Below are 40,983 nucleotides of genomic sequence, written 5' to 3'. Positions count from 1 at the left end.
AGTCCAGGGCATAGCGAGTCTCCTCTTCTATGCCTGTTATAACTGTTACCCATGTATCCGGTCTAAAGTGTTACCTATGTTTCCGGTTTGTACCGTAGCGACGCCGGGTTTTTCTTGATTCAGAGACAGCCTAAATGACCACCGCTGAAACCATCACCGTCAATGACTCCGTCACCCTCCATGCCGTCAATGAAAGCCATGTCTCGGGGCTGTACCAGTTGGTGCAGCGCAACAAAGTGTGGCTTCAGCAGACGCTGAACTGGCCGCAGTACGTTAACAGTGAACAGGATTCTCGCCAGAACGTGCAGGGCAATATGATGCTGCATCAGCGCGGCATCGCCAAAATGTTCCTGATTTTTGTCGATAACCAGATGGCGGGCGTGCTGTCGTTCAACCAGATCGAGCCCTCGAACAAAACGGGCTATATCGGCTACTGGCTGGATGAAGGTGCACAGGGGAAAGGGACGCTGTCGGCGGCGCTACAGGCATTTATTCGCTACTACGCCGAGCGTGGGGAAATTCGCCGCTTTGTGATCAAGTGTCGGGTAGATAACCTGCGCAGCAATCAGGTGGCGCTGCGCAACGGTTTTCAACTGGAAGGGTGCTTACGCCAGGCGGAGTTCCTTAACGGCGTTTATCACGACCAGAATATCTACGCGCGGATTGTCGACGCCACCACGCTATAGCGCACCAAAGAGCGGGGTGCGGGTAATCCGCTGCGCCCCGGTTATCGCTTTACGCCCGCGGAGATGAATCGCGTCTCCCGGTAGCGCCTCCACCACCACGCTATCGGTGATATCAATGTGATACTCGATCAGCACATCGCCAATGACCCGTGCATCACCTTGAATAAGCACGTGATCGTCGAGCAAAATCGGCCCGCCCTGTAAGTGCGCGTTGCCGCCGACCAGCACGTGGTGCTTCAACACGCAGTTGCCTTCAACCACCGCGTTTTCCGCCACCTGCGAGCTGTAGCGCAAGGTGGGGATCTCATCCTCGCCGCGCCCGGCGATAATGCGTGCATGGCCATAGACTTTGGCGCAGTCGCACACCCAGATATTGTTCTCTTCGTTGCCGTCTAACCGGGCGTTGTCGAAAACCTCCGCCCGATGCTCAACAAAGGCATGCACCAGCAAGGCTTTGCCGTAGATTTGCGCCTGGTGTACAACCCGACAGTGCCGCAACTGGGCGGCATCGTAGATTTGTAGCACCTGTTCGCTATCGGCGGTTAAGCCTCGGGCACCCACGACCTGCGACTGCTCGGCGATATGGGCGTAGCCAAACAGGTGGCAGAAGCCGTGAACCTGCGAATCGTGCACGGTGGCATCGCCGCTCACTCGCGCATGGTGGCTGACCCGGCTGGCCTGAACCCACGCGTTGCCGCCGACCTCGGCCTGATGGCTGATTTCACAAGGCTGCGTCACCCTCGCGTTTTCGGTCACTCTGGCCCCGGCATAGACCAGGCTGTTCTCATCATAAATCCAGCATTCGCCATCGTGACTCAGCGACAGTTCGTTTTCGACCCAGCCACCGAGGCTACCGACGGTCACATCGGCAAAATCCTGCAAAGCAATAATCTGACGCACCACCACGCTCTCTCTGGCGCCGGGTTCGCCAATTTGCACGCTGCGCGTTTCATCGCTGAGACGATATTTTTTCATCATGGCCTCGATGGGTATGCGGATAAAGTAAATGTAGCAAATCATCGCAATACTGGAGGGAATCTGCCCGTGATGGCAACGGTCTGGCTTTATGCGCGACAGAAAAATGAAGTATAACGGGGTATCCGTTTTGACCTTCAATACCAACAGCCTCCAGGGGGAGCGATGCTTTTATCCAGTCTGATAGCGATTGCAGCCGTATTAGTGATGGGCGTCATGAGCCCCGGCCCGAGTTTTATCTACGTGGCGCGAACTGCCGTGGTGCATTCCCGCATGCACGGCCTGGTGACGGCGCTGGGCACCGGCGTTGGCGCGGCGACGTTTGCCATGATGGCGATGCTGGGGCTGCAAAAGGTGCTTAACGCGGTGCCGGAACTGTTTATCGGTCTTAAAATTGCCGGCGGCGCCTACCTTATCTGGGTGGGGATTAAAATTTTCCGCGGCGCGCGTCAGCCAATGGCGATCGCGGTAGGGGGCGAAAAACGGGAACTTTCCCTGTGGAAAGCATTTCGTGACGGCCTGCTCACCCAATTGAGCAACCCCAAAACGGCGATTGTCTTTGCCTCTATTTTCACCGCGCTGCTGCCAGCTAACATTCCGACCGCGTTTTACTACATCGTACCGGTAATGAGCTTCGTGATTGATGCGGGCTGGTATTCGCTGGTGGCGCTGGTACTGTCGGCGGAAAAACCACGTCGCGTTTATCTGCGTATTAAAGGCGCGGTAGACCGTACTTCTGCAACCGTTCTGGGCATCCTTGGCGTGAAGCTTATCTATACTTCCTTTTCGCGCTAGCGCACCAGTAAAGAATCATTTAAAATACAACTTAACAAAATTTGATTAATTAAACTAAATGCATAATAACGAGAATGAAGCTCGGGTACTTAATTTGCCCGTGGGCTACTTTGGGATGGTTCTGGGCACCATTGGAATGGGCTTTGCCTGGCGTTACGCCAGCACCATTCTGCCGGTAAGTCATCGCATTGGCGATGCGCTGGTGGTGCTTGCTATTGTGATGTGGGGGTTGTTAACCCTGGCTTTTCTGACGCGGGCGCTACGCTTTCCGTACAGCGTCTGGCAGGAGATGAATCATCCCATCGCCAGCAGTTTTGTCAGCCTGTTTCCAGCGACGACGATGCTGGTGGCCATTGGCGTGACGCCGTGGGCGAGGCCGTTGGCGCTGGCCCTGTTTTGCGTCGGCGTAGCGTTGCAACTGAGCTATGCCGCCTGGCAAACCGCCGGGCTATGGCGCGGGGAGCATCCGGCAGATGCCACCACGCCGGGGCTCTATTTGCCCACCGTGGCCAACAATTTCATCAGCGCGATGGCCTGCGGAGCGCTGGGCTTTAACGACGCCGGGCTGGTGTTTCTTGGCGCAGGGGTTATTTCATGGATTACGCTCGAGCCTGCCATCGTCCAGCGCTTACGCAGCGGCGGGGTGCTCTCCGTACCGCTACGTACTTCGCTCGGCATTCAACTGGCCCCAGCGTTGGTGGCCTGTAACGCCTGGCTGAGCATCAACGGCGGCCATGCGGATGTGTTTGCCAAAATGCTGTTTGGCTATGGCCTGCTGCAGCTGCTGTTTATGTTGCGCCTGATGCCCTGGTATCTGCGCCAGGCGTTTAACGCCTCGTTCTGGAGCTTCTCGTTCGGTATTTCCGCACTGGCTTCCACCGGACTACATCTTGGCCACGCCAGCGGTTCTGGTTTTTTCCATAACCTGGCGCTACCGCTGTTTATTTTCACCAATATCGTGATCGGCCTGCTGCTGATTAAAACGCTGCTGTTGCTGCTTCAGGGCAAACTTTTGACCCGTGTTGCTCCGTCGACACTGATGAAACCGAAGGATGAACAATGACTACTCGTGACGAAAACTACTTCACCGAAAAATATGGCCTGACCCGCACCCATTCTGACGTGCTGTATGCGGCCACGCAGGTTGCGCCAGGTAAAACGCTGGATCTTGGCTGTGGCAACGGGCGTAACAGCCTCTATCTGGCGGCAAACGGCTACGATGTGACGGCGTGGGATAAGAACCCAATGAGCATCCAGAACCTGCTGTCGATTCGCGAAGCGGAAGGGCTGGAAAACCTGCAAGCGTCGGTGAAAGATCTCAACACGCTGACCATTGACGGTGAATATGATTTTATTCTCTCCACCGTGGTGATGATGTTCCTTGAGTCGAGCACTATCCCACGCCTTATCCCCAACATGCAGCGCTGCACCAAACCGGGTGGCTACAACCTGATTGTCGCCGCGATGGACACCGAGGATTTCCCTTGCACCGTTGGTTTTCCGTTTGCTTTTAAAGCCGGTGAGCTGAAAAACTATTACGAAGGCTGGGATCTGCTGAAATATAACGAGGACGTAGGCGAACTTCACCGTACCGATGAAAACGGTAATCGCATTAAATTACGCTTTGCTACTCTGCTGGCACGCAAGAAATCATAATTGGTATTTATATAACGGGCGCAAGCCCGTTATGCCGTGAATCATTTTTGTGAATAATGAGAGCAGACTCCATTTTTGCCGCGACAAACTCCTGATTCATTTGCTATAACTTACTGGCATTTGTGCATTTATCAGGGATTATTCTCATGCGTACTCAAGCGTTTTTCAAAGCGGCGGCCCTTGTGGGCGTTCTGGCATTAGCGGGCTGTGCATCGAAGACCACCACCCCCGAGCAATATTCAGGATTTTTAAAAGATTATTCTGGCCTGAAGGAAGCCACCACGGCGTCAGGAAAAACGGAACTGCGTTGGATCTCTCCGGACTACAAACCGGCTAACTACGCTAACGTCGTCTACAACCCGGTAACCTACTACCCGGTACCGAAGCCGACGACGCAGGTTGGGCAGAAAGCGCTGACCGACATTCTGAACTACACCAACACCGAGCTGAAAAAAGCCATCAGCGAGCGTAAGCCGCTGGCGACGACGGCTGGCCCGCATAGCCTGATCTTCCGCGGTGCGATTACCGCCGTTGACTCCAGCAAAGAAGGCCTGCAGTTCTACGAAGTGATCCCAATCGCGATGGTGGTTGCGGGTACTGAAGCGGCGACCGGCCACCGTACCATGAATACCAACCTCTACTTTGAAGGCGAACTGATTGACGCGGCGACCAATAAACCGGTCATTAAAGTGGTGCGTAAAGGCGAGGGTAAAGACCTGTCTAACTCCAACTCCCAGCTGACGCTGGATACGTTGAAACAGGTTATCGATGATATGGCCATTGATGCCGTTAAATTCGATCCATCCCAGAAGTAATTTTACTTTAGCGTTCTCGTAAATAAAGGGCGACACGCAGGTGCCGCCCTTATTTTATTTATTCATGCTCTGGCTTCTTTTAATAGTTGCGCAATTGCAGACGCCTGCTCGGCATAATTCCCTTCGCCAAAAAAGATATACCCGAAGTTTCATATGGGTGATGGGGGTTTACATATACTGGGAGATACGGAAGAGGCTGAAGCGTTCATGAATTTCTCCTGGACAGAGGCTTGATATCATCAAATCAAAAACGATAGCGAACGAAGTATAGGCGGCTATCGCGACGAGGATGTGCGGGATTACGGGGATGTTGCCAGCCACGGTATCCAAAGAGAGGCCAGATACAGTGTGATACAGACAAACGCCCGGGCTACATGCGATATCGTAGCCCGGCCGAGCAAAGCGACGCCGGGATCACGCCCGACTTAAAAACGGCACTCGCCACATTTCCGGTTTGGCAAACATCACCAGGTTCCCCAGAAGAATCAGCACCAGCCCGACCACCGCGTTCGCATGCCACTGGTAGCCCTCGTACATTGTCGACAGCGTCAGCGCGACCAGCGGGAACAGCAGCGTACTGTAGGCGGCGTTGCTGGCACCAATACGCCCAACCAGGGTGAAATAGACGCCGAACGCAATCACCGAACCGAAGATCGCCAGATAGAACAGGGCGCCCATATAGCTCACCGTCCACTGTGGGGTGAAATCATCACCGCGCAGCAGGGCGATAACGCCGATGATAATGGTGCCGTAAAGCATCGCCCAGGTGTTGGTGGTCAGCGTCTCCAGGCCACGGCGCTGGTGGCGCATGCTGAGCATATTCCCCAGCGAAAAACCGTAGGTCCCGAGCGCGCTGAGTAAAATCCCGGCCAGCAGCGTGCTGCTCATGCCTACCGCCTGCAGGTCATCCCAGAAGAGGGTGACGATGCCGCATAACCCCAGCAGTGCAGCAAGATAGAAGCGCTTCGGTGGCGTCTGACGGAAAAAGATAAAGCTGTTGATGGCGTTAAACAGCACCGCCATGGAGAAAATCACTGACTCAAGGCCGGTGTTAATCCATTTTGCGGCGGTGTAAAAACAGAGGAAGTTAAAGCCGAACACGCAGCAGCCCTGCACGATGCAGAACAGGTGATCGCGCAGCGCCAACGGGCGTAGACGGCGCAGACTCAGTAAAATGGTCATCATGGTGAGGCTGGCAATGGCAAAACGCCAGAAAATGGAAACCGCCTCAGGAACCGGGCCCTGCTGTAAAAAGATAGCAATCCAGGTGGTTCCCCAGATAACAACGACCAGAGCATAGAGCAGTACGTTCATCATTCCTCGCCAAATCACAATGAAAAACACAGTGTGCGGGGATGTGATGCGCGGCGCTTGCAGAAGGCTGCGGGGGACTTGCATATTCTTGCGGTTTTTTTGCCTGCGACGCGCTGAGAACGCTAGATTCTGCGGGCGACAGTCCCTAGACTGAGACTATCGATAATCGTGATAGATATGTTAATGGCCTACGCAACGTTTGAAAGATTACAGAGTCAGAACGCCCAGCTGCGGGAAACCGTGGCGCTCAACTCTGGGATACAGCTGGCGGCCTGGTATAACAAATGCGACAACCTGACGGTTAAGAGCGATCATCACACCCTGAGCCTGTACGTCGCCGACGGCTACGAAAGCTATCAGAAAACCCCTCATGGCTGGAAAAATGGCGGTGGGCCGGACCGTTTTTGCCTGATGCCGAAGGACAGCGAATCGACGTGGGATATTCGCGGCGATCTGTCGTTCGTGCACCTGTACTGCACCGATGAACACCTGCGGAGGGTAGGTGAGCAGGTGTGGGATCGCAGCCCGGCGACGCTAACCCTCGACGAACAGATTTTTGGCGATGACCCGAAAATTACGCTGCTCTACCGTCAGTTTCTACTCGGCTATGACTGGCAGCAACCGGCAAACCAGTTGACCCTGAGTAGCGCCAGCACCATGCTGCTAACGCACCTGATCCAGCATCACGCCAACGTGCAGTGGCGACTGCCGACGGTGACCGGCGGCCTGGCCCCGGCGGTGTTGCGTAATACGCTCGACTATATCGATGCGAATCTCTCCGCGCCGCTGACGCTCGCCGACCTTGCCGCCCAGGCGGCCTTAAGCGAATACCATTTTGCGCGAATGTTCCGTCAGAGCGTGGGGTTGGCACCGCATCAGTACGTGATGCAGCGCCGGATGGACCGCGCGCAGCAGATGGTGCGCTACACCACGCAATCCCTGACCGACATTGCCCTGTGCTGCGGGTTTAGCTCCGCCAGCCACTTCAGCAACCGCTTTAAAGCAGCGAACGGCGTGACACCGTCACAACTACGTGCGAGCCTTGCGGGATAGCAGTGCAAAGCTGACGCCGCCAATCACTAATCCCCAGAATGCCGACCCTACGCCGGCCAGGCTTACCCCGCTGGCGGTAACCAGGAAGGTGACCATGGCCGCATCGCGTTCTCTATCGTTATTCAGCGCCTGGAACAGGCTTCCTCCCAGCGTACCGAGCAGCGCCAGTCCAGCCAGCATTTGAATCCATGCCGTCGGCAATGCTGACATCAGCGCGGTGATGGAACCACCAAAAATCCCGGCCATCAGATAAAAACCCCCCGCTGCCGCCGCAGCCTGCCAGCGCTTCAACGGGTCGGGATGCGCGTCTGGACTCTGGCAGATAGCGGCGGTAATGGCGGCGATACACACGGAGTAGACCCCGAACGGCGCCAGCACAAGGCCAAAGGCCCCGCTGACCACAATCAGCGGCGAAATTGGAACGCGATAGCCGGAGGCCTGAAGCGTGGCTAGCCCCGGTGCGTTTTGCGACGCCATCGTCACCAGAAAGAAGGGAATACCGATGCTCAACAGCTGGGTAAGGGAGAAATGCGGCGCGATATACTGCGGGGCCACCACTGCCAGGCTTAGCGAATCAGTGACAATGTCACCTTTTAACGCCGCCGCGACAATACCGACCGCCAGCGCCGCCACCACGGCGTAGCGCGGGGCGAGCGCCTTAAACAGCAGCCAGCCGACCAGCATACTGCCGCACAGCACCAGTTGCCCCTGTAGCGTGGCGAAAGCCTGCAGGCCGAAACGCAGCAGGATGCCCGCCAGCATCGCGGCGGCCAGCGAATGCGGAATTAGCTTCATCAGTCGGGCAAACCAGCCGGTGAGACCGCAAATCACAATCAGCGCATTAGCAAAGATAAAAATGCCCACCGCATCGTTCAGCGTCGCCCCCTGCAAGCTGCCAACCAGCAACGCCGCGCCGGGGGTAGACCAGGCGGTTAAGATAGGCACTTTGCGCCATAGCGTCAGCACCAGCGTACTGACGCCCATCGCCAGACCGAGCGCGGTCATCCAGCCGGAGATTTGTACCGCGGTTGCGCCCGCCGCCGCCGCGGCCTGCCAGATGATCGCCGCAGAGCTGGCGTAGCCGACCAGCACGGCAACAAAACCGGCCAGTACGGTAGGGAAAGGAACCAAAGGGGATCGCATAAAAGCCTCTTGTGCGTTATAACGTCCACTCAATGTAGCATTGTGCGCTATAACGTACAATGGAGCCGTCGGATTTGCTAAAACGGCACGGGCAGCGTGGGGTATACTTTGGCGATGGAAGAGAATGGAGGTGGAATGAATATTGCGCAACACCTGGCGGCAACGCTGAAATCCTTACGTCAGCAGCGCGGCTGGAGCCTGTCTAAGCTGGCGGAAGAGACCGCCGTGTCGAAGGCGATGCTAGGGCAAATCGAACGCAACGAGTCCAGCCCGACGGTGGCGACGCTGTGGAAAATAGCCACCGGTCTGAACGTGCCGTTTTCGGTCTTTATTACGCCTGAAATACCGGGCGCAGAGCAGTCGTTTGACCCGCAACAGCAGGCGATGGTGGTGACACCAGTATTCCCCTGGGACCCGGTACTGTGCTTTGATCATTTCTCTATCACCCTTGCGCCTGGCGCATTAAGCGAATCAACGCCGCATGAAAAAGGGGTGATTGAACACGTAGTGGTAATTAGTGGGCAGCTTGATATGTGCGTTGAGGGGGAGTGGCGGACGCTCTATCCCGGGCAGGGATTGCGCTTTGCGGGCGACCTGGCGCATGCCTATCGCAACAGCGGCGAGCAGGTAACCCATTTCCACTCTATCATTCATTATCCCAAAGAAAACGCCGCAGGCAGGCCTGCGGCAAATCATGACAATGAACCATAACGTGGCCGTTACGAGGAAAGTCCGGAATACGAAACCGACTCTAACGGACGGATGTCGAAAGCGGAAATGCCCATTTCGGTAATAGGTTACTGAAATTATGCTAATCGCGGCGCACAAGCGGTGGAAACTGTTTTCGTCCGTCGCGGCTTCTGGCTACAATAGCCGCCATTTTGTGACCCGACTGGATAACCCTGACTGTATGCGCCAGCAGAACACTCTCCTTGAACTCCTTAGCCCGGCTCGCGATACCGCTATTGCTCGCGAAGCGATTCTTCATGGTGCCGATGCGGTGTATATCGGCGGCCCTGGTTTTGGGGCGCGCCATAACGCCAGCAACAGCCTGCAGGACATCGCCGCGCTGGTGCCGTTTGCTCATCGTTACGGCGCGAAAATCTTTATTACCCTCAACACCATTCTGCATGATGACGAGCTGGAGCCAGCGCAGAAGCTGATTACCAGCCTGTACGACGCAGGTGTGGATGCGCTGATCGTGCAGGATATGGGCATTATGCAGCTCGACCTGCCGCCAATTGAGCTGCATGCCAGCACCCAGTGCGATATACGCACCGTTGAGAAAGCTAAGTTCCTGTCGGACGTCGGGTTCAGCCAGATCGTGCTGGCGCGCGAACTGAATCTGCAGCAGATTAAAGCCATTCATGACGTGACCGATGCGACCATCGAGTTCTTTATCCACGGTGCACTGTGCGTGGCCTACTCCGGGCAGTGCAATATTTCGCATGCCCAGACCGGACGTAGCGCCAACCGTGGCGACTGTTCGCAGGCCTGCCGTCTGCCGTACACCCTGAAAGATGATCAGGGTCGCGTGGTGGCGTTCGAAAAACACCTGCTGTCGATGAAAGATAACGATCAGACCGCCAACCTTGGCGCGCTGATTGACGCGGGCGTACGTTCCTTCAAGATTGAAGGGCGCTATAAAGATATGAGCTATGTGAAGAACATCACCGCGCACTATCGCCAGATGCTCGATACGCTGATTGAAGAACGCGGTGATTTAGGCCGTACCTCTGCCGGACGCACTGAACATTTCTTCGTGCCGTCAACGGACAAAACCTTCCATCGCGGCAGCACCGATTACTTTGTTAACCAGCGCCAGATGAACATCGGTGCGTTCGACTCGCCGAAATTTGTTGGCCTGCCGGTCGGTGAAGTGCTGAAGGTCAATAAAGATACCCTCGATGTGGAAGTCAGCGAGCCGCTGGCCAACGGCGATGGCCTGAACGTATTGATTAAACGTGAAGTGGTCGGTTTCCGCGCCAACACGGTAGAGAAAATCGGTGAAAACCGCTATCGCGTGTGGCCGAATGAGATGCCGGCTGACCTGCATAAAGCGCGTCCGCATCAGGTATTGAACCGCAATCTCGATCACAACTGGCAGCAGGCGCTGCTGAAAACCTCCAGCGAACGCCGCATTGAGGTGGATATCGAGCTGTCAGGCTGGCAGGAACAACTGGTGCTGACCATGACCAGCGAAGATGGCGTTAGCGTGACGCATACCCTGGACGGTGAGTTTGCGGCGGCGAACAATGCGGAGAAAGCGCTGAGCCAGCTGCAGGACGGGATCGCCAAGCTGGGCCAGACGATCTACTATCCGCGCGGGGTTGACGTCATGCTGCCGGAGGCACTTTTTGTGCCTAACAGTATGCTGAACCAGCTGCGCCGTGAAACCGTAGAAATGCTCGATGAAGCGCGTCTGGCGGCCTACGTGCGCGGAAGCCGTAAAGCGGTAACCACGCCGCCGCCGGTCTATCCGGAAAGCCATCTTAACTTCCTGGCCAACGTGTATAACCACAAGGCGCGTGAGTTTTATCATCGCTACGGCGTACAGCTGATTGATGCAGCCTATGAGGCGCATGAAGAGAAGGGCGACGTGCCGGTGATGATCACCAAACACTGCCTGCGCTTTGCCTTTAACCTGTGTCCAAAACAGGCGAAGGGGTCGATTAAAAGCTGGAAAGCCACGCCGATGCAGTTGATTAACGGTGACGAAGTGCTGACGCTGAAATTTGACTGCCGCCCGTGTGAAATGCATGTGATTGGCAAAATCAAAAACCACATCCTGAAGATGCCGCTGCCGGGCAGCGTGGTGGCATCGGTCAGCCCGGACGATTTGCTGAAAACCTTACCGCGCCGGAAATAGCGCCGCTTATGTAGCCCGGCCGAGCAACGCGACGCCGGGAAAGGCAACAATGCCAAACAAAAAGGCCGGAATCTCCGGCCTTTTTTACTTAGTTATGCTGCCCGTCTTTCGGTGGCAGCTTGTTGTCGCCGTCGTGTTTTGGCGGCTGGCCTTTGCCATCATGCTGCGGGCCTTTATTGTCGTGCGGCGGCAGGCCTTTGCCATCGTGCTGTGGACCTTTGTTGTCGCGTGGCGGCTGGCCTTTGCCATCGTGCTGTGGACCTTTGTTGTCGCGTGGCGGCTGGCCTTTGCCATCCTGCTGCGGGCCTTTGTTATCGTGCGGCGGCTGGCCATTATGCTGCTGTTCTACAGGCGGCTTTTTCGGCGGCTCCTGATGGTCGGCGGCGAAAGCGGTTGAACACAGACCCATTGCCAGGATTGCAGACAGTGCAATAATTTTCTTCATCATGTACTCCATACATTGCTTTTGTGTATGGGATGTAGTTGACCAATAAAACATGGAGGAAATGTGAAGGCCCGTCCAATTAAGAATAGTCCGGGCACGTAAAGCTTAAAACATTCATCCCGTTGTTATATCAGGATTTAAACCCAGCCGCGGTCATCAGTACACGAAATAGGCTCCCCACCACGGCCAGCGCCAATACGCTGCCGCCCCATAATGCGACCAGCCAGAAAAGGCGTGAAACCCAGCGATTTTTCATCAATGGTAGCCCTCATCCTGCGGCACTTTGCCGCGAAAAACGTAATAGCTCCAGAAGGTGTACACCAGAATAATCGGGATAATAAACAGCGCGCCAATCAGCATAAACTCCTGGCTTTGCACGGGCGCTGCGGCCTGCCAGAGCGTAATGGACGGCGGAATAATGGCGGGCCAGATGCTGATCCCCAGTCCGCTAAAGCCGAGGAACACCAGCACCAGCGTCAGAATAAACGGCTGCGCATGGCTGGTATCTCGTGCCAGGTGCCGCCACAGCAGGGCGCTGGCGGCGATAACCAGCAGCGGCACCGGTAGCAGATAATAGAGATTCGGCAGGCTAAACCAGCGTCGGGCAATGGCCTCATGCTGCATCGGCGTCCAGAGGCTGATAATAGCGATAACCGCCAGTAGCGCCAGCAGCAGCCCGCGCGCGCTGCGCTTCATCGTATGCTGGAGCGAGGCTTCGCTTTTCATCACAAGCCAGGTCGCACCCAGCAGCGCGTAGGCGATAGTCAGCCCCACGCCGCAGAACAGCGTAAACGGCGTGAACCAGTCGAAGGCACCGCCGCTGTAGGCCCGTCCCGTTACCTCAAAGCCGTTAATTACCGCGCCAACGACGATTCCCTGGCAAAAGGTCGCCAGAATCGAACCACCCATGAAGGCCTTGTCCCAGAATGGCCGGTGCGACGGCGTGGCATTGAAACGAAACTCGAAGGCCACGCCGCGAAAGATCAGGCCGACCAGCATCAGCGACAGCGGAATGGTCAAGGCGTCGATAATCACCGCGTAGGCCAGCGGGAACGCGCCAAATAGCCCCGCGCCGCCGAGCACCAGCCAGGTTTCATTGCCGTCCCAGACCGGCGCCACGCTGTTTACCATCACATCGCGCTCCTGCGCGCTGCGGGTGAAGGGGAAGAGAATGCCAATCCCCAAATCAAAACCATCCATGACGATATACATCAGGGTGGCAAACACAATAATCACAAACCAGATAATGGACAGATCGATGTTCATACTCGCTCCTCCTCGTGGGACATCGCCGCAGATAGTGGACGTGCTGGGGTTCCTTGCGGTTCAGGGCTAAACGGCTGCGGGCCTTTGCGGATCAGGCGCACCATATAGCTGTAGCCCACGCCGAAGACCGAGCTGTAGACAACGAAAAAGGTCAGCAGACTGACGCTCATATGCAGGTCACCGTGCGCTGAGACGGCGTCCGCCGTGCGCTGCAGCCCATAAACCACCCACGGCTGGCGGCCCACCTCCGTCGTCACCCATCCGGCAAGGATCGCCACCAGGCCAGAAGGGCCCATCAGCAGCGCGAACCACAGGAACGGGCGCGAGGTGTAAAGGGTTTGCCGCTTGCGCAGCCATAGCGCCATGACGCCCAGCAACAACATCAGCATGCCTAGCCCGGCCATGATGCGGAATGACCAGAAGACGATGGTGGAGTTGGGTCTGTCTTCTTTGGCGAACGCTTTTAGCGCCGGAACCTGTTTATCCAGGCTGTGGGTGAGGATCAGGCTGCCCAACGCCGGGATCTCCAGCCCGAAGCGAGTGCGCTCCTGCTCCATATCCGGCCAGCCAAACAGCAGCAGCGGCGTGGGTTCGCCCGGCGGGTTTTCCCAGTGGCCTTCAATGGCGGCAATTTTCGCTGGCTGATGCTTGAGCGTATTGAGACCGTGCATATCACCGACCATCGCCTGAATTGGGGCGACGATAAGCGTCATCCACAGCGCCATGGAAAACATGGTGCGAATAGCTGGCGTCTGGTTGCCGCGCAGCAGATGCCAGGCCGCCGACGCGCCGACGAACAGCGCACTGCTCAAGAACGCGGCAATGGACATATGCAGCAGTCGGTAAGGGAACGATGGGTTAAACACCACCGCAAACCAGTCGACCGGCACGACCTGCCCGTTGACGATTTCATATCCCTGTGGCGTCTGCATCCAGCTGTTGGAGGCGAGGATCCAGAAGGTGGAGATGATGGTGCCCAACGCGACCATGCAGGTGGCGAAGAAGTGCAGCCCTGGGCCGACGCGGTTCCAGCCGAACAGCATGACGCCGAGAAAACCGGCTTCGAGGAAGAAGGCGGTCAGCACTTCATAGGTTAACAGCGGGCCGGTAATGCTGCCCGCAAACTGCGAAAAACCGCTCCAGTTGGTACCAAACTGATAGGCCATCACCAGCCCGGACACGACGCCCATGCCGAAATTGACGGCGAAGATCTTTGACCAGAACTGATACAGCGAACGCCAGACCGGGTTACGGGTTTTCAACCACAGACCTTCGAGCACCGCCAGATAGCTGGCGAGGCCGATGGTGATGGCGGGAAAAATAATGTGGAACGAAACGGTAAAGGCAAATTGAATTCGCGCGAGGTGAAACGCATCAAGACCGAACATGCAAACTCCGTGGAGAAGAAGACTCGGCTTGATTTTAGAGGGGGGAACGGCATGGGGGCAGAGACAGTCGAGGGGTATTAAATGATAACAGTTTTAACATTCCGGTCATTTTTTGACGGCTGTTATCGCTGTCTCTATCGGTTGGTTACCCGCGGGTGAATCGTGAGGCGAACTTTTTGGTTCGTGGGTAAAGGCAGGCCAGCGCGCTGCCGAGCACCACGATAAACAACAGTGGGTTAACCAGTTCTAACGTTTCGCTGTGTAATTCCTGGGAGGCGATGACCGAGGAGAAACAGAGCGCAGCGGAGTAGCCCAGCAATTCAATACTTGTCATTTTCATGTAATAAGTGATTCGCGTCGTTTTCAGCAAGCTGCACATCATGACGAGCTGACATTTTTTTGCCATGGCTACGTGGCGCGCGCTGATGTATTTCCCACCACATAGGCCAGTTTGATGTTGCAGATCAATCGTTCACGACGTTGAACCCCAGCGCAGGTGAGCGTCAAAATCAACATTCACCCATATCAGTTACATAAAAATGCATATTTTGTAACGCTGATATAATATAGACGCAATCTAAGATTCACCGGGATTCGCCATGAAAAAATACCAGCGCCTCGCCGAGCAGATGATGGAACAGATTGCCCTTGGGGTGTGGCTGCCGGGCGATAAACTGCCGTCGCTGCGTGAGCAGGTGGTGAACAGCGGCATGAGCTTTATGACCGTCAGCCACGCGTACCAGTTGCTGGAAAGCCAGGGGCGCATCGTGGCGCGCCCGCAGTCCGGCTATTATGTCGCCCCGCGTGCGGTGACCACCCGCGCGGTTACGGCGCCTGCGCAGGTCATGCCTGATAACGCCGTTGACATCAACACCTATATCTTTGAAGTGCTGCAGGCCAGCCGGAATGCCTCGGTGCTGCCGTTTGCCTCCGCTTTTCCCGACCCCAAACTGTTCCCGCTGCCGCAGCTTAACCGCTCGCTGGCACAGGTCAGCAAGACCGCAACGGCGATGAGCGTGATTGAAAACCTGCCGCCGGGTAATGACGAACTGCGTCATGCCATCGCAAGGCGCTATGCGCTCCAGGGCATGACCATCTCCCCGGATGAGATTGTGATCACCGCCGGTGCGCTGGAAGCGCTGAACCTCAGCCTGCAGGCGGTCACGGAACCGGGCGATTGGGTGATCGTTGAGAACCCTTGTTTTTACGGCGCACTGCAGGCACTGGAACGTCTACGGCTCAAAGCACTGTCGGTCGCCACCGATGTGCAAGAGGGTATCGACCTCGATGCGCTGGTGCAGGCGCTGCAAACCTACCCGGTGAAAGCCTGCTGGTTGATGACCAACAGCCAGAACCCGCTTGGCTTTACCCTGACGCCGGAAAAGAAAGCGCGCCTGGTGGAGATCCTCAGCGAATACAACGTCACGCTGATTGAAGATGATGTCTACAGCGAGCTCTATTTTGGCCGCGATAAACCGCTGCCAGCAAAGGCGTGGGATAAAAGTGATATGACGCTGCACTGCAGTTCATTTTCAAAATGTCTGGTGCCTGGGTTCCGTATTGGCTGGGTGGCAGCGGGCAAGCACGCCCGGCGTATTCAGCATTTACAGCTGATGAGCACACTGTCGACCAGTTCGCCGATGCAGCTGGCGTTGGTCGATTATCTGGCGACCAAACGCTACGATGCGCACCTGCGACGTCTACGCCGTCAGCTTGCGGAGCGCAAACAGCAGGCCTGGCAGGCGCTGATGCGCGCGCTGCCGCCTGAGGTGCACATCCACCATAATGACAGCGGCTACTTTCTGTGGCTGGAACTACCGACGGGTTTGGATGCCGGTGTGCTGAGCGCAAAAGCGCTGGAACACCATATCAGCATCGCCCCGGGCAAAATGTTCTCCACGACCGATAACTGGGCCTCGTTCTTCCGGTTTAATACCGCCTGGGGATGGAGCGAGCGCGAAGAGCGGGCGGTAGAAACCCTCGGCGCGCTGATTCGCAGAATGATGAAATAACCCCCCGGTTGCACCTGCCATTCCCTGATAGCGCTCCTGATAACACCCGGTCATAGGAAATATGCATAACGCCTTTGGCCGGTAACCCCTTGTCTATAATCCATATTATCTCAGCCCATTTCCCATTTTTGCGGAATGCGCCCTTGGTCACAACCTGTGCAAATATCTCGCCGCTGTACGGGTAGAGCGTCTGGCGCTGTCTATTTTTAGTAAGGGAGATATTTTTAACGGCACGGCTGCCGCTCAAATTCATTGTGACAGGAGTAATAACGTTATGAGCAAGAAATTTGCACGCAGCAGCCTGTGCGCGCTGGTGATGACCGTGGCGACCGCGAATGCCGCCGAACCGCCAACGTCGCTGGGGAAAGCGGAAGGTCGGTTGGATATTATCGCCTGGCCGGGGTATATCGAACGGGGCCAGACCGATAAGGGCTACGACTGGGTGACGCAGTTTGAAAAAGATACCGGCTGCCAGGTCAACGTGAAAACCGCCGCGACTTCCGATGAAATGGTCAGCCTGATGGCGAAGGGGGGCTACGACCTGGTGACCGCCTCGGGCGACGCCTCGCTGCGCTTGATCATGGGTAAACGCGTGCAGCCGATTAACACCGCACTGATTGAGAACTGGAAAACCCTCGACCCACGCCTGGAAAAAGGGGCCTGGTTTAACGTCGACGGTAAAGTTTACGGTACGCCGTATCAGTGGGGCCCGAACCTGCTGATGTACAACACCAAAACCTTCCCAACGCCGCCGGACTCCTGGAACGTTATCTTCGTTAAGCAAAATCTGCCGGATGGCAAAACCAACCAGGGCCGCGTGCAGGCCTATGAGGGCCCAATCTACATCGCCGATGCGGCGCTGTTTGTTAAAGCCACCCAGCCACAGCTGGGCATCAGCGACCCGTACCAGCTTACCGAAGCGCAATATCAAGCCGTGCTGAAGGTGCTGCGCGATCAGCATGAGCTGATCCACCGCTACTGGCACGACACCACCGTACAGATGAGCGATTTCAAAAATGAAGGCGTAGTGGCCTCCAGCGCCTGGCCGTATCAGGCCAACGGGCTGAAAGGTGAAGGGCAGCCGATTGCCACCGTCTTCCCGAAAGAGGGAGTCACCGGTTGGGCGGATACCACCATGCTGCACGCTGAAGCGAAGCACCCGGTCTGTGCCTACAAATGGATGAACTGGTCGTTAACGCCGAAGGTTCAGGGCGATGTGGCGGCGTGGTTTGGTTCGCTGCCGGTAGTGCCTGAAGGCTGTAAAGCCAGCACGCTGCTGGGCGATAAAGGTTGTGAGACCAACGGCTACAGCTTCTTCGACAAAATCGCTTTCTGGAAAACGCCTATCGCCGAAGGCGGTAAATACGTGCCTTACAGCCGCTGGACGCAGGACTATATCGCCATTATGGGCGGTCGCTAATCATCCGGGAGTCCAACATGACGTACGCAGTGGAGTTTCATGACGTCTCGCGGCTTTATGGTGACGTGCGGGCGGTGGATGGCGTCAGCATTGCCATCCACGACGGGGAGTTCTTTTCCATGCTGGGGCCATCTGGCTCCGGCAAAACCACCTGTCTGCGGCTGATCGCCGGGTTTGAGCAACTTTCCGGCGGCGCTATCTCTATCTTTGGTAAACATGCCAGCGAACTGCCACCCTGGGAGCGGGACGTCAATACCGTCTTCCAGGACTACGCGCTGTTCCCACATATGTCGGTGCTCGATAACGTGGCCTACGGCCTGATGGTGAAAGGTGTTGGCAAAAAAGAGCGTCAGGCAAAAGCGGCGCAGGCGTTAGAAAAAGTGGCCCTTGGCTTTGTGGGGGCGCGAAAGCCCTCGCAGCTTTCCGGCGGCCAGCGCCAGCGAGTGGCGATTGCCCGTGCGCTGGTGAACGAACCGCGGGTGCTGCTGCTGGATGAACCGCTCGGGGCGCTGGATCTGAAGCTGCGCGAGCAGATGCAGTTTGAGCTGAAAAAACTCCAGCAGGATCTCGGTATCACCTTTATTTTCGTCACCCACGATCAGGGTGAGGCGCTGTCGATGTCTGACAGGGTGGCGGTGTTCAACAACGGCCGTATTGAGCAGGTGGATACGCCGCGCGAACTGTATCTGCGCCCACGCACGCCGTTTGTGGCGAGCTTTGTCGGCACCTCTAACGTGTTCGCCCCCGCAATGGCGGAAACGCTCTGCGGAATGACGGGAAGCTGGGCGCTGCGCCCGGAACATATTCGCCTTAATGAAGGCGGTGAAGTTCAGGTTCAAGGGCGTATACAGGCAGTGCAGTACCAGGGCGCGGCGACGCGCTATGAACTGCTGCTGGAGGGCGGCGAAAAACTGCTGGTCAGCCAGGCCAACTTCTCTGCTGGGCTAACCGCCGAAGGCCCGACCGTGGGTCACGTGGTGCTGGCGTCATGGGCGCGCGATGCCATGGTGGCGCTGGACGGAGGGAGGTGAATGGAGATGAGTATGACGCCGGTTCCTCCCGCACGCCGTCAGGGGCGCTTATCCAGCCTGTTCTGGCGCAGGCCAACCCTCGGGCTGTTTTTGTTACTGCTCGGTCCGCTGATGTGGTTTGGGATTGTCTATTTTGGATCACTGCTGACGTTGCTGTGGCAAGGGTTCTATACCTTCGACGATTTCACCATGTCCGTTACGCCAACGCTGACGCTGGCAAACCTTTACGCGCTGTTTAACCCCGCCAACTACGACATCATTATCCGTACGCTGGTAATGGCGCTGGCGGTTACCGTGGCGAGCGCGCTGCTGGCGTTTCCGATGGCGTGGTATATGGCGCGTTACACGAGCGGCAAGCAAAAGGCCTTTTTCTATGTCGCGGTGATGCTGCCGATGTGGGCCAGCTATATCGTCAAAGCCTATGCCTGGACGCTGTTGCTGGCAAAGGATGGGGTGGCGCAATGGTTTCTGAATCATCTGGGTCTGGAGACGCTGCTGGCGGCGATTCTGACGATACCGGGCGTCGGCGGTAATACGCTGTCTACCTCGGGGCTCGGTCGTTTTCTGGTCTTCGTCTACATCTGGCTGCCGTTTATGATCCTGCCGGTGCAGGCGGCGCTGGAGCGTATTCCCGGTTCGCTGCTTCAGGCTTCCGCTGACCTCGGCGCCCGCCCACGTCAGACCTTCCGCCACGTGGTGGTGCCGATGGCAATCCCCGGGATTGCTGCGGGTTCCATTTTCACCTTCTCACTGACCTTAGGCGACTTTATCGTGCCGCAGCTGGTGGGGCCGCCGGGCTATTTCATTGGCAACATGGTCTATTCCCAGCAGGGTGCTATCGGCAATATGCCTATGGCAGCGGCGTTTACCCTGGTGCCCATCATGCTGATTGCCCTCTATCTGGCGTTCGTGAAGCGCCTGGGAGCGTTCGATGCACTCTGAAAGGGCACCGCTGTTTCTCAAAATTGCCGCCTGGGGCGGAGTTATCTTCCTGCATTTCCCGCTGGCGATCATCGCCATCTATGCCTTCAACACTGAAGACGCGGCGTTCAGCTTCCCGCCGAAAGGCCTGACGCTGCACTGGTTCAGCGAAGCGGCATCGCGTGGGGATATCTTCGACGCCGTGACACTGTCACTAAAGATTGCGGCACTGTCGACGGCGATTGCATTGGTACTTGGCACGCTTGCTGCAGCAGCGCTGTGGCGGCGTGACTTTTTCGGCAAAAGCGCTATTTCGCTGTTGCTGATGCTGCCGATCGCACTGCCGGGGATCGTGACCGGTCTGGCGCTGCTGACTGCCTTTAAAGCGGTCAACCTGGAACCAGGGTTGATCACCATTGTTATTGGCCACGCCACGTTCTGCGTAGTGGTGGTGTTTAACAACGTGATTGCCCGTTTCCGCCGGACCTCATGGAGCCTGGTGGAAGCGTCGATGGATCTGGGCGCGAACGGCTGGCAAACCTTCCGTCACGTGGTGCTGCCGAATTTAGGCTCGGCGCTGCTGGCCGGGGGCATGCTGGCGTTTGCGCTGTCGTTTGATGAAATTATCGTCACAACCTTTACTGCCGGGCATGAGCGCACGCTGCCACTGTGGCTGTTGAACCAGCTTGGCCGACCTCGCGATGTGCCGGTAACCAACGTGGTGGCGCTGATGGTCATGCTGTTAACGATGATACCGATTTTAGGGGCGTGGTGGCTGACTCGCGAAGACGATGGGGCCGCCAACGGTGGTACGACATTTAAATAAAACAGGATCATGCTATGCAACATAAGTTACTGATTAATGGTGAACTGGTCGCAGGTGAAGGGGAATCCCAACCGGTCTACAACCCCGCGACGGGTGAGATCCTGCTGACGATTGCGGAAGCCTCGGCGGCCCAGGTGGATGCGGCGGTAAATGCCGCAGACCGGGCGTTTGTTCAATGGGGGCAAACCACGCCGAAGCATCGTGCGGAGTGCCTGCTCAAGCTGGCGGATGTCATTGAAGAACATGCCGCTACCTTTGCCCGCCTGGAATCGCTCAACTGCGGCAAACCGCTGCACTGCGTGACCAATGATGAAATTCCGGCGGTGGTGGATGTGTTCCGTTTCTTTGCCGGTGCTGCGCGCTGCCTGAACGGGCTGGCGGCCGGTGAATATCTGGAAGGCCACACCTCGATGATTCGACGCGACCCGGTGGGCGTGGTGGCATCGATTGCGCCGTGGAACTACCCGCTGATGATGGCGGCCTGGAAGCTGGCGCCAGCGCTGGCGGCGGGGAACTGCGTGGTGATCAAACCGTCCGAAATCACGCCGCTCACCGCCTTAACCCTGGCAGAGCTGGCGAAGGATATCTTCCCAGCGGGCGTGCTGAACGTGCTGTTTGGCCGTGGTAAAACGGTGGGTGACCCGCTAACCGGGCACGCTAAAGTACGGATGGTGTCGCTGACCGGTTCGATTGCCACTGGGGAGCACATTATCGCCCATACCGCGTCGTCGATTAAGCGTACGCATATGGAGCTTGGCGGCAAAGCGCCGGTGATTGTGTTTGATGACGCCGATATTGATGCGGTGGTGGAAGGCGTCAGAACCTTTGGTTTCTACAATGCCGGGCAGGACTGTACGGCCGCCTGTCGAATCTACGCGCAGAAAGGCGTTTATGAACGGCTGGTGGAGAAACTCGGTGCGGCAATAGCGAGCCTGAAATCCGGCGCGCCGGAAGATGAAAGTACGGAACTGGGGCCGCTCAGTTCGCAGGCGCATCTGGCGCGGGTGAGCGACGCCGTGTCGCGGGCTAAAGCGTTGCCGCATATTAAAGTGGTGACCGGCGGCGAGAAAGCGGCAGGCGCAGGCTATTACTTCCAGCCAACGCTGCTGGCGGGGGCAAAACAGGACGATGATATCGTCCAGCGTGAAGTGTTCGGCCCGGTGGTGAGCGTTACGGCATTTGATACCGAAGAACAGGTGCTGGGCTGGGCGAACGACTCCCAGTACGGGCTGGCATCCTCGGTGTGGACGCAGGACGTCGGGCGTGCGCATCGTTTGAGCGCCCGCTTACAGTATGGTTGCACCTGGGTGAACACCCACTTTATGCTGGTCAGCGAAATGCCGCACGGCGGTCAGAAACTTTCGGGCTACGGTAAGGATATGTCTGTCTACGGACTGGAAGATTACACCGTGGTTCGCCATGTAATGATAAAACATTGATCGCGCGTTTAGCGCATGATCGGTAGGGAGATGGCGTGAATCAGGATTTTCAGGATATCAAAAATGAGTTTGAGAAATATGGCCCCGAGGCCGGTGAACGTATCGCTCAGGAGATGTATGCGTCGCTGGCAAAGAGGCTGACACCTTATTTCTTTAACCAGGAGAGCATCAATAAGCGAAGGCTAATCATCAAACTTGAGGAGGGGGAGAAAGAGGTTGGCACCCTGACGAGGTACGATTGGCTGGCGGCTTTTGAAAGATATAAACCTGAAGGTCACTAGCGACCTTTCCTCATCATTTACCCCCTTCGCGGTAGGCGCGATGCCTGCCGCTACCCCTCCCTGGTTTTTGACATACCCGGTGCAACGTGCGAGGATCCGCGCCGTTGTAAAACCGGGTATAGCCAGAAAAATGAAAAAAAGTATTGTGTGTACTGCTGCGGTGATTGCCGCGGTAATGGGGATTGGGACCTACTATTCAGCCAGCCGCGTGGCGGCCTGTGAAGGACAAAACCGCGTGAGCGCCGCCTGCGTCGCGCAGGCCTGGGATGCGGAAAAAGTAAACTTAGTACCGCGGTACGATCCCAACCATTATGTGAGCGATCCAACGACGGACAGCATCTTCGCGTCCACCGTGCCAAAGCGCTAATCGTACAGCGTGTCACAGAAATAAAACCCAGCGCGGCGTAACGTAGTGCTGGGTTTTTTCGATTTAGCAGTCAATTCGGCTGGAGCCGGATGTCCTGGTTGCACAATATTTCAGCGATAAGTGGCGAAAAACTTGATGTGCGTCAAGAAACGTAGCATATTGCGCCGCTTTAACGATCAATTACAAGGATTCGATTGGTGACGCTATATCAACATATGCTCATCTTCTACGCCGTGATGGCGGTTATCTGCGCCATTATTACCTGGTTTCTTACCCGCGAAAGCACCTCAATTCGCCTGATTGCGACGCTGTTAATTGGCGCCACCTGGCCGTTTAGCTTTCCCGTGGCGCTGCTGTTGTCGCTGTTCTGACGTTATTTGCTTAAGTCGCTGAGCAGGATAGCAATGCTTTTGCCGCCTTCGGTCTGCTCAAGGGCAATTTTGACGATAATGGTCAGCGGGACGGAGAGCAGCATGCCGACCGGGCCAAGCAGCCAGCCCCAGAAGATTAACGACAGAAACACTACTAGCGTCGAGAGTCCCAGTCCGCGTCCCATGATGCGGGGCTCGAGAATGTTGCCGAACACGAGGTTAATTATCAGATACCCCGCAAGGACGATCAGCGCATCATAAAAGCCGCTGAACACCAGCACCTGAAGGATAGGGGGAATGGCCGCCAGCACCGAACCGATGTTCGGAATATAGTTGAGCGCAAACGCCAGCAGCCCCCAGATAAAGGCAAAACGTACCCCGAGTAACTCCAGCATTGCCCATACCACCAGACCTGTCACCACGCTGATAGCGGTTTTCAGCACCAGATAGTGGCTTACGCTATCCAGCGCCCGCTGTATTGCTGCCATCCCTTCCGTCGGTTTTGCCATAATTTGCTGCAGTTTGGCCGGGAGCTGCGGGACCTCCAGCAGCATAAACACCACCGTCAGCAGCAGTAAAAAGATCGACGACATGGCGTTTGAAAGCTGGGTCAGAAAGCGTGAGACCAGCGTCATAGCGGCATTAGGATCGATATACTTAATCAGCTCATCCGGGCGACGCTGATGCCAAAGCGCTGCAGCCAGGGCTCGAGATTATAGATGGGGACCGCCAGCGACGAACGGTACTGCGGCAGGGTGCGCGTTAGTTCGTTTAGCGAGGTGCCAAGCGTGGCGAGTAACAGCACGGCGGCGAGGATAATCACCCCAATCAGCAGTGAAATTCCCAGCACGCGCGGCACGCGCCAGCGCACCATCAGCTGCACCACCGGGTTCAGCACCACCGCGATAAACAGCGCTAGCACGAACGGTACGATGATATCAGCGGCAAAACGAATGCCGGTGAGAATGATGACCAGCATGCCCAGCATGATGACAATTTTTAATCCATTAAGCGTAATGATCGGCCTGGACATGTTGTTAGCTCCTGCTAAAACCTATGCAGAATATGATAATTGCGAATCAACTAATAATAAATGCATTAACATCAAACAGCCTCAGTAAAGATTTGCAAACATTTTGAGATACTTCGACATCTGTGTTAGAAATTAGCTGTGTTTAACTACCGAGGACAATTTTAATCCGCAACGATGAGAAGCAATACCGCGGATAATTGTAATTTTATGGACAATATGTTCAGGACGTTCAGCTTTACCAAACCTTCTGTTTTACCTTCCTTTTCTGCCTTCTGTGGTGAGCAGCACTGGCGCAACGCGCTATAGTACCCTTCTTCGTTTGAGCTAAATTTTAATCATTTTATTTCAGTTTGCGCATCGCCGCGAACTGCACGGATTATATTCTCATGCAGGAGAAGGACCATGTTTTACTGGATTTTATTAGCCCTGGCCATTGTTGCTGAAATTACTGGTACGCTTTCTATGAAATGGGCGAGCGTATCTGATGGAAACACCGGCTTTATTTTGATGCTCGTGATGATCGCCTTGTCGTATATTTTCCTTTCGTTTGCGGTTAAAAAAATCGCTCTGGGTGTAGCCTATGCGCTGTGGGAAGGCATTGGTATCGTATTGATCACCCTGTTCAGCGTACTGCTGTTTGACGAAAGCCTTACGGTGATGAAGGCCGCAGGTCTGGCAACCTTGATTGCCGGTATCGTACTGATTAAGTCCGGTACTCGTAAGCCCGCGAAGGCGAACAAAACGCTGCACAAAGAGGTGAATCATGCATAACTTTGAGATGATTCACGGCTTATGGCTGGCAGGCTCCATCGTACTGGAAATTGTCGCTAATATTTTCCTCAAGTTCTCGGACGGCTTCCGTCGCAAAAGCTACGGTATCCTGTCGCTGGTCGCCGTATTGGCCGCGTTCAGTGCGCTGTCACAGGCGGTGAAGGGGATTGACCTCTCCGTCGCCTACGCCATCTGGGGTGGTTTCGGCGTCGCCGCGACGCTGGCGGCGGGGTGGATCCTCTTCGGCCAGCGACTGAACAACAAAGGCTGGGTGGGTTTAGGCCTGCTGTTGATCGGTATGGTGATGATTAAGCTCGCCTGATGTGATCGCTGCCTGAGAAATCGGGCAGCGAAATCTTGTGTCTGTATTACGCTTGTAACAAAGGGTTAGCGTATTTGATGCGAGGGTGAACTATGTTCGATCCGTCACGCTGGCGTAATATAGCCACAGCCAGAACGCTGTTCGTGATTATCTTCTTCGCGGGCATTGGCCTGATTTTTTCTATTATTTCGCTTCTCTACCTTTCCCAAAGCCTTATTACCAGCAAAACCAACGATATCGATGCCCGCCGTTCGGCGCTCTCCGTTGACGGCGCGATGCAGACCTCTATCAATCGCGTCCTCTCGCTGGTTATCGATAACGCCATCTGGGATGATGCGGTGCGCGAAGTTTATGCGCCGAAGCTGGATACCACCTGGCTGTACAACACCTGGGGCGCGGGTTTCAAAATCAATAATCTTTATGACGGCACCTTCGTGCTGGACGAAAACTACCATGTGCTGTGGGGCTCGTTTCGCAGTTCGCCGTTTAACGAGCACGATCTCGCGTTTTTTGGTAGTGGGCTAAAAGCGCTGATAGCCCACAATGAAGACCCACTGCGCCGGGGAAAAAATAACTTTGCTGGGATAACCAAAACCCGGGAAGGCCTCGCCTTTATCGGCATTGGTCTGATCCGCCCAATGGTTGGGCGCTTGAAGGTCTATGACGCGACCCGCCGCTATCTGGTGATTACCCGACACATCAACCCATTGCTGCTGAGCACTCTCGGCAATACCTTCCAGATTGAAAATCTGACCCTCACCGATTCGCCGCAAAATAAATACAACATACCGGTGCGGACCTCCAGCGGGGAGGTAGTCGGCTGGCTTGATTGGCAGCTTCGTCAACCTGGTGTCGAGGCCGCGCAGGCGGCTTCGCCGGAAATTCGTGAAATTGTGCTGCTGGCAACCGGGTTAATTCTGCTGTTTATCCTCGTCAGCAGCCTGGGGCTGTGGAAACTGGCGCGCGGCGAGCGGCAGGCGAGGGAGATTGCGTTAACCGATTGGCTGAGCCATCTGCCCAACCGCCGAGCGTTGATTGAGCAGCTTGAGCGAATCAGCCGCCGTGGCGATCGGGATATCAAAACGGTAGTGTTTATCGATCTCGATGGTTTCAAAGATGTTAACGACATTTATGGTCATGATGTCGGCGATATTTTGATTATTCGTATTGCGGATATGCTGCAAACGCTGGTGCCGCACGGCGGTATGCTGGCGCGCATGGGCGGCGACGAATTTGCGATGACCGTAGGCGGCACACACTCTGAAGCCAGCGCCTCAGCGTTTGCCGGGAGCGTGTTGGACTACCTGAGTACGCCGATCCGTATCGGCGAACGAACGCTACATATCAGCGCCAGTCTCGGTATCGCCAGCGGTACGTTGAAGGAGAAAACCAGCTCGGAGCTATTCCGTCAGGCAGATATTGCCATGTACCACTCGAAAATCACCGGCAAAGGGCGTATTACCCATTACGATGCCGAGCTGAGCAGCGCTCGCGAGTATCAACTGTCGCTGGAGGACGATATTCGCCACGGGCTGGAGCATGATGAGTTTGAAGTCTGGTACCAGCCGATCGTCTGTGCGCGCTCGCAGGCAATGGTTGGAGTCGAAGCGCTGGTGCGCTGGCCGCGGCGGCCGAAGGGCGAATTGATGCCGGATGCGTTTATTACCATCGCCGAAACCAGCGGGCTTATCTACTCGCTTGGGCAGTTTGTGCTGGCGCGAGCCTGTCGGGATCTGCTGGCACATAACGATTTGAAGCTGTCGGTGAATATCTCCCCGGCCCAGTTTCGCGACCCGGAGTTTGAGGATAAGGTCTCAAGCGTGCTGAAATCCTCCGGCTTCCCGCCGGCACGACTGCAGCTTGAAGTCACCGAAACTTACGTGCTGGAAAGACCGGAGCGGGCAAGAGCGGCGATTTCTGCGCTGAAAGCGCTGGGCACCGCCGTGGCGCTGGATGACTTCGGCACCGGCTATTCCAGCATTGGTTACCTGCGGCGTTTCAACTTTGACACTATTAAAATCGACAAGTCGCTGGCCGGGCTGGTGGACGATGACGATCAGGCGGCGGCGCTGGTCGGTGGGACCATTCGTATTGCCAGTGCGCTCGGCATGACGGTGATAGCGGAAGGGGTTGAAACGGAGAAACAAATGAAGCTACTGCGGCTCGCAGGTTGTGATCAGCTGCAAGGATTTTACTTCAGCGAGCCGATGCCGCTCTCGTCGCTGCTGGCGTTACGTCACCAGCAACGACAGAGTTAGTTTCCGGCGGCCAGCGCTTCCAGCTTATCGCGAAAACCGGTCACCGAGATGGCGCGGTTGTCGGCACGCTGGCGGTCTTTTGCCGCTGGCGCGGAGCTTTGTACGGCAATCACCTGCCAGCCCGAGTCCGTTTTCAGCAGCAGCGGTGAACCGCTATCGCCCGGTAGCGTATCGCACTGGTGAGAGAGCACCGAGGTCTGCGCCCAGCCCGTTACCGTACAATCCTCATGGCTGTACAGCGAATCAAGATGGTCAAGCGGATAGCCTGACTGGGTGACTTTACGGCCCGTTGCTTTCAGCGCGGCGGTGAGATCGTCTTTATTGCCCGCAAATACCGGCAGCGGCGTGATGCCAGAAGGTGGGTTGCGCAGCACGATAATGCCAAAATCCCACGGTGCGGCGGAAGCAGGAACAATCCAGCCGTCGCCATCCGCTTTCAGGCGTTTGCCTAAAGAAGGATCGACACGGCCTTCAATATCATGAATTTCATAGCGCCAGGTCCCTTTCTGCGAAACAAAGCGCAGCGCAACGGCTTTATCCAGCTTGCCACGCGGTGGCTCAAGCAGGCAGTGCCCGGCGGTTAGCGCCAGGTGAGGAGAAATCAAGGTTGCCGTACACAGATTGCCGCTGGCGGTTTCCAGCTGGCCAATCGCATCCCAGGGGGCCTGGGCGGGATGGCTGACAAGGGTACGATCGTCCTGACCAAAGAACAGGGTTTTAATGTCTTTTGCACTGATGCCAATATCATCGTCATCAGCATGGGAAATCAACGGTAGTACGGATAACGTTCCCAGTAAACAACACACAAAGGCTGTACGCATATCACTCTCTGATGGGGCAATTATGATTATAAAAAATAAACCCAATGAGACTACTATAGACGGGAGAAGCAAAAAGTGGGAGTAAAATCAGCGAACTACGCTCAGTAAAAGAAAAACTGGGTTGCGATCAGCGCGCAGATGATAAGGAATGCCAGGATGAGCTCGAAACGATAGCGCCGCAACATGATTGCTCTCCAGGAAAAAATCGGCGCTATATAAGCGCCGATATGATAATTGATTAACTCAGGTGGCCGCCCGGATTCAGCATTGCTGCTAGCCTCCCGGCGCCACCTGTATCAGCGTATTGCTACGCGGATACGTTATCAAGAATGATTATGCAGCTGGCTGAGCGGCTGGTTTAGCAGCAGTGTGTTTAGCGGCTTTGTGGTGCTTTTTAGCAGCCTGAGCTTTCTGTGCTACAGCTGGTTTAGCAGCGGCTTTGTGGTGCTTTTTAGCAGCCTGCGCTTTCTGCGCTACAGCTGGTTTAGCAGCGGCTTTGTGGTGCTTTTTAGCAGCCTGCGCTTTCTGCGCTACAGCTGGTTTAGTTGCTGCTTTGTGGTGCTTTTTAGCAGCCTGAGCTTTCTGCGCTACAGCTGGTTTAGCTGCTGCTTTTTTGTGTTTTTTAGCAGCCTGGGCTTTCTGCGCTACGGCTGGTTTAGCAGCGGCTTTTTTGTGCTTTTTAGCGGCCTGAGCTTTCTGCTCTGCAGCTGGTTTAGCGGCTTCTTTCTTGTGTTTTTTGTGGTGAGTGGCTTTAGCCGGTGCCGCGTGAGTTGCGGTAGCGGAAGCAGCCGGAGCCGGAGTTGCAGTTGCGTCAGCAGCAAATGCAGCGGAAGACAGACCCATAGCAGCGGCAACAACCAGAGCTAATACTTTTTTCATTCTGATACCCTCGAATTGGTTTTTTCATTCAACCCCACTGCGGGGCCGTTGAAGTAACTATATCGATGAGCGAGCCGGCTTTCCGTGAGTGATTGGTTTCGGCGTGTAACGTAATGTACGAGATTTGTTGTACATCCGTAACGGGGCGGTTTTTGACCGCCCCGCAAAGGGTTAGCTCTGGCAGGGGGTCTGTCTGGCGCGCTGGGAAAGGTACACGCGCAGGATCAGGGCGAAGGCCCAGGCCACGACGATAGCGGCAATCAGGTAAATGCTGCCTAAACCCTGATAACCAGCAATCCAGCCGGCCACCGGGCCGGTGAGGCCAAGCGCCAGGTCGAGAAACGCGGAATAGGTCCCCAGCGCGGTTCCCTGATTTTGTTCTTCCACCTGCTTCACGGCTTCAACGCCGAGCGCCGGGAAGACCAGCGAGAAGCCCGAACCGGTCAGGAATGCGCCAACGCCCGCCATCCACGCGTTTGGGGCAAACCAGATGATCAGCAGCCCCAGACACTCCACCACGTAGCAGATAAGCGATACCCGCAGCCCGCCAAAGCGGGTGATGGTGTTGCCAAGCACCAGACGAATACAGATAAACCCAATGCTGAACAACGACAGGGTAAACGCCGCGCCCGCCCAACCGTGAGAAGAGAAGTAGAGAGTGATAAAGGTGGCAATGACGCCGAAGCCAACGGTGCCTAGCCCGAGCCCCAGACCGTATGGCCAGATCTTGCGGGCCACCACGTGAAAGGGCGCCCTGACGCCGGCGCTGACGCTGACGTCGGCGCGAGTACGAGCAAACAGTAGCCCCACGACGGCGATAATCACAATCAGCGCGGCAAAACCGCTGATGCCGAACCAGTCGTTGAGCACAACGCCCAACGGCGCACCTGCCGCCATCGCCACATAGGTGGCAACGCCGTTCCAGGAGATCACCCGTGAGGTGTGAATCGCACCGACGGTTTTAATCCCCCAAAGCGTCGATCCGGTGGACGTGAAGCTTTCGCCTACGCCGAGGAACACACGGCCGACCAGTAACAGCGCTACCGCCAGAATGGGGCTGGCGTGAGCCGCTGCCGCTGCGAGGGTGAACAGACCGCTCATCAGGCAGCAGACAATCCCTAAGCTGACGACTTTTTTTGGACCCCAGATATCGGTATAGCGCCCGGCGTGCGGTCGGCTGACCAGCGTCGAAATGTACTGCAGGCTGATTACCGCGCCCGCGACAAACGTGCTGTAGCCGAGGTTGTAGTGAATAAAGCCCGGCAGCACGGCGAGCGGCAGGCCGATAGAGAGGTAGCAGATACAGGTGAAAACAACGATCGAGATAATGCGAAGGTTCAGTTGGGTATTGCTGGCACGGGTCGTCATAGCGCTACATTGGTAAGACAGAAGTGGGGCCATTATAGGAATTGCCAGCTAGTATGGCGAGATGGCAACGCATTTTATGTCAATCGTATAAGTATTAGTTATCAGCACCGTAGCCCGTCCAGGCGGAGCGCCGCCGGGGATGTCCCAGAGTCGGCATTGCCTCGTCCGGGCTACGTGGCGTTGCGGATTAATGCAGGCGCTTATGTAAGGTGAAACCCACCAGCAGCGCGCCGACCAGCAGCAGCGCGATAAATCCACCGACGCCGTTCCAGCCGTAGTTGTGCCAGAATACGCCGCCGAGCGTCCCGGCGATGCTGGAGCCGAGGTAGTAGCTGAACAGATACAGCGAAGACGCCTGGCCTCTTGCGCGGCGAGCGCGCGGGCCAATCCAACTGCTGGCAACCGAGTGGGCGGCAAAGAACCCGGCGGAAAAGAGCAGCATACCGGGGAAAATCACCCACAGCGGCGAGAACAGCGTCAGCAGCAGGCCGAGCAGCATTACCCCGGTAAAGAAGATCATCACCGGCCCGCGACCGTAGCGCGTGGTCATCATCCCTGCTTTTGGCGAGCTCCAGGTGCCGGTCAGATAGGCCACGGAGAGCAGGCCAACCACCGCCTGATTGAGTGACCACGGCGACAGCATCAGGCGATAGCCTATGTAGTTAAAGAGGGTGACGAACGCACCCATCAGCAGAAAACCTTCAACAAACAGCAGCGGCAGACCACGGTCGCGCCAGTGCAGGTGCAGGTTAATCAGCAGCGTTTTCGGTTTTAGTGAGCTTGGACGGAAGTGGCGAGACTCCGGCAAAATGCGCCAGAACATCACCGCTGACGCCAGCGCAAAGGCGCTGATAACCGCCAATGCTACGCGCCAGCCGAAGAAATCGGTAAAGACCCCGGTCAACAGGCGTCCACTCATCCCGCCTATTGAGTTACCACTGATATAGAGCCCCATCGAAAAGGCGACAAAGCTTGGGTGAATCTCTTCGCTGAGGTAGGTCATGCCGACCGCTGCCACGCCGCTAAGCGACAGGCCAATCAGCGCGCGCATAATCAGAATGCCGTGCCAACTGGTCATCATCGTGGAGAGCAGCGAACAGCAGGAGGCCAGCAGTAGCGCGGTGACCATCACCTTTTTACGCCCGATGGCATCGGAGAGCGGGCCGGTAAACAGCAAGCCGACTGCCAGCATTGCCGTCGAGATAGAGAGCGAAATACTGCTCCCCGCAGGCGAAATGCCGAACTCATGTGACAGCACCGGCAGGATTGGCTGCACGCAGTACAGCAGCGCGAAGGTTGCCAGCCCGGCAGAGAACAGCGCGAGCGTTACCCGAATAAAGGCGGGCGTACCGCGGCGAATAAAAGCGTTTGACTGAAGGGGGGTATCATCGCGGACATCAATGGCAGGCGCGTCGTCTGCGGTGGTTGTGCGGCTCACGGGAAATCCTTGCATAAAACAGTGGGTAATATCGACTCAGGTCACATAATCAGAGTAGGAAATTGTAAATATTCTGTCTAATATATTAATAATCTCAATTGATACTTTTAAAATATGAATATTGAACTTCGCCACCTGCGTTATTTCATTGCCGTCGCCGAAGAACTGCACTTTGGGCGCGCGGCGGCGCGGCTCAATATCTCCCAGCCGCCGCTAAGCCAGCAGATCCAGATACTCGAGCAACAAGTTGGGGCGCGGCTGTTTGCCCGCACCAACCGCAGCGTGAGCCTGACGGAAGCGGGGCGGCAGTTTCTTGCCGATAGCCGCCAGATTTTGCTGCAGGTGAACGAAGCGGCCGCGCGGGCAAGCCGTCTGCATCACGGGGAGACGGGAGAGTTACATATCGGCTTTACCTCTTCAGCGCCGTTTATCAAGGCGGTTTCAGATACGCTCTCTACCTTTCGTCAGCGCTACCCGGATGTGCATATCCAGACGCGGGAAACCAATACCCGCGAGCAGATTTCGCCGTTAACGGAGGGGGCGCTTGAGCTGGGCCTGATGCGCAATACCCAACTTCCTGACACCCTCGACTGGCAGGTGATCCTGCGCGAACCGCTGCTGGCGATGATTCACCGCGACCATCCGCTTGCCAATAAACCGGCGGTGAGCCTGGTGGAATTGGGGAAAGAGCCGTTTGTCTTCTTTGACCCGCATGTGGGCACCGGGCTGTATGACGATATTCTGGGCCTGATGCGCCGCTACGATGCGGTACCGACCATCACGCAGGAGGTGGGCGAGGCGATGACGATTATCGGCCTTGTGGCTTCGGGGCTGGGGGTGTCGATACTGCCGGCGTCGTTTCGCCGGGTACAGCTGCATGAAATGCGCTGGGTGCCGATTGCCGAAGAGGATGCAGTGTCGGAAATGTGGCTGGTATGGTCTAAACACCATGAGCTTAGCCAGGCGGCACAGCGTTTCAAACAGCATCTGTTAAACGCGGCAAAGGTGAGCGTTTCGCTGCCAAATGTGTGAAAAATTGTGCAGTAAATCACAAGGCTAAGTAAAAATTTGACGCAGAGCGTTCAAGTACTTCACCATAGCCCAAAGTGTTTATTTCGAAGCGCGAAAATAAGGGAGTTTTTACGGTGGTAGCGGACAGTCAGCCAGGGCATATCGATCAAATCAAGCAGACCAACGCAGGGGCGGTTTATCGCCTTATTGATCAGCTCGGCCTGGTGTCGCGTATCGACCTTTCCCGACTTGCGCAACTGGCGCCCGCCAGTATCACCAAAATTGTTCGCGAACTGCTGGAAGCACACCTGGTTCAGGAAACGGAAATTCAGGAAGCGGGCAGCCGCGGTCGTCCCGCCGTGGGCCTGATGGTGGAAACGGAAGCCTGGCACTATCTTTCCGTGCGTATCAGCCGGGGTGTTATCCATCTGGCGCTGCGTGACCTCAGCAGTAAGCTGGTGGTGGAAGAACAGTTGGATCTGGCGCTGGAAGATGAGATCCCGTTCCTGAATCGGGTGGTGTCCCATATTGACCAGTTCTTTATTCGCCACCAGAGTCTGCTTGAACGTCTGACTGCGATTGCCATCACCCTGCCGGGTATTATCGATACCGAGAACGGCATTATTCATCGTATGCCGTTTTATGATGTTACCGATGTTCCGCTGGGCGGTACGCTGGAGGCGCATACCGGCGTGCCGGTGTATATCCAGCACGATATCAGCGCCTGGACGATGGCCGAGGCGCTGTTTGGCGCATCACGCGGCGCGCGCGATGTGATTCAGGTGGTTATCGACCACAACGTCGGTGCGGGGGTGATTACCGATGGGCGTTTACTGCATGCTGGCAGCAGCAGTCTGGTAGAGATTGGTCATACCCAGGTCGACCCGTACGGTAAGCGCTGCTATTGCGGCAACCACGGCTGTCTGGAGACCATCGCCAGCGTGGAAAGCGTGATGGAACTGACCCAGGTGCGCATGCAGCAGTCGATGAGCTCCATGCTGCATCAAAAGCCGCTCAGCGTGGAGTGGCTATGTCAGGCCGCGATGCAGGGCGATTTACTGGCAAAGGATATCATCAGCAGCATCGGAACCAACGTCGGGCGAATCCTCGCCATCATGGTTAACCTTTTCAATCCGCAGAAAATTTTGATTGGCTCGCCGTTTAATCAGGCCGCCGACATCCTCTTCCCGGCGATTGGCGACTGCATTCGCCAGCAGTCGCTGCCCGCCTACAGCAAGCACATTGCGGTAGAGCAGACACAGTTCTCGAACCGCGGCACCATGGCGGGGGCGGCGCTGGTAAAAGACGCGCTGTATAATGGAACATTGCTGATTAGACTGTTACAGGGTTAACAATTTTTAGCAGTTTTGCAAAAAATTGCGCTATCTCAATCTGACCCATTCGCACATCACGTAAACTTTCACTCCGTTGAATTATTCATTGCCATGATATTTTCATGGCGCAGGAGTGGGGTTAGTTTGTGATGCTTAATCGTTTCTTTATTACTGGTACTGATACTTCTGTCGGCAAGACGGTGGTTTCTCGTGCGCTTTTGCAGGCGCTCGCCGCCAGCGGGAAACGGGTGGCAGGATACAAACCAGTTGCCAAAGGCAGCAAGGAAACCGCAGAGGGGCTGCGCAATAAAGATGCGCTGGTTCTGCAGGCCGTTTCATCGCTGGACTTACCCTATGACGCTATCAACCCGATTGCGCTGAGCGAAGAAGAGAGCAGCGTTGCCCACAGTTGCCCGATCAACTACACCTTATTGTCTGACGGCCTGGCCAATCTGAGCCAGCAGGTCGATAACGTGGTGGTTGAAGGGACCGGCGGCTGGCGCAGCCTGATGAACGATTTGCGTCCGCTCTCGGAATGGGTAGTGCAGGAACAACTGCCGGTGCTCATGGTGGTTGGCATTCAGGAAGGCTGTATTAACCATGCATTGCTGACCGCTCAGGCTATCGCTAACGACGGCCTGCCGCTGATTGGCTGGGTGGCGAATCGTATCAACCCAGGCCTGGCGCACTATGCGGAAATTATCGACGTCCTCAGCAAAAAGCTGCCGGCACCGCTGGTGGGTGAACTGCCGTACCTGCCGCGTCCGGAACAGCGTGAGCTGAGCCAGTACGTTGACTTAGCGATGCTCCGTAACGTGCTGACGGTAGATAGAATTCTGGCGTAAGGTTCGCGACAACACCGACGCCAGCACGCAGGCAATCAGTAAACCGGGTAGTAACGTATACTGCCCGGTCATTTCACAAATCATCAGCGTTGACATAATCGGCGCATGCGTCGTTGCCGCCAGTAGCGTGGCCATCCCCGTGACCCCCAGCAGTATTGCCATCGCCTCATGGGCAGGAAACACCAGCCCCCACGTATTAGCAAACAAAATCCCGACCGCCAGGCCAATAAACAGCGTTGGGGTAAAGACCCCACCGGGCGCGCCCGAGCCGCTGCTGGCAAGAATGGCGAGCAGCTTGCATACAAAGATACCGGCGATAATGGCAAAGCTCGGCGGCGTCAGCAGAAAACCCTGCACCACGCTATAACCGTTGCCCCAGACGGCGGGTGTTAACAGCGAAAGCAATCCGACAAACAGCCCGCCGAGCGCAAGCTGCCAGGGAGGCGACAGTTTGAGCCGCAGAAAACCCTGGTGACTCATGTCCATCAACCACATCAGCAGCGGCCCGCCTAAACCGCAGACCAGTCCGGTGGTGAGCATCAGGGCGTAATGGGTGGCAGTGAGCGCGGGCAGATCGCCAACGCGGTAGAGCAGCTCTGCGCCGCCGTTCATCAACTGGGTGGTCAGTAGCGCCACCACGGCGGCAATCACCACCGGGCCAAGCGAGGCTAGCATCAGGGTGCCGAACAGGATCTCGGCGATAAACAGGCTGCCCGCCAGCGGTGCGTGATAGGCGCTGGCCATCCCGGCGGCGGCCCCGCAGGCGATCCATAGCTTCCACTCATCTTTTGGCGTGAAGCGCTGGGCAAAAAAAGAGGCGGCGAGGGCGGCTAGCAGGATCATGGCACCTTCGCGGCCGATGGCGCTACCGCTAATAACCACCAGCAATGAGGCGGCGGATTTAATCAGGCTGGCACCGGTATCAAACTTGCCTTCGTCGCTTTCCAGCGCTTCCATGTAGTCGGTGGGTGCGTGCGTGCGCTGGCGGGTGTGGCGCTGCCAGGCCCACAGCAGCATCCCGGCGGCAAGCCCACCGAGGACGGGAGTAATCAGCCGTCGCCACCACACCAGCCCTTCAGCGGCGTTGACCAGGCTGCCGCTATCATTGCTGAGAAATAGCCACTCCCCCAGATACATGGCGTGACGAAAGAGCGCCACCGCCAGCGCCGCGAGGACGCCTATGACGGTGGCAATCAGCAGGCGACGAAACATCGCCGTAATATCGGGGTAGTGATGAAGACGCTGCATCGTTTTCTCGGTGGCTTAGCGGTACAGCTTTTTGTCAGCGACGGGGATCAGCAGCGAGGACTGCCACTGCGCCAGCGTTTGCTGGGCCAGTTTCCCCAGAGCAATAAAGAACGGATGGCCCGCTTTTTCAATAAATTCAGCGAGGAAGCGCGGTGCCCACGGCAGGAGATGCCAGGCCAGCAGTTGATTACAGGCGTCATCACGGCCGTTTTCCAAAAGCCAGGCCGCCAGCATCAGCAGGGTGCCGAAGTGATCTTCCGGCTCGTTTTGCTCTACATCGAAAGCAATCTGGTTTTCACGCATCCACTGGCGCAGCGCCAGGGTAGAGTCGCCAAACAGCACGTTCTCACGATCCAGCCAGACGGATCCCCACGGTGGTGACGGCAGCGCTGATGGCCCGATAAACAGGCGTTGCCAGGCCTGAGGAAGCGATTCATCGCCTTGTGCAGCAAACCCAGCGGAAAGGGCATCGGCATGTTCAACGGCATACGGCCACTGCTCAAGCCACTCGCCGTCGGTGAAAGCGGCAACCAGCGGCTCGGCGAGCGTGCTATTAGGTGCAAAATAGAACAGGGCACCCAGTACCCGGGCAGAGAACGCTAAGGCGTCGTTGTGCTGAACGTCATTCATTACTGCATTTCCTTATAGGGGCGCGGGAAAACTCCCGCGCCGATGATTTACCCGGCAATCGCCATGCCGACGGTCATATGCAGGCCATAGAACAGCCCGCGACCGATAAGTTCGCCAACCAGTACCAGTACTAACCCCAGCGCCAGCCCCACAGCGCGTGGCGGAACGCGGCGCAACAGTGGGCAGATCCAGCAGCCCAAACCGGCTGCCAGCAGGACGAAGCGCCACACCTGTAAGCGGCCCCAGTCCGGCAGCAGCGCGTTAGCCTGCTGAACCGAGCTGTGAATAAAGCCCAACTCTGAGGTTTGCAGCACCACGACCGCCACGCTGAGCAAATAGCCCAGCACGCTGACCGCGGCGAAGAACTTACCGTTAAACGGTACTTTCGCCAGCTTCAGCAGCAGCGCGGCAAACAGCGGCCCGGTGAGCAAGACGGTCAGGAAGAACGAGGCCGTCGTATAACCATTATACCAGGTTGGCACGGTATCTATCTGATAAACACGCGTCATTGCCCAGACAAATAGTAGCCCCAGTACCATACTGACCAATAGCCAGACGCGTCCGAGCGCCGCAGGCATTTTCCCGAGAACTGACAGCAGCCACCAGAAACCGCCGACGGCAAAGAACACGGAGCCGCTGGCAATCTCATTACTCAACGCCGATGCCCCCACGCGGTTCAACGAATTGAACGCCCGCAGCGGCGAGCCAAGGTGCAGCACCGAGGCGAAGAATGCGATTCCCATGATAACCCAAAGGAAAAACATAGTGAGCACAATGCGGCGCTGCTCTGCCGGTTCATGGCGCGCTGCCAGCCAGCCTAGCCCAGTGACGATTGTCGCGCCTGCTACGCACTGCCCCAGCACGGTAAACAGCACCAGCGGCCATTCATGCCATCCGCTTCCCATCTTACACCTCCTTCGGATTGGCCAGATAGCCAGTGGTATCGCCGCACGGACGTGCATTGGCGTTGGGTTTAATCACAATGCTTGGCTTGGTGAAGTGCGCGGACGGCAGCGGCGCCACCGCCGCAAGCGTACCGTGCTTCTGCCGCAGTTCTTCGATAGGCCCAAAGTCCAGCGCACGCAGCGGGCAGGACTCCACGCAAATCGGCTTCTTGCCTTCCGCCACGCGCTCATGACAGCCGTCGCATTTGGTCATATGACCTTTAGCTTCGTTGTACTGCGGCGCACCATACGGGCAGGCCATATGGCAGTAACGGCAGCCGATGCAGACATCTTCGTTGACGACAACAAAGCCATCTTCGCGTTTGTGCATCGCGCCGCTAGGGCACACTTTGGTACAGGCCGGGTCTTCGCAGTGGTTACAGGCGATGGAGAGATAGTAAGCAAAGACGTTCTGATTCCAGACGCCGTTATCTTCCTGCCAGTCGCCGCCCGCGTATTCGTAAATACGGCGGAAGCTAACGTCCGGAGTTAAGTCTTTGTAATCTTTACAGGCCAGCTCGCAGGTTTTACAACCGGTGCAGCGGGCCGAGTCGATGAAAAATCCGTATTGGGTGCTCATGGGCTAATCCTTATACCTTCTCGATCTCAACCAGGTTGGTGTGCTGCGGGTTGCCTTTCGCCAGTGGAGAAGGGCGATGCGTGGTCAGCGTGTTGATGCAGGAACCGTGGTCAATCCGGTCGCCGTTCATCTCGGCGTCGTGCCAGGCGCCCTGGCCCATTGCGGACACGCCCGGCATAATGCGCGGCGTGACTTTCGCCGGAATTCGCAGCTCACCGCGGCCGTTAAACACGCGCACCATGTCGCCGTTCTGGATCCCGCGTTTCTGCGCATCCAGCGGGTTTAACCACACTTCCTGACGGCAGGCGGCTTTCAGCACATCAACGTTGCCGTAGCTTGAGTGGGTGCGAGCTTTAAAGTGGAAACCAAACAGCTGTAGCGGGAAAGTGCCGCGCAGCGGATCGTCCCAGCCTTCAAAGGTGGAGGCGTAAACCGGCAGCGGGCTGATGGTTTCGTCTTTCTCAAGCTGCCATTTCGCGGCGATATCGGCCAGGCGGCTGGAGTAGATTTCAATTTTGCCCGACGGCGTTTTTAACGGATTGGCTTCTGGGTCTTTGCGGAAACTCTGGTAGGCGACAAAGTGCCCGTTCGGGTCTTTGCGCTTATAGATGCCCATCTTTTTGAGTTCATCATAGGTCGGTAAATCTGCGTCTTTGGCGCGCATTTTGGCGTACAGATACTGCAGCCATTGCTCCTGAGAACGTCCTTCTGTGAACTTCTGGTACACATCGTTGCCCAGACGTTTCGCCACTTCGCTTAAGATCCAGTAGATCGGCTTGCGTTCGAATTTTGGCGCGGTTGCCGGCTGAATAAAGATCAGGTAGCCCATATTCCCGGCGTAGTCGTTGGGAATAATGTCTTCCTGTTCAACGGTCATCAGGTCGGGCAGCAGGATATCGGCGTACTTCGCCGAGGCGGTCATAAAGTTCTCAATCACCACGATCATTTCGCATTTGCTGTCGTCCTGCAAAATCTCGTGGGTTTTATTGATATCTGAGTGCTGATTAATGATGGTATTGCCCGCATAGTTCCAGAAAAACTTGATAGGCACATCCAGTTTATCTTTGCCGCGCACGCCGTCGCGGGTGGCGGTCATCTCGGCGCCGTGGTCAATCGCATCGGTCTAGGTAAAGCAGGAAATGGCCGTTTTGACCGGGTTTTCCAGCACCGGGAAGCGCTCGATGGTAATGGTATAGGTCGATTCGCGCGCGCCGCTGTTACCGCCGTTAATACCGACATTACCGGTCAGAATCGGCAGCATGGCAATCGCACGGGCAGAGAGCTCGCCGTTTGCCTGACGCTGCGGCCCCCAGCCCTGGCAAATATAGGCCGGTTTAGCGCTGCCGATTTCACGTGCCAGCTTGATGATTCTGTCGGCAGGAATACCGGTAATGCTCGAAGCCCACTGCGGGGTTTTCGCCACGCCGTCATCGCCCTGACCGAGAATGTATGCCTTGTAGTGACCGTTAGCCGGCGCGCCTTCCGGTAGGGTTTTCTCGTCGTAACCAACGCAGTACTTATCAAGGAACGGCTGATCGACCAGATTCTCGTCAATCAGTACCCAGGCAATGCCGGCAACCAGTGCGGCATCGGTACCCGGACGAATCGGGATCCACTCATCTTCACGGCCTGCGGCGGTATCGGTATAGCGCGGATCGATAACGATCATGCGCGCATTTGAGCGTTCGCGAGCTTGTTCAAGATAATAGGTGATGCCGCCGCTGCTCATGCGAGTTTCTGCAGGGTTGTTGCCGAACATCACCACCAGTTTACTGTTTTCGATATCGGAAGTGCTGTTGCCGTCGTTGGTGCCGTAGGTATACGGCATGGCGCAGGCAATCTGGGCGGTGCTGTAGGTGCCGTACTGGTTGAGCGAGCCGCCGTAGCAGTTCATCAGGCGCATCACGGCAGAGCCGGATGGTGAGGAGCGAGTGATATTACCGCCGACGATGCCGGAAGAGTAGTTAATGTAGACGGATTCGTTGCCGTAATCTTTCACTACACGCTTAAGGTTACTGGCGATCGTGTCCAGCGCTTCATCCCAGCTAATGCGTTCGAATTTACCTTCGCCGCGTTTACCTACGCGCTTCATCGGATAGTTCAGACGATCGGGGTGGTTGATACGACGGCGAATAGAACGCCCGCGCAGGCAGGCGCGTACCTGGTGATCGCCATAGATATCGTGGCCGGTATTGTCGGTTTCGACCCAATACACTTCATCGTCTTTCACATGCAGGCGCAGCGCGCAGCGACTGCCGCAGTTGACTGAACAGGCGCCCCAGACCACTTTGTCTTCCGGCTGGCTGGCCTGTTGCACGGCGGCAGCCGTCGCGCGTAAAGAGAAGGGGAGCGAGAGACCGCCCGCTGCGAATGCTAAGGAGCCGATAGCCGACGATTTAATGAGGGTGCGTCGGCTTAGCCCCCCTGG

40 protein-coding genes and 2 pseudogenes (1 of these 42 running past the window's edge) are annotated in these 40,983 nt (G+C 56.4%); 23 read left to right on the top strand and 19 right to left on the bottom strand.

The annotated features are described in order from the left end of the window. Window positions 1-134 precede the first annotated feature (134 nt). Complete coding sequence (rimL, locus tag HII27_RS17725; RefSeq protein WP_185669094.1) at window positions 135-686, top strand: 50S ribosomal protein L7/L12-serine acetyltransferase; 552 nt, start codon at window positions 135-137, stop codon at window positions 684-686. Here the strand turns inward: rimL and ydcK are convergent. Beyond that, window positions 681-1,661: a YdcK family protein gene (ydcK, locus tag HII27_RS17720; RefSeq protein WP_185669104.1), complete on the bottom strand. Its 981-nt coding sequence runs from the start codon at window positions 1,659-1,661 to the stop codon at window positions 681-683. The two genes, rimL and ydcK, sit on opposite strands and share 6 nt — an antisense overlap. A gap of 165 nt (window positions 1,662-1,826) precedes the next feature. Here ydcK and HII27_RS17715 point away from each other — a divergent pair, with 165 nt between their 5' ends. From HII27_RS17715 to HII27_RS17700, 4 genes are all read left to right on the top strand, one after another. After that, window positions 1,827-2,456, top strand: coding sequence for a LysE family translocator (locus HII27_RS17715; protein ID WP_185669093.1), 630 nt, complete (start codon window positions 1,827-1,829; stop codon window positions 2,454-2,456). A 58-nt stretch (window positions 2,457-2,514) separates the two neighbouring features. Then, window positions 2,515-3,519: a dicarboxylate transporter/tellurite-resistance protein TehA gene (gene tehA, locus HII27_RS17710; protein ID WP_185669092.1), complete on the top strand. Its 1,005-nt coding sequence runs from the start codon at window positions 2,515-2,517 to the stop codon at window positions 3,517-3,519. Then, the gene (gene tehB, locus HII27_RS17705; protein ID WP_185669091.1) at window positions 3,516-4,112 is read left to right on the top strand and encodes a tellurite resistance methyltransferase TehB; all 597 of its coding nucleotides are present in this window, start codon (window positions 3,516-3,518) and stop codon (window positions 4,110-4,112) included. Before tehA ends, tehB begins: the two co-directional genes overlap by 4 nt. A 146-nt stretch (window positions 4,113-4,258) precedes the next feature. Beyond that, window positions 4,259-4,927 carry a DUF3313 domain-containing protein gene (locus tag HII27_RS17700; RefSeq protein WP_185669090.1) on the top strand — a complete coding sequence of 223 codons (669 nt, stop codon included), beginning with the start codon at window positions 4,259-4,261 and terminating at the stop codon, window positions 4,925-4,927. Between the two features lie 414 nt (window positions 4,928-5,341). Here HII27_RS17700 and HII27_RS17695 read toward each other — a convergent pair whose 3' ends face one another. Further along, window positions 5,342-6,241 carry a DMT family transporter gene (locus tag HII27_RS17695; RefSeq protein ID WP_185669103.1) on the bottom strand — a complete coding sequence of 300 codons (900 nt, stop codon included), beginning with the start codon at window positions 6,239-6,241 and terminating at the stop codon, window positions 5,342-5,344. Window positions 6,242-6,424: 183 nt separating this feature from the next. On the opposite strand from HII27_RS17695, the gene HII27_RS17690 reads away from it, so the two are divergent. Continuing rightward, window positions 6,425-7,294, top strand: coding sequence for a helix-turn-helix transcriptional regulator (locus HII27_RS17690; RefSeq protein ID WP_185669089.1), 870 nt, complete (start codon window positions 6,425-6,427; stop codon window positions 7,292-7,294). On the opposite strand, the gene HII27_RS17685 is transcribed toward HII27_RS17690, so the two are convergent. Beyond that, window positions 7,271-8,437 carry a benzoate/H(+) symporter BenE family transporter gene (locus HII27_RS17685; RefSeq protein WP_185669088.1) on the bottom strand — a complete coding sequence of 389 codons (1,167 nt, stop codon included), beginning with the start codon at window positions 8,435-8,437 and terminating at the stop codon, window positions 7,271-7,273. The two genes, HII27_RS17690 and HII27_RS17685, sit on opposite strands and share 24 nt — an antisense overlap. A 135-nt stretch (window positions 8,438-8,572) precedes the next feature. Here HII27_RS17685 and HII27_RS17680 point away from each other — a divergent pair, with 135 nt between their 5' ends. Then, window positions 8,573-9,148 carry a helix-turn-helix domain-containing protein gene (locus HII27_RS17680; RefSeq protein WP_185669087.1) on the top strand — a complete coding sequence of 192 codons (576 nt, stop codon included), beginning with the start codon at window positions 8,573-8,575 and terminating at the stop codon, window positions 9,146-9,148. Between the two features lie 199 nt (window positions 9,149-9,347). Next, window positions 9,348-11,306, top strand: coding sequence for a peptidase U32 family protein (locus HII27_RS17675; protein ID WP_185669102.1), 1,959 nt, complete (start codon window positions 9,348-9,350; stop codon window positions 11,304-11,306). Window positions 11,307-11,394: 88 nt separating this feature from the next. On the opposite strand, the gene HII27_RS17670 is transcribed toward HII27_RS17675, so the two are convergent. The 5 genes from HII27_RS17670 to HII27_RS17650 all read right to left on the bottom strand — a co-directional run bounded on the left by HII27_RS17670 (window position 11,395) and on the right by HII27_RS17650 (window position 14,745). Continuing rightward, window positions 11,395-11,754: a hypothetical protein gene (locus HII27_RS17670; protein WP_223883242.1), complete on the bottom strand. Its 360-nt coding sequence runs from the start codon at window positions 11,752-11,754 to the stop codon at window positions 11,395-11,397. 127 nt (window positions 11,755-11,881) lie between these two features. Then, the gene (locus HII27_RS17665; protein ID WP_185669086.1) at window positions 11,882-12,007 is read right to left on the bottom strand and encodes a DUF2474 domain-containing protein; all 126 of its coding nucleotides are present in this window, start codon (window positions 12,005-12,007) and stop codon (window positions 11,882-11,884) included. Next, entirely contained in the window at window positions 12,007-13,017 is a 1,011-nt protein-coding gene (gene cydB / locus HII27_RS17660; RefSeq protein ID WP_185669085.1) for a cytochrome d ubiquinol oxidase subunit II, read from the bottom strand. Before cydB ends, HII27_RS17665 begins: the two co-directional genes overlap by 1 nt. Continuing rightward, complete coding sequence (locus HII27_RS17655; protein WP_185669084.1) at window positions 13,014-14,405, bottom strand: cytochrome ubiquinol oxidase subunit I; 1,392 nt, start codon at window positions 14,403-14,405, stop codon at window positions 13,014-13,016. The genes cydB and HII27_RS17655 overlap by 4 nt, the downstream gene beginning before the upstream one ends. 145 nt (window positions 14,406-14,550) lie before the next feature. Next, window positions 14,551-14,745 (bottom strand): hypothetical protein, encoded by a 195-nt coding sequence (locus HII27_RS17650; RefSeq protein ID WP_185669083.1) that lies wholly within the window; start codon window positions 14,743-14,745, stop codon window positions 14,551-14,553. Window positions 14,746-15,004: 259 nt separating this feature from the next. On the opposite strand from HII27_RS17650, the gene HII27_RS17645 reads away from it, so the two are divergent. The 9 genes from HII27_RS17645 to HII27_RS17605 all read left to right on the top strand — a co-directional run bounded on the left by HII27_RS17645 (window position 15,005) and on the right by HII27_RS17605 (window position 23,073). Continuing rightward, window positions 15,005-16,417: an aminotransferase-like domain-containing protein gene (locus HII27_RS17645; protein WP_185669082.1), complete on the top strand. Its 1,413-nt coding sequence runs from the start codon at window positions 15,005-15,007 to the stop codon at window positions 16,415-16,417. Window positions 16,418-16,691: 274 nt separating this feature from the next. Continuing rightward, window positions 16,692-17,837 (top strand): putative ABC transporter substrate-binding protein YdcS, encoded by a 1,146-nt coding sequence (gene ydcS / locus HII27_RS17640; RefSeq protein ID WP_185669081.1) that lies wholly within the window; start codon window positions 16,692-16,694, stop codon window positions 17,835-17,837. Window positions 17,838-17,854: 17 nt separating this feature from the next. Then, entirely contained in the window at window positions 17,855-18,868 is a 1,014-nt protein-coding gene (locus HII27_RS17635; RefSeq protein ID WP_185669080.1) for an ABC transporter ATP-binding protein, read from the top strand. A 12-nt stretch (window positions 18,869-18,880) separates the two neighbouring features. Beyond that, window positions 18,881-19,810, top strand: coding sequence for an ABC transporter permease (locus HII27_RS17630; protein WP_223883241.1), 930 nt, complete (start codon window positions 18,881-18,883; stop codon window positions 19,808-19,810). Continuing rightward, window positions 19,800-20,615: an ABC transporter permease gene (locus HII27_RS17625; RefSeq protein WP_185669078.1), complete on the top strand. Its 816-nt coding sequence runs from the start codon at window positions 19,800-19,802 to the stop codon at window positions 20,613-20,615. Before HII27_RS17630 ends, HII27_RS17625 begins: the two co-directional genes overlap by 11 nt. 14 nt (window positions 20,616-20,629) lie before the next feature. Continuing rightward, window positions 20,630-22,054 (top strand): aminobutyraldehyde dehydrogenase, encoded by a 1,425-nt coding sequence (gene patD, locus HII27_RS17620; RefSeq protein WP_185669077.1) that lies wholly within the window; start codon window positions 20,630-20,632, stop codon window positions 22,052-22,054. Window positions 22,055-22,089: 35 nt separating this feature from the next. Continuing rightward, a complete protein-coding gene (locus HII27_RS17615; RefSeq protein ID WP_185669076.1) occupies window positions 22,090-22,335 on the top strand; it encodes a hypothetical protein in 246 nt (81 codons plus the stop codon). Between the two features lie 130 nt (window positions 22,336-22,465). Further along, window positions 22,466-22,702, top strand: a complete 237-nt coding sequence (locus HII27_RS17610) for a hypothetical protein (protein ID WP_185669075.1) — start codon at window positions 22,466-22,468, stop codon at window positions 22,700-22,702. Between the two features lie 197 nt (window positions 22,703-22,899). Then, entirely contained in the window at window positions 22,900-23,073 is a 174-nt protein-coding gene (locus HII27_RS17605) for a GhoT/OrtT family toxin (RefSeq protein WP_185669074.1), read from the top strand. 2 nt (window positions 23,074-23,075) lie between these two features. On the opposite strand, the pseudogene HII27_RS17600 reads toward HII27_RS17605, so the two are convergent. After that, window positions 23,076-24,106: pseudogene (locus HII27_RS17600) on the bottom strand (AI-2E family transporter). Window positions 24,107-24,508: 402 nt separating this feature from the next. Here HII27_RS17600 and mdtJ point away from each other — a divergent pair. The 3 genes from mdtJ (at window position 24,509) to HII27_RS17585 (ending at window position 27,457) form a co-directional block, all read left to right on the top strand. Further along, on the top strand, window positions 24,509-24,877 hold the full coding sequence (gene mdtJ, locus HII27_RS17595) for a multidrug/spermidine efflux SMR transporter subunit MdtJ (protein ID WP_185669073.1): 369 nt from the start codon (window positions 24,509-24,511) through the stop codon (window positions 24,875-24,877). Further along, window positions 24,870-25,199 carry a multidrug/spermidine efflux SMR transporter subunit MdtI gene (mdtI, locus tag HII27_RS17590; protein WP_185669072.1) on the top strand — a complete coding sequence of 110 codons (330 nt, stop codon included), beginning with the start codon at window positions 24,870-24,872 and terminating at the stop codon, window positions 25,197-25,199. Before mdtJ ends, mdtI begins: the two co-directional genes overlap by 8 nt. Before the next feature lie 92 nt (window positions 25,200-25,291). After that, on the top strand, window positions 25,292-27,457 hold the full coding sequence (locus tag HII27_RS17585) for a bifunctional diguanylate cyclase/phosphodiesterase (RefSeq protein ID WP_185669071.1): 2,166 nt from the start codon (window positions 25,292-25,294) through the stop codon (window positions 27,455-27,457). Here the strand turns inward: HII27_RS17585 and HII27_RS17580 are convergent. From HII27_RS17580 to HII27_RS17565, 5 genes are all read right to left on the bottom strand, one after another. Beyond that, complete coding sequence (locus tag HII27_RS17580) at window positions 27,454-28,278, bottom strand: trypsin-like serine peptidase (RefSeq protein ID WP_185669070.1); 825 nt, start codon at window positions 28,276-28,278, stop codon at window positions 27,454-27,456. The two genes, HII27_RS17585 and HII27_RS17580, sit on opposite strands and share 4 nt — an antisense overlap. A 101-nt stretch (window positions 28,279-28,379) precedes the next feature. Beyond that, window positions 28,380-28,463 (bottom strand): small membrane protein YdgU, encoded by an 84-nt coding sequence (ydgU, locus tag HII27_RS27620; RefSeq protein ID WP_455583647.1) that lies wholly within the window; start codon window positions 28,461-28,463, stop codon window positions 28,380-28,382. 148 nt (window positions 28,464-28,611) lie between these two features. Further along, window positions 28,612-29,157: an acid resistance repetitive basic protein Asr gene (gene asr, locus HII27_RS17575; RefSeq protein WP_185669069.1), complete on the bottom strand. Its 546-nt coding sequence runs from the start codon at window positions 29,155-29,157 to the stop codon at window positions 28,612-28,614. Between the two features lie 171 nt (window positions 29,158-29,328). Next, complete coding sequence (locus HII27_RS17570; protein WP_185669068.1) at window positions 29,329-30,525, bottom strand: MFS transporter; 1,197 nt, start codon at window positions 30,523-30,525, stop codon at window positions 29,329-29,331. A 187-nt stretch (window positions 30,526-30,712) separates the two neighbouring features. Next, window positions 30,713-31,963, bottom strand: a complete 1,251-nt coding sequence (locus HII27_RS17565) for an MFS transporter (RefSeq protein ID WP_185669067.1) — start codon at window positions 31,961-31,963, stop codon at window positions 30,713-30,715. Window positions 31,964-32,077: 114 nt separating this feature from the next. On the opposite strand from HII27_RS17565, the gene HII27_RS17560 reads away from it, so the two are divergent. The 3 genes from HII27_RS17560 to bioD all read left to right on the top strand — a co-directional run bounded on the left by HII27_RS17560 (window position 32,078) and on the right by bioD (window position 35,153). Then, on the top strand, window positions 32,078-32,995 hold the full coding sequence (locus HII27_RS17560) for a LysR family transcriptional regulator (RefSeq protein ID WP_185669066.1): 918 nt from the start codon (window positions 32,078-32,080) through the stop codon (window positions 32,993-32,995). 113 nt (window positions 32,996-33,108) lie between these two features. After that, entirely contained in the window at window positions 33,109-34,326 is a 1,218-nt protein-coding gene (mlc, locus tag HII27_RS17555) for a sugar metabolism global transcriptional regulator Mlc (RefSeq protein WP_185669065.1), read from the top strand. Window positions 34,327-34,457: 131 nt separating this feature from the next. Beyond that, window positions 34,458-35,153 carry a dethiobiotin synthase gene (gene bioD, locus HII27_RS17550; RefSeq protein WP_185669100.1) on the top strand — a complete coding sequence of 232 codons (696 nt, stop codon included), beginning with the start codon at window positions 34,458-34,460 and terminating at the stop codon, window positions 35,151-35,153. Here the strand turns inward: bioD and clcB are convergent. The 5 genes and pseudogenes from clcB to ynfE all read right to left on the bottom strand — a co-directional run. Then, window positions 35,106-36,401 carry a voltage-gated ClC-type chloride channel ClcB gene (gene clcB, locus HII27_RS17545; protein ID WP_185669064.1) on the bottom strand — a complete coding sequence of 432 codons (1,296 nt, stop codon included), beginning with the start codon at window positions 36,399-36,401 and terminating at the stop codon, window positions 35,106-35,108. The two genes, bioD and clcB, sit on opposite strands and share 48 nt — an antisense overlap. A gap of 15 nt (window positions 36,402-36,416) precedes the next feature. Beyond that, entirely contained in the window at window positions 36,417-37,031 is a 615-nt protein-coding gene (gene dmsD, locus HII27_RS17540) for a Tat proofreading chaperone DmsD (RefSeq protein ID WP_185669063.1), read from the bottom strand. Between the two features lie 47 nt (window positions 37,032-37,078). Further along, window positions 37,079-37,936: a dimethyl sulfoxide reductase anchor subunit family protein gene (locus tag HII27_RS17535; protein WP_185669062.1), complete on the bottom strand. Its 858-nt coding sequence runs from the start codon at window positions 37,934-37,936 to the stop codon at window positions 37,079-37,081. 1 nt (window position 37,937) lies between these two features. Next, window positions 37,938-38,555, bottom strand: a complete 618-nt coding sequence (locus tag HII27_RS17530) for a DMSO/selenate family reductase complex B subunit (protein WP_185669061.1) — start codon at window positions 38,553-38,555, stop codon at window positions 37,938-37,940. A gap of 10 nt (window positions 38,556-38,565) precedes the next feature. Next, window positions 38,566-40,983, bottom strand: a pseudogene (ynfE, locus tag HII27_RS17525) (selenate/tellurate reductase subunit YnfE); it runs 18 nt beyond the window's last position.

This window comes from Kluyvera sichuanensis (assembly GCF_014218705.1).
Lineage (GTDB): Bacteria > Pseudomonadota > Gammaproteobacteria > Enterobacterales > Enterobacteriaceae > Kluyvera > Kluyvera sichuanensis.
This window is presented reverse-complemented; position numbering and strand designations above follow the sequence as displayed.

Bases quoted from the DNA above. Each gene is read 5' to 3' on its own strand.
- rimL (WP_185669094.1), top strand. From the start codon at position 135: ATGACCACCGCTGAAACCATCACCGTCAATGACTCCGTCACCCTCCAT.
- ydcK (WP_185669104.1), bottom strand. From the start codon at position 1,661: ATGAAAAAATATCGTCTCAGCGATGAAACGCGCAGCGTGCAAATTGGC.
- HII27_RS17715 (WP_185669093.1), top strand. From the start codon at position 1,827: ATGCTTTTATCCAGTCTGATAGCGATTGCAGCCGTATTAGTGATGGGC.
- tehA (WP_185669092.1), top strand. From the start codon at position 2,515: ATGCATAATAACGAGAATGAAGCTCGGGTACTTAATTTGCCCGTGGGC.
- tehB (WP_185669091.1), top strand. From the start codon at position 3,516: ATGACTACTCGTGACGAAAACTACTTCACCGAAAAATATGGCCTGACC.
- HII27_RS17700 (WP_185669090.1), top strand. From the start codon at position 4,259: ATGCGTACTCAAGCGTTTTTCAAAGCGGCGGCCCTTGTGGGCGTTCTG.
- HII27_RS17695 (WP_185669103.1), bottom strand. From the start codon at position 6,241: ATGAACGTACTGCTCTATGCTCTGGTCGTTGTTATCTGGGGAACCACC.
- HII27_RS17690 (WP_185669089.1), top strand. From the start codon at position 6,425: ATGGCCTACGCAACGTTTGAAAGATTACAGAGTCAGAACGCCCAGCTG.
- HII27_RS17685 (WP_185669088.1), bottom strand. From the start codon at position 8,437: ATGCGATCCCCTTTGGTTCCTTTCCCTACCGTACTGGCCGGTTTTGTT.
- HII27_RS17680 (WP_185669087.1), top strand. From the start codon at position 8,573: ATGAATATTGCGCAACACCTGGCGGCAACGCTGAAATCCTTACGTCAG.
- HII27_RS17675 (WP_185669102.1), top strand. From the start codon at position 9,348: ATGCGCCAGCAGAACACTCTCCTTGAACTCCTTAGCCCGGCTCGCGAT.
- HII27_RS17670 (WP_223883242.1), bottom strand. From the start codon at position 11,754: ATGATGAAGAAAATTATTGCACTGTCTGCAATCCTGGCAATGGGTCTG.
- HII27_RS17665 (WP_185669086.1), bottom strand. From the start codon at position 12,007: ATGAAAAATCGCTGGGTTTCACGCCTTTTCTGGCTGGTCGCATTATGG.
- cydB (WP_185669085.1), bottom strand. From the start codon at position 13,017: ATGAACATCGATCTGTCCATTATCTGGTTTGTGATTATTGTGTTTGCC.
- HII27_RS17655 (WP_185669084.1), bottom strand. From the start codon at position 14,405: ATGTTCGGTCTTGATGCGTTTCACCTCGCGCGAATTCAATTTGCCTTT.
- HII27_RS17650 (WP_185669083.1), bottom strand. From the start codon at position 14,745: ATGAAAATGACAAGTATTGAATTGCTGGGCTACTCCGCTGCGCTCTGT.
- HII27_RS17645 (WP_185669082.1), top strand. From the start codon at position 15,005: ATGAAAAAATACCAGCGCCTCGCCGAGCAGATGATGGAACAGATTGCC.
- ydcS (WP_185669081.1), top strand. From the start codon at position 16,692: ATGAGCAAGAAATTTGCACGCAGCAGCCTGTGCGCGCTGGTGATGACC.
- HII27_RS17635 (WP_185669080.1), top strand. From the start codon at position 17,855: ATGACGTACGCAGTGGAGTTTCATGACGTCTCGCGGCTTTATGGTGAC.
- HII27_RS17630 (WP_223883241.1), top strand. From the start codon at position 18,881: ATGACGCCGGTTCCTCCCGCACGCCGTCAGGGGCGCTTATCCAGCCTG.
- HII27_RS17625 (WP_185669078.1), top strand. From the start codon at position 19,800: ATGCACTCTGAAAGGGCACCGCTGTTTCTCAAAATTGCCGCCTGGGGC.
- patD (WP_185669077.1), top strand. From the start codon at position 20,630: ATGCAACATAAGTTACTGATTAATGGTGAACTGGTCGCAGGTGAAGGG.
- HII27_RS17610 (WP_185669075.1), top strand. From the start codon at position 22,466: ATGAAAAAAAGTATTGTGTGTACTGCTGCGGTGATTGCCGCGGTAATG.
- mdtJ (WP_185669073.1), top strand. From the start codon at position 24,509: ATGTTTTACTGGATTTTATTAGCCCTGGCCATTGTTGCTGAAATTACT.
- mdtI (WP_185669072.1), top strand. From the start codon at position 24,870: ATGCATAACTTTGAGATGATTCACGGCTTATGGCTGGCAGGCTCCATC.
- HII27_RS17585 (WP_185669071.1), top strand. From the start codon at position 25,292: ATGTTCGATCCGTCACGCTGGCGTAATATAGCCACAGCCAGAACGCTG.
- HII27_RS17580 (WP_185669070.1), bottom strand. From the start codon at position 28,278: ATGCGTACAGCCTTTGTGTGTTGTTTACTGGGAACGTTATCCGTACTA.
- ydgU (WP_455583647.1), bottom strand. From the start codon at position 28,463: ATGTTGCGGCGCTATCGTTTCGAGCTCATCCTGGCATTCCTTATCATC.
- asr (WP_185669069.1), bottom strand. From the start codon at position 29,157: ATGAAAAAAGTATTAGCTCTGGTTGTTGCCGCTGCTATGGGTCTGTCT.
- HII27_RS17570 (WP_185669068.1), bottom strand. From the start codon at position 30,525: ATGACGACCCGTGCCAGCAATACCCAACTGAACCTTCGCATTATCTCG.
- HII27_RS17560 (WP_185669066.1), top strand. From the start codon at position 32,078: ATGAATATTGAACTTCGCCACCTGCGTTATTTCATTGCCGTCGCCGAA.
- bioD (WP_185669100.1), top strand. From the start codon at position 34,458: ATGCTTAATCGTTTCTTTATTACTGGTACTGATACTTCTGTCGGCAAG.
- clcB (WP_185669064.1), bottom strand. From the start codon at position 36,401: ATGCAGCGTCTTCATCACTACCCCGATATTACGGCGATGTTTCGTCGC.
- dmsD (WP_185669063.1), bottom strand. From the start codon at position 37,031: ATGAATGACGTTCAGCACAACGACGCCTTAGCGTTCTCTGCCCGGGTA.
- HII27_RS17535 (WP_185669062.1), bottom strand. From the start codon at position 37,936: ATGGGAAGCGGATGGCATGAATGGCCGCTGGTGCTGTTTACCGTGCTG.
- HII27_RS17530 (WP_185669061.1), bottom strand. From the start codon at position 38,555: ATGAGCACCCAATACGGATTTTTCATCGACTCGGCCCGCTGCACCGGT.